Source organism: Microbacterium sp. LEMMJ01 (assembly GCF_002114135.1).
GTDB lineage: Bacteria > Actinomycetota > Actinomycetes > Actinomycetales > Microbacteriaceae > Microbacterium.
Genome location: NZ_NCTV01000021.1, coordinates 1 through 56,273 on the forward strand (window position 1 = coordinate 1; position 56,273 = coordinate 56,273).

The 56,273-nt window shown below is 70.2% G+C and carries 51 protein-coding genes (1 of these 51 running past the window's edge); 18 read left to right on the forward strand and 33 right to left on the reverse strand.

Features of this window, described 5'->3' with window-relative positions; translation table 11 throughout:
• Positions 1-522: 522 nt before the first annotated feature.
• Positions 523-1,491 carry a GlxA family transcriptional regulator gene (locus tag B7W94_RS05065; RefSeq protein ID WP_062636112.1) on the reverse strand — a complete coding sequence of 323 codons (969 nt, stop codon included), beginning with the start codon at positions 1,489-1,491 and terminating at the stop codon, positions 523-525.
• An 86-nt stretch (positions 1,492-1,577) separates the two neighbouring features.
• On the opposite strand from B7W94_RS05065, the gene B7W94_RS18075 reads away from it, so the two are divergent.
• On the forward strand, positions 1,578-1,739 hold the full coding sequence (locus tag B7W94_RS18075) for a hypothetical protein (protein ID WP_172400069.1): 162 nt from the start codon (positions 1,578-1,580) through the stop codon (positions 1,737-1,739).
• 38 nt (positions 1,740-1,777) lie between these two features.
• Entirely contained in the window at positions 1,778-2,362 is a 585-nt protein-coding gene (locus B7W94_RS05070) for a hypothetical protein (RefSeq protein WP_085605048.1), read from the forward strand.
• Positions 2,363-2,366: 4 nt separating this feature from the next.
• On the opposite strand, the gene B7W94_RS05075 is transcribed toward B7W94_RS05070, so the two are convergent.
• Positions 2,367-3,593 carry a glycosyltransferase gene (locus B7W94_RS05075; protein ID WP_085605338.1) on the reverse strand — a complete coding sequence of 409 codons (1,227 nt, stop codon included), beginning with the start codon at positions 3,591-3,593 and terminating at the stop codon, positions 2,367-2,369.
• Between the two features lie 5 nt (positions 3,594-3,598).
• Positions 3,599-4,828 carry a glycosyltransferase gene (locus B7W94_RS05080; RefSeq protein ID WP_062636139.1) on the reverse strand — a complete coding sequence of 410 codons (1,230 nt, stop codon included), beginning with the start codon at positions 4,826-4,828 and terminating at the stop codon, positions 3,599-3,601.
• A gap of 121 nt (positions 4,829-4,949) precedes the next feature.
• Between B7W94_RS05080 and B7W94_RS05085 the strand changes: the two genes are divergently transcribed.
• On the forward strand, positions 4,950-5,537 hold the full coding sequence (locus tag B7W94_RS05085) for a hypothetical protein (protein ID WP_085605051.1): 588 nt from the start codon (positions 4,950-4,952) through the stop codon (positions 5,535-5,537).
• A gap of 100 nt (positions 5,538-5,637) precedes the next feature.
• Here the strand turns inward: B7W94_RS05085 and B7W94_RS05090 are convergent, their stop codons facing one another.
• Positions 5,638-8,652 carry an alpha-mannosidase gene (locus B7W94_RS05090; protein ID WP_085605054.1) on the reverse strand — a complete coding sequence of 1,005 codons (3,015 nt, stop codon included), beginning with the start codon at positions 8,650-8,652 and terminating at the stop codon, positions 5,638-5,640.
• A gap of 134 nt (positions 8,653-8,786) precedes the next feature.
• On the opposite strand from B7W94_RS05090, the gene B7W94_RS05095 reads away from it, so the two are divergent.
• On the forward strand, positions 8,787-9,812 hold the full coding sequence (locus B7W94_RS05095; RefSeq protein ID WP_025102633.1) for a LacI family DNA-binding transcriptional regulator: 1,026 nt from the start codon (positions 8,787-8,789) through the stop codon (positions 9,810-9,812).
• 80 nt (positions 9,813-9,892) lie between these two features.
• Here the strand turns inward: B7W94_RS05095 and B7W94_RS05100 are convergent, their stop codons facing one another.
• Positions 9,893-11,191, reverse strand: a complete 1,299-nt coding sequence (locus B7W94_RS05100; protein WP_085605057.1) for a glycoside hydrolase 5 family protein — start codon at positions 11,189-11,191, stop codon at positions 9,893-9,895.
• Between the two features lie 177 nt (positions 11,192-11,368).
• Here B7W94_RS05100 and B7W94_RS05105 point away from each other — a divergent pair, with 177 nt between their 5' ends.
• From B7W94_RS05105 to B7W94_RS05120, 4 genes are read left to right on the forward strand one after another with little or no spacing between them, the layout of a single operon-like run.
• On the forward strand, positions 11,369-12,670 hold the full coding sequence (locus B7W94_RS05105; protein WP_085605060.1) for an ABC transporter substrate-binding protein: 1,302 nt from the start codon (positions 11,369-11,371) through the stop codon (positions 12,668-12,670).
• Positions 12,671-12,711: 41 nt separating this feature from the next.
• Positions 12,712-13,599: a carbohydrate ABC transporter permease gene (locus B7W94_RS05110; RefSeq protein WP_025102636.1), complete on the forward strand. Its 888-nt coding sequence runs from the start codon at positions 12,712-12,714 to the stop codon at positions 13,597-13,599.
• Complete coding sequence (locus B7W94_RS05115) at positions 13,596-14,528, forward strand: carbohydrate ABC transporter permease (protein ID WP_085605062.1); 933 nt, start codon at positions 13,596-13,598, stop codon at positions 14,526-14,528. The genes B7W94_RS05110 and B7W94_RS05115 overlap by 4 nt, the downstream gene beginning before the upstream one ends.
• On the forward strand, positions 14,525-17,734 hold the full coding sequence (locus tag B7W94_RS05120; RefSeq protein ID WP_085605065.1) for a GH92 family glycosyl hydrolase: 3,210 nt from the start codon (positions 14,525-14,527) through the stop codon (positions 17,732-17,734). The genes B7W94_RS05115 and B7W94_RS05120 overlap by 4 nt, the downstream gene beginning before the upstream one ends.
• A gap of 1 nt (position 17,735) precedes the next feature.
• Here B7W94_RS05120 and B7W94_RS05125 read toward each other — a convergent pair whose 3' ends face one another.
• Entirely contained in the window at positions 17,736-18,668 is a 933-nt protein-coding gene (locus B7W94_RS05125; RefSeq protein WP_085605068.1) for an endo-beta-N-acetylglucosaminidase H, read from the reverse strand.
• A 135-nt stretch (positions 18,669-18,803) separates the two neighbouring features.
• Here B7W94_RS05125 and B7W94_RS05130 point away from each other — a divergent pair, with 135 nt between their 5' ends.
• Together B7W94_RS05130 and B7W94_RS18450 are read left to right on the forward strand one after the other, a co-directional pair.
• Positions 18,804-20,693 (forward strand): heavy metal translocating P-type ATPase, encoded by a 1,890-nt coding sequence (locus B7W94_RS05130; protein ID WP_085605340.1) that lies wholly within the window; start codon positions 18,804-18,806, stop codon positions 20,691-20,693.
• A 46-nt stretch (positions 20,694-20,739) separates the two neighbouring features.
• Positions 20,740-20,868, forward strand: a complete 129-nt coding sequence (locus tag B7W94_RS18450; protein WP_301178375.1) for a hypothetical protein — start codon at positions 20,740-20,742, stop codon at positions 20,866-20,868.
• A gap of 13 nt (positions 20,869-20,881) precedes the next feature.
• Here the strand turns inward: B7W94_RS18450 and B7W94_RS05135 are convergent, their stop codons facing one another.
• A complete protein-coding gene (locus B7W94_RS05135; RefSeq protein WP_085605071.1) occupies positions 20,882-22,516 on the reverse strand; it encodes a fucose isomerase in 1,635 nt (544 codons plus the stop codon).
• On the reverse strand, positions 22,513-24,030 hold the full coding sequence (locus B7W94_RS05140) for an FGGY-family carbohydrate kinase (protein WP_085605074.1): 1,518 nt from the start codon (positions 24,028-24,030) through the stop codon (positions 22,513-22,515). Before B7W94_RS05140 ends, B7W94_RS05135 begins: the two co-directional genes overlap by 4 nt.
• A 202-nt stretch (positions 24,031-24,232) precedes the next feature.
• Here B7W94_RS05140 and B7W94_RS17880 point away from each other — a divergent pair, with 202 nt between their 5' ends.
• Positions 24,233-25,066 carry a coiled-coil domain-containing protein gene (locus B7W94_RS17880; protein ID WP_139833261.1) on the forward strand — a complete coding sequence of 278 codons (834 nt, stop codon included), beginning with the start codon at positions 24,233-24,235 and terminating at the stop codon, positions 25,064-25,066.
• 11 nt (positions 25,067-25,077) lie between these two features.
• Here B7W94_RS17880 and B7W94_RS05150 read toward each other — a convergent pair whose 3' ends face one another.
• From B7W94_RS05150 to B7W94_RS05220, 15 genes are all read right to left on the reverse strand, one after another.
• On the reverse strand, positions 25,078-26,061 hold the full coding sequence (locus tag B7W94_RS05150; protein ID WP_085605077.1) for a LacI family DNA-binding transcriptional regulator: 984 nt from the start codon (positions 26,059-26,061) through the stop codon (positions 25,078-25,080).
• Between the two features lie 27 nt (positions 26,062-26,088).
• Positions 26,089-27,000: a dihydrodipicolinate synthase family protein gene (locus B7W94_RS05155; RefSeq protein ID WP_085605342.1), complete on the reverse strand. Its 912-nt coding sequence runs from the start codon at positions 26,998-27,000 to the stop codon at positions 26,089-26,091.
• Complete coding sequence (locus B7W94_RS05160) at positions 26,994-27,821, reverse strand: SDR family oxidoreductase (protein ID WP_085605080.1); 828 nt, start codon at positions 27,819-27,821, stop codon at positions 26,994-26,996. The genes B7W94_RS05155 and B7W94_RS05160 overlap by 7 nt, the downstream gene beginning before the upstream one ends.
• Before the next feature lie 14 nt (positions 27,822-27,835).
• Positions 27,836-28,921 (reverse strand): mandelate racemase/muconate lactonizing enzyme family protein, encoded by a 1,086-nt coding sequence (locus B7W94_RS05165; RefSeq protein WP_025102648.1) that lies wholly within the window; start codon positions 28,919-28,921, stop codon positions 27,836-27,838.
• A 39-nt stretch (positions 28,922-28,960) separates the two neighbouring features.
• A complete protein-coding gene (locus B7W94_RS05170; protein ID WP_085605084.1) occupies positions 28,961-29,815 on the reverse strand; it encodes a carbohydrate ABC transporter permease in 855 nt (284 codons plus the stop codon).
• Complete coding sequence (locus B7W94_RS05175) at positions 29,812-30,765, reverse strand: carbohydrate ABC transporter permease (RefSeq protein WP_085605087.1); 954 nt, start codon at positions 30,763-30,765, stop codon at positions 29,812-29,814. Before B7W94_RS05175 ends, B7W94_RS05170 begins: the two co-directional genes overlap by 4 nt.
• 8 nt (positions 30,766-30,773) lie before the next feature.
• Positions 30,774-32,021, reverse strand: coding sequence for an ABC transporter substrate-binding protein (locus tag B7W94_RS05180; protein ID WP_085605090.1), 1,248 nt, complete (start codon positions 32,019-32,021; stop codon positions 30,774-30,776).
• Between the two features lie 86 nt (positions 32,022-32,107).
• Positions 32,108-32,824, reverse strand: coding sequence for a FadR/GntR family transcriptional regulator (locus B7W94_RS05185; RefSeq protein ID WP_060921604.1), 717 nt, complete (start codon positions 32,822-32,824; stop codon positions 32,108-32,110).
• Positions 32,825-33,006: 182 nt separating this feature from the next.
• Positions 33,007-33,876: a dihydrodipicolinate synthase family protein gene (locus B7W94_RS05190; RefSeq protein WP_085605096.1), complete on the reverse strand. Its 870-nt coding sequence runs from the start codon at positions 33,874-33,876 to the stop codon at positions 33,007-33,009.
• Entirely contained in the window at positions 33,873-35,543 is a 1,671-nt protein-coding gene (locus B7W94_RS05195; protein ID WP_085605100.1) for a tripartite tricarboxylate transporter permease, read from the reverse strand. The genes B7W94_RS05190 and B7W94_RS05195 overlap by 4 nt, the downstream gene beginning before the upstream one ends.
• A complete protein-coding gene (locus B7W94_RS05200) occupies positions 35,540-36,079 on the reverse strand; it encodes a tripartite tricarboxylate transporter TctB family protein (RefSeq protein ID WP_025102656.1) in 540 nt (179 codons plus the stop codon). Before B7W94_RS05200 ends, B7W94_RS05195 begins: the two co-directional genes overlap by 4 nt.
• Positions 36,080-36,138: 59 nt before the next feature.
• A complete protein-coding gene (locus tag B7W94_RS05205) occupies positions 36,139-37,098 on the reverse strand; it encodes a tripartite tricarboxylate transporter substrate binding protein (RefSeq protein WP_253247387.1) in 960 nt (319 codons plus the stop codon).
• A gap of 106 nt (positions 37,099-37,204) precedes the next feature.
• On the reverse strand, positions 37,205-38,569 hold the full coding sequence (locus B7W94_RS05210; protein ID WP_085605106.1) for an extracellular solute-binding protein: 1,365 nt from the start codon (positions 38,567-38,569) through the stop codon (positions 37,205-37,207).
• 26 nt (positions 38,570-38,595) lie between these two features.
• Positions 38,596-39,549, reverse strand: a complete 954-nt coding sequence (locus B7W94_RS05215) for a carbohydrate ABC transporter permease (RefSeq protein ID WP_139833262.1) — start codon at positions 39,547-39,549, stop codon at positions 38,596-38,598.
• The gene (locus B7W94_RS05220; RefSeq protein WP_085605109.1) at positions 39,549-40,469 is read right to left on the reverse strand and encodes a carbohydrate ABC transporter permease; all 921 of its coding nucleotides are present in this window, start codon (positions 40,467-40,469) and stop codon (positions 39,549-39,551) included. Before B7W94_RS05220 ends, B7W94_RS05215 begins: the two co-directional genes overlap by 1 nt.
• Positions 40,470-40,668: 199 nt before the next feature.
• Here B7W94_RS05220 and B7W94_RS05225 point away from each other — a divergent pair, with 199 nt between their 5' ends.
• Genes B7W94_RS05225 through B7W94_RS05240 form a run of 4 tightly spaced genes read left to right on the forward strand, consistent with a single transcriptional unit; the run spans position 40,669 to position 44,521 of the window.
• Positions 40,669-41,823: a PP2C family protein-serine/threonine phosphatase gene (locus B7W94_RS05225; protein WP_085605112.1), complete on the forward strand. Its 1,155-nt coding sequence runs from the start codon at positions 40,669-40,671 to the stop codon at positions 41,821-41,823.
• Entirely contained in the window at positions 41,820-43,784 is a 1,965-nt protein-coding gene (locus B7W94_RS05230) for a glycosyltransferase family 2 protein (RefSeq protein ID WP_085605115.1), read from the forward strand. The genes B7W94_RS05225 and B7W94_RS05230 overlap by 4 nt, the downstream gene beginning before the upstream one ends.
• Positions 43,768-44,100: an STAS domain-containing protein gene (locus B7W94_RS05235; protein WP_025102664.1), complete on the forward strand. Its 333-nt coding sequence runs from the start codon at positions 43,768-43,770 to the stop codon at positions 44,098-44,100. The genes B7W94_RS05230 and B7W94_RS05235 overlap by 17 nt, the downstream gene beginning before the upstream one ends.
• Positions 44,090-44,521, forward strand: a complete 432-nt coding sequence (locus B7W94_RS05240; RefSeq protein WP_025102665.1) for an ATP-binding protein — start codon at positions 44,090-44,092, stop codon at positions 44,519-44,521. Before B7W94_RS05235 ends, B7W94_RS05240 begins: the two co-directional genes overlap by 11 nt.
• A gap of 4 nt (positions 44,522-44,525) precedes the next feature.
• Here the strand turns inward: B7W94_RS05240 and B7W94_RS05245 are convergent, their stop codons facing one another.
• From B7W94_RS05245 to dnaK, 6 genes are all read right to left on the reverse strand, one after another.
• Positions 44,526-44,969 carry a DoxX family protein gene (locus tag B7W94_RS05245; protein ID WP_085605118.1) on the reverse strand — a complete coding sequence of 148 codons (444 nt, stop codon included), beginning with the start codon at positions 44,967-44,969 and terminating at the stop codon, positions 44,526-44,528.
• 126 nt (positions 44,970-45,095) lie between these two features.
• Complete coding sequence (locus B7W94_RS05250; RefSeq protein WP_025102667.1) at positions 45,096-45,755, reverse strand: GntR family transcriptional regulator; 660 nt, start codon at positions 45,753-45,755, stop codon at positions 45,096-45,098.
• Positions 45,756-45,802: 47 nt separating this feature from the next.
• The gene (locus B7W94_RS05255; protein ID WP_062637270.1) at positions 45,803-46,216 is read right to left on the reverse strand and encodes a heat shock protein transcriptional repressor HspR; all 414 of its coding nucleotides are present in this window, start codon (positions 46,214-46,216) and stop codon (positions 45,803-45,805) included.
• A gap of 94 nt (positions 46,217-46,310) precedes the next feature.
• On the reverse strand, positions 46,311-47,294 hold the full coding sequence (locus B7W94_RS05260) for a DnaJ C-terminal domain-containing protein (RefSeq protein ID WP_085605121.1): 984 nt from the start codon (positions 47,292-47,294) through the stop codon (positions 46,311-46,313).
• 7 nt (positions 47,295-47,301) lie between these two features.
• Entirely contained in the window at positions 47,302-47,946 is a 645-nt protein-coding gene (locus tag B7W94_RS05265; protein WP_085605125.1) for a nucleotide exchange factor GrpE, read from the reverse strand.
• A 2-nt stretch (positions 47,947-47,948) separates the two neighbouring features.
• A complete protein-coding gene (gene dnaK, locus B7W94_RS05270) occupies positions 47,949-49,811 on the reverse strand; it encodes a molecular chaperone DnaK (RefSeq protein WP_085605129.1) in 1,863 nt (620 codons plus the stop codon).
• Between the two features lie 210 nt (positions 49,812-50,021).
• Here dnaK and B7W94_RS05275 point away from each other — a divergent pair, with 210 nt between their 5' ends.
• Positions 50,022-50,825, forward strand: coding sequence for a MerR family transcriptional regulator (locus B7W94_RS05275; protein WP_085605132.1), 804 nt, complete (start codon positions 50,022-50,024; stop codon positions 50,823-50,825).
• Between the two features lie 33 nt (positions 50,826-50,858).
• Here the strand turns inward: B7W94_RS05275 and B7W94_RS05280 are convergent, their stop codons facing one another.
• Positions 50,859-51,320 carry a DUF3817 domain-containing protein gene (locus B7W94_RS05280; RefSeq protein ID WP_085605135.1) on the reverse strand — a complete coding sequence of 154 codons (462 nt, stop codon included), beginning with the start codon at positions 51,318-51,320 and terminating at the stop codon, positions 50,859-50,861.
• An 84-nt stretch (positions 51,321-51,404) separates the two neighbouring features.
• Between B7W94_RS05280 and B7W94_RS05285 the strand changes: the two genes are divergently transcribed.
• Positions 51,405-52,370: a helix-turn-helix domain-containing protein gene (locus B7W94_RS05285; protein WP_253247388.1), complete on the forward strand. Its 966-nt coding sequence runs from the start codon at positions 51,405-51,407 to the stop codon at positions 52,368-52,370.
• Between the two features lie 126 nt (positions 52,371-52,496).
• Here the strand turns inward: B7W94_RS05285 and B7W94_RS05290 are convergent, their stop codons facing one another.
• A complete protein-coding gene (locus B7W94_RS05290) occupies positions 52,497-53,693 on the reverse strand; it encodes an MFS transporter (protein ID WP_025102675.1) in 1,197 nt (398 codons plus the stop codon).
• A gap of 247 nt (positions 53,694-53,940) precedes the next feature.
• On the opposite strand from B7W94_RS05290, the gene B7W94_RS05295 reads away from it, so the two are divergent.
• Positions 53,941-54,813, forward strand: coding sequence for a serine protein kinase RIO (locus B7W94_RS05295; RefSeq protein ID WP_085605141.1), 873 nt, complete (start codon positions 53,941-53,943; stop codon positions 54,811-54,813).
• A 9-nt stretch (positions 54,814-54,822) separates the two neighbouring features.
• Here the strand turns inward: B7W94_RS05295 and speB are convergent, their stop codons facing one another.
• Positions 54,823-55,770: an agmatinase gene (gene speB / locus B7W94_RS05300; RefSeq protein ID WP_085605144.1), complete on the reverse strand. Its 948-nt coding sequence runs from the start codon at positions 55,768-55,770 to the stop codon at positions 54,823-54,825.
• Between the two features lie 32 nt (positions 55,771-55,802).
• Positions 55,803-56,273, reverse strand: the 3' portion of a protein-coding gene (locus tag B7W94_RS05305; RefSeq protein WP_085605147.1) for a thiamine pyrophosphate-binding protein. The gene runs 1,146 nt beyond the window's last position; the window shows 471 of its 1,617 coding nt (coding positions 1,147-1,617); its start codon lies off the right edge, out of view — the gene reads right to left on this strand; the stop codon is at positions 55,803-55,805.

Consider the following 56,273-nt stretch of genomic DNA (forward strand, 5'->3'; position numbering starts at 1 on the left):
CCTCCGCCCGCCCCCTCTCGCGCCGCGGGATCAAAACAGCACCCCCGCCCTCCGTCCGCGGCCCCTTTCCGATCCCGCCCGCCCCGCCGCTTCCCGCCCGGGATCGAAAACGCACCCGGCCGCCCATCCCACGGGACCTTTCTGATCCCGTTCCGATGCGGGCGACCCCGCCCTCGGTTCGACGAGATCCGCTGCGGAGCTTGGGGGGCGATGCCCGCCGGGCGGGGCTGGACCAGAATGCCGGGGCCTGTCGCGGGACCGTTCGGCCTGATGCGGGACGGCAAACGCTCCGGGTGGGGCTCGGTGCCGCGCGTTCCTGATCCCGCACGACAGCGGGGGACGGTCGCGAGGCCGACGGGGGGAGCGGGACGGAAAACGCCCCGGACGCGGGGCGCTCGCGCACGTTTTCGATCCCGCACGACTGCGGGGGACGGCAGCGGGACCGTGGCGGGACGGGAAGTGGGCCGGATGCGTGGAAACGGGGCACGAAATTGATCCCGCACCGCCGAGGGAAGGGCGGGGTCAGGCGGCGGGGAGGGCGTCGGCGCAGGAGAAGCGGGCGCGGTAGGCGGTGGGAGTCACACCCAGCACGCGGGCGAAGTTCTGCCGGAGGACGGCCGCGGAACCGAAGCCGCAGTCCGTCGCGATGTGTTCGAGCGGGAGGTCGGTGCGCTCGAGGAGACGCTGGGCCTGGATGATCCGCTGCCGGCCGAGCCACGCGGCAGGGGTCGCCCCGTACTCGGCCTTGAAGCGGCGCGCGAAGGTCCGCGGCGACATCAGCGCCCGGGCCGCGAGCTGGTCGACCGTCAGGTCTTCGCGGAGGTTCTCCATCGCCCAGTCGGCCACCACGGCGAGCGAATCCGTGGGCGCAACCGGGATGGGGCGATCGATGAACTGCGCCTGACCCCCGTCCCGTTGCGGCGGCACCACCATCCGACGCGCGATCCGGTTGGTGATCTCCGCCCCGAGCTCCTGTCGCAGCAGGTGCAGGCAGGCGTCGATGCCGGCAGCGGTGCCCGCACTCGTGATGATGCGGCCGTCCTGGACGAAGAGCACGTCCGGATCGATGTCGACGGCGGGGTACATGTCGGCCATCGTGTGGGCGTACATCCAGTGCGTCGTCGCCCGCCGTCCGTCCAGGACCCCGGCCGCGGCGAGGATGAACGAGCCGCTGCAGACGCTCATGACCCACGCTCCGCGCGCCACGGCCTCGCGGGCCAGGTCGACGAGGAGCGGGTCGATGTCACCCCAGACCTCGCGCGGCACCGGGCAGAACACGACGAGGTCGGCCTCCGCGGCGAAGGACAGATCGTGCTCCACATTGATGGAGAAGCCGATCTTGGAGCGCACGACCCCGGGCCGCGGGGCGACGATGCGGAAGTCGAAGTTCGGCACCCCGTCGGCCGACCGGTCGAGGCCGAACGCCTCGCAGGCGACCCCGAACTCGAACGGCGCGAAGCCGTCCTGCACCACGCACGCGACGGTCTTCATCACATCTCCCGGAATGGCAGTTTTCCTACGCACAGTGCCCGATCCGCCACTCGTGGCAGCATCACACCGAGCGTAGCTTTTCTGCCATGCTAGTCCTCATCCTCCTCCTCGCCCTCGCCATCTGGGCGCTCGTCGCCACGTTCGTCGAACTGCGTCGGGACGGCTACCGTCGCACCGCCACCGACTGGAGCCGCGTCGCCGGACAGGACGCCCTGTCGCAGGCCGACCCCGGACACGTCTATCGCTGACCTCCCGACCGTCCGCGAGGAGGGCTACGCTCGGGGGCATGAGCGACCCGCAGCAGCCCGCCCCCTCGCGCGACGGCGCCGGCGACCCGGCCGCCCCGCCCCCTCCGTCGCTCCCGGCGGAGCCGCAGTACCCCGGCGCCCAGGCCCCCGCCCCGGGGGCACCGTACGCACCCGCTCCCGGCGGCGGCCACGTGTTCCCGACCGCGCCCCCGCAGGCCTTCCCCACGGCGAGCCCGCAGCCGTCACCGACCGCACCCGGATTCGTCCCCGGATTCGCCGGCATCCCGCCCTACGGCACCCCGGCCCCGCGCGCATCCGGCGACGGCCTCGGCCGCGCCGCGTTCACCGTCGCGCTCGTGACCCTGGTGATCGATCTGTTCCTGATCCTGGCGCGGCCCTTCGTCTACATGTCGGACCGGACCTACAGCATGATCGGCCTGATCGAGGGGGCGTCGGGCATCCTCACCTTCCTCGGCTACGGGGCGGCGCTCGTGCTCGGCCTCATCGCGGCACGCCGACCCGGGCCGCGGCTGCTCGCCGGGATCGCCGTCGGCATCTCCGGAGCCGGCCTGCTGACGATGGTGCTGAGCTGGCTCTCGTCGAACTTCTACGGGTTCCTCTGACCGCTCAGGATCGCGGGAGCACCCGCTCGTAGACCTCGATCATGGCGGCCGTCCGCGACGACTGCCGGAAGGCGTCCGCCACGGCGGGCACCGGCTGGGGCGCGGTCCCGTCCGCGATGTCCGCGGCCGCCTGCCGCAGCGTCGCGGCGAGGGCCTCGATCCGTTGCGCCTCGACGGTTCGCCCGCGGGCGGCCGGGTCCGTCGTCGGCACCGCCCAGAGCCCGCCCTGGAGCTCCGCGGCGATGTCGGGGTCGCACACGACGGAGGGCGTGCCGAGGGTCGCCGCCTCGAACGGCGTCATGCCCTGGGTCTCGAACCCGATGGACGTCTGCACGAGCGCATCGGCGGCGGTGATCCGCTCGAGCGTCTGCGCATACGAGAGCCGGCCGGCGAACCGTACGTCCGCACGCCCCGCGACGATGCGTTCGGCCGCCGCGCGCTGTCCGCCGCCGCCGATCACCTCGAGCTCGGCGTCGATGCCTGCGTCGACCCAGGCCTGGAGGAACGGGAGCAGGCGCTTCTCCGGACTCATCCGTCCGAGCCAGACGAAGCGCGGGCGCCCCGGCGTCCGTTCGGCGGGTGCCGCTGCGAGGGTCTGCGCACGGACGTCATCGTCGATGCCGTTCCACACGACATCGACCGTCCGCGCCACGCCGTTCTGCTCCAGGCGTCGCGCGAAGTGCCCGGACGGGGCCGTGACGGCGGCGGCGGCCGCCGCGAGACCTCGGAGGTACGACCACCCGTCGCTGCCACCGACCGGCACACCGATGCCGCGGAGGGCGGTGCGGCGCCACAGGTTGAGCACGGCGAGCACGGGGCGGTGCAACGGGGTGACCGCGGCCAGCCCCACGTCGACGCGGTTGTGCATCGTGTGCACGACCGGGATCCCGTGGCGGGCGGCGAAGCGGTGCCCAATGAAGGCGCCCCAGAAATCGGCCTGCACATGCACGAGATCGACGGGCGGACGGTGCGCCATCGCCCGGTCGAGGACCCGGTCGGTCGCCCGCCCCGGCCAGGTCATCGCGTACTCCCGGTCGAGGGTGATCGGCAGCGACGGGAGGTCGACGTTCCCCTCCGACGGTGCGGCGTCGTCACGCCGTGCGTGCATACGGGGCGCGACGACCGTCACGGTGTGCCCGGCGCGCTCCAGGAACGTCCGCTGCAGCCGCATCGACACCTGCGCCCCGCCGAGGGAGTCGAGGTGCTGATCGGCGAAGAAGACGACGTGCATCCGCGTCACTCGGGCAGCGGCTCGTCGCGGTACAGCGCCTCGAAGGTGTCGAGCGTGCGGTTGATGTCGTGGATGGCCACGCCGTCGAGGGACGCCTTCTGCATCCGCTCGTACTCGCCGGGGGAGGCCGTCAGCACGGCGGTGAGCTTCGCGGCGAGGTCGTCGACGTCTCCCGGCGTGAAGAGGTGCCCGTTCTCGCCGTCGTGCACGAGGTGCGGCAGGGCGACGGCATCTGCGGCGACGATCGGCAGTGCCGATGCCATGGCCTCCATCGTCGCGATGGACTGCAGCTCGGCGATCGACGCGATGACGAAGAGGCTCGCGCGGGACAGCAGCGCCCGCAGCTCCTCGTCGGTGGTCCGGCCGTGGAAGGTGACCCGGTCCGACAGCCCGAGCTGCGCCGTCAGGTGCTCGAGCTGCTTGCGCTGGTCTCCGCCTCCGACGATGTCGAACGTCGTGTTCAGTGCCGGGTCGAGCTTCGTCATGGCCTTGAGGATGACCTCGACCTGCTTCTCCGCCGTCAGCCGGCCCACGAACACGAGCCGGTTCTCCTCGCGCGGGGCGATGACCGGGGTGTACTGGGAGCGGTCGATGCCGCAGCTCACCGGGATGACGCCGCGCACCTCGACCGTCTTCTCCAGGAAGTCGGCGGCCCGACGCGTGGGCGTGGTGATCGCCCGCGTCAGGTCGAAGGTGCGCTTCGCGTCGGCCCAGGCGAACTTGAGCACCAGGTCGTCGACGAACTTCGGCATGGTCGTGTGGTCGAGGATGTTCTCGGCCATGACGTGGTTCGTCGCGATGACCGGGATGCCGCGCTGCTTCGCGATGCGCGCGAGTCCACGCCCGATCACGATGTGGGACTGGATGTGCACGACGTCGGGCTGCACGGCGTCGAGCACCTTCCGGGCGTAGTGCTTGGAGCGCCACGGCCACACGAAGCGCAGCCAGTCGTGCGGGGCCCAGCGCACGGAGGGCAGGCGGTGGAGCGTCATCGGCTCCCCCTCGATGACCTCGGTGCGGGGCGCGGTGCGACGGTAGGCCTGGTTGGGGGCGACGACGTGCACCTCGTGCCCGCGCTGCACGAGTCCGGCGGCGAGACGCTCGGCGAACCGGGCGGCGCCGTTGATGTCGGGGGCGAACGTGTCGCACCCGAGGAGGATCTTCAACGGACGGGGCTGTACGGCGGTGGCGTCGCGCGACGCATCGATCGGATCGTCGGAGGAGGTCACAGAGATGCCTAACGGGGTGGCGGCCAAGGAGAAGCCCTGGTCGGGCGGTGGCAACTCTACCCGAGGGCCCTGTCCCCGACGCCGAGCCATACCGGCATCCTTCAGCCTCGGCCGATACCGTGAAGCCATGCGACTGCACGCCGACGCCGACCCCCAGCTGTGGATCCCCGTGACGGACTCGCTCGGGTGGAGGGGACGCCGGCACCGCAAGGCCGCGATCCGGATGCTGCTCGGTCAGGTGAACGCCGCGGTCGGCGCGACGGAGCGCCCCGGTTCGCGGTTCGGAGCCTGGGCGATGAGCCAGGCCGCGCCGATGCTCATGAAGAAGGCCGACGGCCGGGTCCTCGCGTGGACGTGGAAGGCGGAGCCCGACCTCGTCGTGGCGATGGCGACCGTGCAGGCGCTGACCCCCGACATCCGGATCGCCCGCGCGTCGATGCCGATGGAGTACGACGACACGACCTCTTTCCCGACCCGGCTCGGCGTCGGCGAGAAGCTCGTGGTCCCGACCCCGCCCTCACCTTCGGCGCCACCTTTCGCGACCTACACCTGGGACACCGGTACACATCTGGTGACCCTGACCGCCGTCTGCAGCGACCGCGAACGCTTCGGCACGCTCATCGGCGCGCTCGACGAGCTGGCCCGCAGCCTCCGTATCGCCGACGACCTCACCGGCGGTAGGTCGCCCGACGTCCTCCGCCTCCCGCCCGCCTGAGAGCGATCCCGCCCGGCGGGATGAGAAACGCGCCTCCCGAAGGGCGGGGAGGCGCGTTTCTGATCCGGCGCGGAGAGCCCGGCGCGAGGAGGCCGGGGGCTCAGCGCGCGATGCGGAGCGTGCGCACCTCGAAGGGGCGGAGCTGGAGCCCGCCGCCGAGACGGGGCGCCTCGATCTCGTCCTCGATGAGGCTCACCTCGCGCACCTCGCGGTGCTCGAAGCCGACGGAGAGCTCGCCGACCGCCCGGCGCCCGAGCGCCTCGTACACACGCACGATGACATCGCCGGAGCCGTCGTCGGCGAGCTTCACGGCCGAGACGACGATCCCCTCGCCCGACACCTCCACCAGCGGCTCGACCTCGCGCGCCCCGCGGATCACCGTGGGCATGCTGTTGAGGCGGATGCCCTCGGCGGTCGCGATCGCGGCGTCGGCACCGATCACGAAGCCGACCTCGATCTCATGGAGCCCGTGGTCCGTATCCGGGTCGGGGAACCGCGGCGCCCGCAGCAGGGAGAGCCGCACGGTCGTGGTGACCCCGTCCTCGCCGACCTCGCGCGTCGTGTCGTACCCGTAGATCGAGTCGTTCACGAGGGCCGCACCGAAGTCCTGCTCGCGCACCAGCACGAAGCGGTGCATCGAGGTCTCGAACTTCGCCGCCTCCCAGCTCGTGTTCGTGTGGGTGACGCGCGCCTGGTAGCCGAACTGCGTCTCGGCTTCAGTGTGCGACGCCTGGATGTCGAGCGGGAAGGCGAGCTTGAGCAGCTTCTCGGTCTCGTGCCAGTCGACCTCGTTGCGCAGCAGCACCGTGCGCGAGCCGGGCGCGAGAAGGATCGTCTGCGTGATGGTCGACTCGGAGAACGGACGCACGACGACGATCTGCGCGACACCGTTCACGAGTGATGCCTCGATGGACGAGACCGCGGTGAGGTCGTCGACGCTGTTGCGGTAGTAGCGGTCGATGTCCCACGCGTCCCACATGTTCGGGAAGTCCTGGTGCAGCTGGAACAGGTTCACGGCCTTGCCGGGCGCGACCGTCTCCCGCCCTGTGGCCTTGTCGACGGCCGAGACGATCAGCCCCTCGGCCGAGACCAGCACGGACACGAGTTCGTTCTCCAGGCGCCATCCCGGGTGGGTCGCTGAGCCTGCCGAAGCGTCCTCGACGAGCGAGACCGGCCCTTCGACGGGTTCAGGGACCCACGAGGCGCCCAGTGCGCGCCCCCGACCCACCGAGGTCGGCTCGAACCGCAGCTCGCGGTCGCCCTCCCCGGCGAGCGACCGGCGCGCGGCGTCGGCGATGTCGCGCGCATCCGACAGCACGTCGGACAGCACGGCGACGGCCTCCCGGTGCACCCACGCGATCGAGGTGCCGGGCAGGATGTCGTGGAACTCGTGCAGCAGCACGGCCTGCCAGAGCCGGTCGAGCTCGGCCTGCGGGTACGCGGCGCCGGTGCGCACGGCGTCGGTCGCCGCCCACAGCTCGGCCTCCACCAGCGCGTGCTCGGCCCACCGGTGCAGCGCCTTCGTGGCGTGCTGGCTCGTGAGCGTGCCGCGGTGCAGTTCGAGGTAGAGCTCGCCGACCCACACGGCGGGGTTCGGCAGCTCGGCCTTGGCGGCGTCGAAGAACACGTCCGGGTGCTCCCACACCACCTGCGCGCTGCCCTCGAGGTCGCGCAGCCGCTCGGCCTTGCCCGTCATCTCGCGCGTCGTGCCGCCGCCGCCGTCACCCCAGCCGACCGGGGCGATCGACCGTGAGCTGAGGCGGTTCTCCTTGAACTGCCGCGAGGCCTTCGCGACCTCCATGCCGCTCAGCTGCGAGTTGTAGGTGTCCATCGACGGGAAGTGCGTGAATACCTGCGAGCCGTCGATGCCCTCCCAGAGGAAGGAGTGGTGCGGGAAGACGTTCTGCTGGTTCCAGGAGATCTTCTGCGTGAAGAACCACTCGAACCCGGCACGGCGCATGATCTGCGGCAGGGCCGGCGAGTAGCCGAAGCTGTCCGGCAGCCACACGCCCTTCGACCGGAGGCCGAACTCCCGCTCGAAGAACCGCTGCCCGTGCGAGAACTGCCGCACGAGCGACTCCCCCGTCGGCATCACGGTGTCGGACTCCACCCACATGCCGCCGAGGGGCAGGAAGCGTCCGGCGGCGACGGCGGCCTTGACCCGCTCCCACACCTCGGGACGGTGCTCCTTGATCCAGGCGTACTGCTGCGCGCTCGACATGCCGTACTGGAAGTCGGGCTGCTCCTCGATGAGCGTGGTCATGGACGAGGTGGTGCGCGCGACCTTGCGGATCGTCTCGCGCACCGGCCACAGCCAGGCGGAGTCGATGTGCGCGTGGCCGACGGCCGAGATCCGGTGCGCACTCGCCTCGGCCGGAGCGGCGAGCACGTCCGCGAGCCGTGCCCGCGCGTCGCCGGCGGTCTCCACGATGTGCTGCAGGTCCAGCACGTCGAGCGCGTCGTCCAGGGCCTGCAGGATGCGCATGCGGCGCGGCGACGTGGCAGGGAGCTCCGCCTGCAGCTCGAACAGCACCTCGAGGTCGAGCGACAGGTCGAACACCTCGGGCTCGAACACCGCGAGGTCGAGGCGCCGCAGCCGGTACAGCGGCTCCTTCGAGGAGGTGAGGATGTCGCCCTCCTGGGTCGGCAGGAAGGGGTGGTAGTCGAGGAGCACAGGGTTGGACGCGCCCTCCAGGTAGAGCTCGACGGGCTCATCGCCCGCCGCCGTCTCCACGATCGGCACCCACTGGTTCCGCGGGTTGATGCTCTTGATCGGCGTGCCGTCCGGCCGGTAGGCGAGGGCCTCGCACTGGAACCCCGTCATGTTCACGTCGAAGCCCAGGTCGATCAGCGCCTCGACCCGGCGCCCGGCCCACTCCGCGGGCACCCGACCGGTGAGCTTGAACCACGTGGTCCCCCAGGCCGGGCCCCACAGCTCGCCGACCGCGGCCGGGGCGAACGAGAGCGCCAGGCCGTCCGCCGGGGCGATGGGCTCTCCGGGGAGCTGATGCGCCTCGACCGTGAGGGGAACCGCGGCCGAGTGGATCGCGGGGCGGATGCGCTCGTCGAGGACCCGCTTGACGCGGCCGACGGTGAGCGAGGTGTCGTCATGCATGATGGGGTTCTCCGGGCTCGACGGTGAGGGATGGGGTTCGATGCGCGTCGCTACTAAAACGATCTAGCACGGGAGTCTACGGCACGTTCTCCGCTGCTTTCGAGAGGCTAAACCGATCAAGTAGGGTGATGCCTATGACCCCGGGGAAACGCGTGACCATCGCGGATATCGCGCGCATGGCCGGCGTCTCCCCCGGCGCCGTCTCGTTCGCCCTCAACGGTCGCCCCGGCGTGAGCGAGGAGACGCGGCAGCGCATCCTCTCGATCATCGAGGAGCACCACTGGCAGCCGAGTTCCGCCGCCCGCGCCCTCGTCGGCGCCCGGGCCAACGCGGTCGGATTCGCCCTCGCCCGCCCGGCGCGCTCCCTCGGCTCCGAGGCCTTCTTCACCGACCTCATCGCCGGCATCGAGTCCCGGCTCTCCGAGAGCAAGGTCGGGTTGCAGCTCCGCCTCGTCGCCGACATCGACGAGGAGATGGAGGTGCATCGGCAGTGGCGCTCGTCGAATCAGGTCGACGGCATCATCCTCATCGACCCGCGCGACGACGACCCGCGCGGCGCGCGCATCACGGCCCTGGACGCCCGCGCCGTCATGATCGGCTCGAAGCCCTCCCCGGACGGCGCGGTGCCCAGCGTGTGGATCGGCGACGACACCGTCGCGGAGACCCTGTTCTCCTACCTCGCCGCCCTCGGTCACACGCGCATCGCCTACGTCGCCGGTCCGGCCGAACTGGAGCACACCCGCCTGCGCGCCGAGGTGCTGGAGCGGATGGCGGCGGACGGCATCGCCGGCGAGGTCATCACGACGGACTTCTCCCCCGCCCGCGCCTCCGCCGTGACGCGCGCGCTGCTCTCCGGCCGGCAGCGCCCGACCGCGATCGTCTACGACAACGACGTGATGGCCGTCGCCGGCCTCCGCGTGGCGCAGGAGATGGGCCGGGCGGTTCCCCGCGACGTCTCCCTCGCGTCGTTCGACGACTCCGTCATCGCAGGACTCATCAATCCGTCGATCACCGCGATGACCCGCGACACGTTCGAGCTCGGCGAGCAGGCGGCCACGCTCCTGCTGCAGCAGATCGAGGCCGGCACCACGCTGCCGAGCGTCCAGGGCCCGACCCCGGTGCTCACCGCTCGCGAGAGCACCGCGCCACCACCCCGCTGAGACCCCGCCTCCCCGCCGACACCCCCGGCTCTCGACGCACGCACCCCGGGGCCTCGACGACAACCCGGGGTCTCGGCGACTCAGACGACGGTGTTGACGGAGGCGTAGCGCGTCACGGCGGACGGGGCGGGGTGGATGAGACGGCGGATGCCGCGTGCCTCCAGCGCCGCGGGGTCCTGTGCGGTGCGGGAGGTCACCAGGGCGGGGTCCTCACCCGCGGCGCAGGCGTCGACCCAGGCCTGGAAGACCGCACCGCCGGGGCTCAGCGCCGCCCGGCTCACCGGCACCTCCTGCTCGTCGACGTCCACGACGATCGCCGTGGGGCGGTCCGGAGCCACGGTGCGGGTGCGCAGCTCGGGGATGAGCTCCGCGAACCGGCGACCGAGGGGCTTCGCCGCACCCTCCTGGTCGATCAGCCCGAGGGAGTACTCCAGCTCCGGGAAGTCGGCGAGCTCCCGGCTCACGTCGTGCGAGCACCACCAGGTCACACCCCAGAGGTTCTCGGTGCGGAGAGCCGAGCGCACGGTGGCCTCGAGGAATCCGGGCATCTCGCTCTCGTCGAGACAGTTCGAGGGGGCACCCACCTCCTGCAGCCAGATGGGCCGGGCGGGATCCGTCGCGAACGCGCGGGAGAGCTCGATGAGGTACTCGGCATGACGGTCCGCCGCGACGGAGCGCCCGCCGTAGCGCTGCGCCGTGCCGTTGAAGATCCAGGAGTGGATGGTCGTCATCGCGCCGAGCCGGGAGGCATGCGCCGGCGTGAACCCGTGATCGTCCATGTACCAGACCGCGTCGTACTCGCTGTGCACGTGCGGCAGCCCGGGAGCACCGCGGTCCGCTGCGGCGAGCAGGGCCTCGATCCACCCGCCGGCCTCATCCGTCGTGACCGGCCACGGCGAGGGGTGGGTGTGCGCGGAGAACTGGTTCGTCTCGTTGCCGAGCGTGAGCCCGAGGAAGTTCGGGGCGTCCCGCAGCGCGCCGGCCAGCCGCTCCACGAGCTGCGCCTGGCCGTCCAGGGCGCTCGGATCGGTGAACATGTTCCGGTCGTGCCAGGTGTACAGCCAGGACGGGACGAAGTCGAAGCTCGACAGATGCCCCTGGATGACATCGACGCTCGCGTCCAGCCCGAACTCGGCGGCGATGTCGACCATGGCGCGCACGTCGTCGATCGCCTTCGCCCGGATCAGGGTGCGGTTCGGCTGCAGGACGGTCCAGAGCGGGAACACACGCACGTGGTCGAGGCCGAGCGCGGCGAGGGCCGCGAAGTCGCGGCGCACGTCGTCCGGGGTGAAGTCGAGCCAGGAGTGCATCCAGTCCGTCGACGGCGTGTAGTTCGCCCCGAAGCGGAGTGGGGCGTCGAGAGCGCCGCGCTGCGTCATGTGTGCACCTTTCGGACCGTGCCCTCCCGCGAGGACATGTCGCACCACTATAACGCTTGAGCATCAGCCTCGATAGGGATGTCTTGACACCGACCGGATCCGATGGTTTCATCTGCTAAAGCGCTGTAGTCCCTCCGTCGGACCGCGCCGATTCGCCCGCCTCGAGGAAGAAGCACGATGAAAGTTCCCGCACGCATTGTCGCTCTGGCAACCTTCACGATCGGCGCCCTGGCGCTCGTGAGCTGCACCGGAGGCGGCGCCGCCTCGGATGGTGCCGGCCCCATCGACACCTCCGGCGAGCTCAGCGGAACCATCCAGTTCCAGACCTGGTCGCTGAAGAACGAGAAGTTCACCCCGTACTTCGAAGACCTCATCGCCGCGTTCGAGGAGGAGCACCCGGACGTGACCGTCGAGTGGCTCGACCAGCCCGGCGACGGCTACCAGGAGAAGATCCTGAGCCAGGCGAACGCCGACACGCTGCCCGACGTGCTCAACCTGCCGCCGGACATCGCCTACCCCCTCGTCGCGGCGGGGAAGCTCGTCGACCTCGACACCGCGGATCCGGACCTGAAGGGGACGTACAACGCCGGCGCCTGGGACGCGTACAGCCAGTACCCCGGCGTCGAGGGCACCTATGGCCTGCCCTGGTACCTCTCCAGCGACGCGTCCTGGTGGAACCTCGCCCAGCTCGCCCCGTACGGCGTCACCGAGGAGAACCTCCCGACGACGGTCGACGAACTGCTCACGCTCGCGAAGGACGTCGCCACGGAGTCCGGCGGCAAGGTCCAGCTCCTCTCCTCGATCCCGGCGCTCGACACCTTCACCGCCGCCGGCATGGAGGTCATCAACGACGAGGGCGAGTTCGACTTCAACACCGATGAGGCCGCCGCGATCATCGAGCAGTACGCCGACGCCTACGCGGCGGGCGCGATGCCCGCCGAGGCACTGACCGGCGACTACGGCGGGAACGCGGAGGCGTACATCCAGGAGAAGGTCGCCTTCACGACCGGCGGCACCGGCTTCACGACCGATCTGCAGAAGGACGCCCCGGCACTGCTGGAGAACACCGTCGCCACCCCGCGCCTCGGTGTCGCCCCGCTCTACGTGCAGGGCCTCAACGTCTCCGCCGACTCCGACAACAAGGAAGCCGCACTCGCGTTCGCCGAGTTCGCGACGGACGAGGAGAACCAGGTCGCGTTCTCCTCCCTCGCGGTCGGCACCGCCCCCGGCACGGCCGACGGCGGCGACCAGGTGGTCGAGAACATCGCCTCCTCCGTCACGGACGAGAAGCAGCTCGCCGCGATCGACACCGTGTTCGGCGCGATGAAGGACGCCAAGGCGCTGCCGTTCCAGTGGACCTCGGACATGGCCACCTACATGACCCAGCAGATCGCCCTGGCCGTGAACGGCGAGGCCGACGCCAAGACGCAGCTCGACAAGATCGTCGAGTACGCCAACGCGAACCGCGTGGACCAGTGAGCATGCGCGCGGACACCGGCACCCGGCAGCGGAGGTCGACGATGAGATCCCACAAGTGGTTCACCCCGTGGCTGCTCCTCGCCCCCGCCGTGATCTGGGTGCTGGTGTTCGCGCTCTGGCCGTTCCTGAACACCGTCGTGCTCAGCTTCACGGACGCCCGCCCCCTGCGGACCCCGGAGTTCGTCGGCGGCGCGAACTACGAGCGCATGTTCGGCGACGAGATGTTCTGGAACGCGCTGACCACCTGCCTCATCTACGTGGTCGTGTGCGTGCCGCTGCTCACGATCCTCCCGCTGCTCCTCGCCCTCCTCGTGCAGAAGAAGCTCCCCGGCATCTCGTTCTTCCGCACCACGTTCTACTTCCCCGTCATCGCCTCGGTCGTCGTGGTCGCCCTCATCTGGACCTGGCTGTTCGACAGCCGCGGCATCATCAACCAGACCCTGGAGTTCCTCGGCCTCATCGACCAGCCGATGGCCTTCCTCGTCGACCGCTGGCTGCTGCTCGGCTGCGCGATCCTGCTGACCGTGTGGAAGGGACTCGGGTACTACATGGTGGTGTACCTCGCCGCCCTGGGGAACGTGGGCAAGGAGCTGCACGAGGCCGCGATGCTCGACGGGGCGAGCTCCTTCCGCCGCTTCCTCTCCGTCACGATCCCGTCGGTGCGCGGGGCGATGCTCCTCATCGCCGTCCTCATCGCGGTGTCCGCCATGCGCGTGTTCGCCGAGCTCGACGTGCTCTCCAAGAGCACGGGCGGCCCGGGCGGCTACGACATGTCGCTCGTGATGCTCATCCGGCAGGTGGGCTCGGGCCTGAACGGCAACATCGGCTACGCGTCCGCGATCAGCGTGGCGCTGTTCCTCCTCACGCTCGTGCCGCTCGCGGCGATCGCGTTCATGAACCGCGAGAAGAAGGCGAAGGTCTCCGCATGACGACTCTGACGACGCCCCCGGTGGAGAGCACTCCGCCCGCGGAGGAGGCACCGCGGCCCGGCCGCGAGCGCATCTTCCGCCGCCGCGGCTCCGGCGACTTCAGCAAGCCCACGCTCGGCGGACTCATCGGCCGGTACGCGCTGCTGCTGTTCGTCCTGTTCCTCGTCATCGGCCCCTTCGTCTGGCAGCTCTCCACCTCGTTCAAGGGACCGCAGGAGAACATCTACTCCTTCCCGCCCGAGCTCATCCCCCGCGATCCGACGCTGCAGAACTACACGAGGGTAGCCGACATCGTCCCCGTCTACCTCTACGCCTGGCACTCGCTGCTCGTCTCGCTCGGCACCGTGCTCAGCAACGTGATCCTGGCCACGTTCGCCGGCTACGCCCTGGGCTGCATGCGCTTCCGCGGGAAGTGGATCGTCATGGGCATCCTGCTGTCCACGCTGCTGTTCCCCGGCGAGGTCACGGTCACCAGCAACTTCCTCACCATCCGCGCGCTCGGGCTCGCCGACACCCTGTGGGGCGTGTTCCTGCCCGGAGCGATCAGCGCCATGAACGTGCTGCTCGTCGCCACCGCGTGCCGCATGATCCCGAAGGACGTGCTGGACGCGGCCACCGTCGACGGTGCGACCACGTGGCAGCGCATCCGGCACATCGTGTGGCCGAACATCCGCGGCATGGTCTCGGTCGTGGCGATCTTCGCCTTCATCGGCGCGTGGGACGACTACCTCTGGCCGCTCATCGTGCTCTCCGACCCGGCGAAGTACACCCTGACCGTCGGCATGGCCTACCTCAACAGCAGCTTCTCGGTCGATCCGCGACTCATCGCCGCCGGCACCATGATCGCGCTCGTGCCCATCGTCATCATGTTCTCGTTCACGCAGCGCTTCTTCTTCAAGGGCGTGCAGGAGGGTGCGTTGAAGGGGTGAACGCGCCGCAGCTCCGCCCGGCCTCCGGTCCCGCGGATCCTCCGTCGTCGCGCCCGCACGCCGGAGTGCTCCCCGGAGTCGTCTTCGCGTACACGTTCGACCCCTCCCACGGCGCGCAGCGGATCGATGTCCCCGGCCTCGACGGCATCGCCCTCACCCCGGACACCGTGCTGCACTGGGCGTTCTACGCCGACGGCCCCGCCGCGACCCTCGCCCCCTGGGCCGCGCTCGCGGTCGCCGTCGACGTGCGGAGCGCCGACGGCAGCCGGCTGAGCGACATCGCCGCCGTCCGCGACCGCTACGACTTCCCGCTCACGGCCGAGGGGCAGTTCGCCGCCCGGTGGAGCATGCCCGAGCAGTGGAACGCCGACAGCGTCGCCCTCGCGCCCCTCGCCGTCGGGAGGGGCACGGGCACGGTCGAGCTCGTCTTCGGTACCGCCGATCTCGCGACCGCGCCGGATGTGCCCGCCGAGGTCAGCGGCTTCGTCCAGGTCCGCGTCGAGGAGCGCCCTGGCCCCGGCGATCTCCCGCCCGTCGAGCGGGTCGACACCCGGCGCGGCTCCCACTCCGGCCCCCGCTTCTCCCGCGGGAACACGATCCCGGCGGTCGCCGTGCCGCACGGCTTCACCTTCGTCACGCCCGCGACCGACGCGGCGGATCCGCGCTGGCCCTATCGCCCGTTCGTGCATGACGATCCCCCGGGGCGGCGTCTCGAAGCCCTGCAGTTCTCGCACCAGCCCAGCCCGTGGATCGGCGACCGCTCGGTGCTCCAGCTCATGCCGTTCCGGGGCACGCCGACGTCGGACAGGGCCGCCCGGCGTCGCTGGATCGTCCCCGAGAGCGAGCGGGCCCGACCGCACGAGTACGCCGCGGACCTCGGCGACGGGCTGCAGGTCGAGATGACCGCGAACTCGCATGCCGCCGCGTTCCGCGTGCGGTGCGACGACCCGCACGCCGCGGTGGGGTTCGTGATCGATCAGCTCACGGACGACGGCCGACTCACCTTCACCGACGCCGGCTTCGAGGGCTGGATCCCCGAGGGGTCCGAGGACTGGGGGAACGCGCCGCGCTGCTACTTCGCCGGCACCGTGCACAGCGCCTCGGACGTCGCTTGCGGCGCCCTGGACGACGACGGACGCGCCCGGGTCGCGGGCTTCGTCCGCGCCGGGGGCGCCGTCGAGGTGCGGGTCGGGGTCTCGTTCCTCTCCGTCGCGCAGGCTCGGCACAGCCTCGCCCTCGAGGCCCCTCCCACCGTTCCCTTCGACGAGCTCCGCGCCCGTGCCGCCGCTGCGTGGAACCGCCTGCTCGGGCGCGTGACGATTCCCCCGCTCCCCGATGCCGAGCGTCCGTTCCGCGGCCTGGCCGACGAGGAGCAGCGCGCCCGGATCGCCGCCGCACTCCACCGGATGCACCTGTATCCGAACACGGCGGCGGAGAACGCGGGCACCGCGGACACGCCGGAATGGCGGTTCGCCGACGTGTTCGCGCCCCGGACCGCCTTCGGAGAGACCACCACGGGAGCGCCGGTCGCGGAGGGCGAACTCGTCGTCAACAACGGCTACTGGGACACGTACCGCACCGAGTGGCCCGCGCTCGCGCTCCTCGACCCCGCGCTGGCCGGACGCCTGCTGGACGGGCAGCTCACCCAGTATCGCCGCGGCGGCTGGATGGCCCGCTGGAGCGCCCCCGGGTACGTCGACAGCATGGTCGGCACCTCGAGCGACCAGATCTTCGCCGACGCCGCGCGTTGGGACGTGCCCTTCGACCGGGAGACGGCATTCGAGAGCGGGTGGCGCCACGCGTGCGAGCCGGGACCCGACCCGCGACGGGGTCGCAAGGGCATCGGCCGCGGGCGCTTCCTCGGCTTCATCCCGTCCGACGTGCCGGAGGGGATGAGCTGGAGCATCGAGAACGCCGTGAGCGACGCCGCCCTCGGCCGGTTCGCCGCCCGACTCGCGGCATCGGCGGCCGCGGCGGACCAGGCCGCGCGCTATCGGGCCTTCGCGCGGTACTTCGCGAATCGCTCCCGCGCGGCGCGCGTGCTCTTCGACCCGGCGTCCGGATTCTTCCGCGGTCGCGCGGCGGACGGCTCGTTCGCGCCGGATTTCGATCCTCGGGTCTGGGGTGGGGACAACGTCGAGACGAACGCGTGGGGCATGTCGGTCGGCACGGTGCACGACGGGCCGGGACTCGCGGCGCTGCACGGCGGGCGGACCGGACTCGGCCGACACCTCGACGCCCTCTTCGCGGCGCCGGAGACCGCCGACGAACGCTTCGGCGGCGCGTACGGCACGGTCATCCACGAGCAGCGCGAAGCCCGCGCTCAGCGGTCGGGCATGTGCGCCCTGTCGAATCAGCCGGCCCACCACATCCCCGTCATGTACGCCTTCAGCGACCGGCCGTGGCACAGCGCGGGCCTCGTGCAGGGCCTCGCGCGCCGTCTCTTCGCCGGTGCGCACATCGGCCAGGGATTCCCCGGCGACGAGGACAACGGGGAGATGAGCGCCTGGTGGCTCTGGGCCGCGCTCGGCCTGTATCCCCTGGAGCTCGCGGCGGGGTCTCTGCGCATCGGGTCGCCGCTCTCGGACGACATCCGGGTCGCGCGCGGAGACGGCTCGTCGCTGCGCATCCGCTCGCGACGGAGCTCCCCCGAAGCCCACGTGGTGGAGGAGGCACGCCTGGACGGACGCCCGCTGCCCACCGCCGACCTCCCGATCGACGCACTCCAGGGAGATGCGGTGCTCGAGCTCGTGTTCGGCACGGACCCGGCGCGCGCGCTGGAGAGCGGGGAGGACGCGCTCGACGCGGAGCCGTGGCACCGCGACCTCACGGGCGGAGAGGGAGAGGCCGTCGCCTCCGCGGATGTCCGCGAGGCGCGGCGCCTGTTCGACGACGGCGACCCGCGGGGTGACGAGGGCGTCCGGCTGTCGGAAGGCTCGTGGGTGGGCTGGCGATTCCCCTCACCCCGCGGCCTCACCGACATCACCCTCACGAGCCGCGAGCCCGTCGCGGCCGGTGTGCTGCGCGGGGAGGTGGAGGGGGCCGACGGTCGCTGGCACCCGCTCACCACGACGCACCTCGAAGACCTGGCGCCCGATCGCACGACGCCGTTCGCTCTGGAGACGCGGGTCGTGACCTCGGCCGTCCGCATCCGCGCGGAGGCCGAGGTCACGCTCCGTCAGATCGAGCTCTTCGATCTGGACTGACTCACCGCGCCGCTGCGCGGTAGACGGTCGCCTCGCCCTTCAGCGCCTCGGTGATGCCGGAGAGGTAGGCCGACTGGTTCGTCGCGGTGAGGTTGTACGCGACATAGACGCCGTACCCGTCAGCCACCGTGCGCTGAGCGAAGTCGGCGGCCGTCGTGGCACTCGTGTTCGCGAGGTCGATGGCCGCGGCGCCGAGCCGGCCACGGTCGTCCAGGCCCGGCACGGCGGGAGCGTCGTAGGTCGGGTAGTACGGGTTCCAGGCGTGATCGAGCACGCTGCCGGCGTCGAAGAGGCCGAAGTCCGTGGTCGTGTAGGACGGGCCGATCGCATACAGGGTGATGAGCTTGTCCGGCCCGAGCCGGTCGCGCAACGCAGAGGCCAGCCAGCCGAAGGACTGCGGGTTCGGCTGCGGGGTGCCGTTCGCCCCGTAGTTGCTCCACTCGTCGTCGAAGTCGATGCCGTCGAGGCCGTAGGCGGTCACGGTGTCGGCGAGCTGCGCGGCGAAAGCGTCGGCATCCGCATACGACGTGAAGTTCGCGAAGCCGGCCCCCTGGTGGTTTCCGAGCACCGACAGCAGCACCTTGGTGCCCTGGGCCTGCAAAGGGCGGATCTGGTTCTGCGCATCCTGCAGCGTCTCAGTGACCCGGTCGTTGAGGTGGAGGACCGCCTGCTCCCCGTCGTAGTTGATGTTCGCGGCGAAGATCATGGCCAGATCGACCGCTGGGCGGCCCGACTCGGCGAGCGTGTAGTCCGCGACGTTCGCTAAATCGTTCGAGTTGACCTCGACGTAGACGGCGAGCTTCGGGTCGGCAGCGGCGGCATCGGCGACCGCCGCGGTCGAGGCGGCGAGGGCGGCGGCTCCGGCGGCGGCGAACGCCGCTGCTGCCGCGATACCTCTTCTCAGGCGGGACGATCGTGCGGGTGAGGAACTCATGACGGGATCTTCTCCTTCGGCGTCGTTGTCGAGATCGGGTCGCGACGTCGCGACTCGCGGCCGACTATATCGCTTAAGCACAGGTGTCGGAAGGGGATGCTGGCGGTGCGCACCGATTCCGACGATGCTGGACGCATGCGCGCCCTCCGACTCCTCTGGCGGTATCCGGTCATCACGCTCACGGTCCTGGTCTTCGCCGTGGTCGGGGCGCTCCACGCCGCAGGCGAAGAGACCATCGGCCGATGGGTCGCGACGATCTTCGTGGCTGCGGTGGTCGTGTGGACGCTCATCGGCATGGTCCGCGACGTGCTCCGCGGCCACGTCGGACTCGACATCCTCGCGGTCGTCGCCATGGTGGCGACACTCGCGGTGGGCGAGTACATCGCGGCGCTCATCATCGTCCTCATGCTCTCCGGGGGCGAGGCTCTGGAGGACTTCGCGGGCCGCCGAGCGAAGCGCGACCTCTCCGCACTGCTCGACCGCTCACCGCGCAGCGCTCATGTGCTGACACACCCCGAGGATGCGGACTCGGACGCGGCGAGGGAGGTGCCGGTCGACGATGTGGCCGTGGGCGACGTGCTTCTCGTCCGCCCGGCGGAGATCATCCCCGTGGACGGTGAACTGCTCACGGACAGCGCGTCGTTCGACGAATCCTCGCTCACGGGCGAGAGCCTGCCCGTGACGCGCGGCGCGGGCGACGAGGTGCTGTCTGGAGCGATCAACGGCAGCCGGGCCATCCGCCTCCGTGCCCTCCGCACCGGCGCCGACAGCCAGTACCAGCAGATCGTCGCCCTGGTCGCCCAGGCCGAGTCCTCCCACGCGCCCATCGTGCGCCTCGCCGACCGGTTCGCGATCCCGTTCACCGCCGTCGCGCTCGTGCTCGCGGGGACGGCCTGGACGCTCTCCGGCGACGCCACGCGGTTCGCCGAAGTCCTCGTGCTGGCGACGCCCTGTCCGCTGCTGATCGCCGCTCCCGTCGCCTTCCTCGGCGGACTCTCCCGGGCGGCGAAGTCGGGCGTCATCATGAAGAGCGGTGCGGTGATCGAGCAGATCGCGCGCGTGCGCTCCGCGGCGTTCGACAAGACCGGGACGCTCACCCAGGGGAGGCCGGAGCTCGTCGACGTGCGTCCGGCACAGGGCTTCGATGCGGATGAGATCCTGCGACTCGCCGCCTCGGCCGAGCAGTACTCCTCGCACGTGCTCGCCGACGGCATCCGTCGCGCCGCCGCCGCCCGAGGCCTGGCGCTGCACGGGGCGACGGAGGCGAGCGAGACCGCGACGAACGGGGTGTCCGCGACGATCGGCGGCCGCGCGGTGGTCGTCGGCAAGCCGGCGTATGTGGCGTCCCTCGCCCCGGACACCGTACGGGCGGAGCTCGCGCCGGGACAGGCTGCCGCCTATGTCGCCGTGGACGGACGGTTCGCGGGGGTCCTGGTCCTCGCCGATGCCGCCCGCCCGGAGGCGCCGGCCGTGATCTCGTGGCTGCGGACGCACGAGGTCGACCGGCTCGCGATGCTGACCGGGGATGTGGAGACCACCGCGGCGTCGATCGGACGGCAGGTCGGGATCGACGAGATCCACGCCGAACTCCTGCCGCCCGAGAAGGTGCGTCTGGCCGCCGAGATGCAACCACGGCCCGTGCTGATGGTCGGCGACGGTGTGAACGACGCCCCGGTGCTGGCAGCGGCCGACATCGGCATCGCGATGGGTGCGAAGGGAGCGACGGCCGCCGGGGACGCCGCCGACGTCGTCATCCTCGTGGATTCGCTCGCCAAGGTCGTCGACGCCGTCGCGATCGGACGACACACCCTCCGCGTCGCCCTCACCGCGATCTGGATCGGGATCGGGCTGAGCGTGGGGCTGATGGTCGTCGCGATGACCGGCGTCATCCCCGCGGTCGTCGGCGCGCTGGTGCAGGAGCTCGTCGACCTCGCGACGATCCTCTACGCCCTGCGCGCGCTGAGCGGCCCGCCGAGCGATCTCCGCCCCTCCGCCGTGCCGCTGCGGAATACCGTGACAGCCTGAGACCCCGGACTCAGACTGGAGGCATGACCGTGGACGACCCGCAAGTATGGACACTGATCGACTCTCCGCACGGATCGACGGCCTCGACGCCCGGCTCGGACGCATCGAGACGAAGGTCGACGATCTCGACAGGGAGCTCACGAACCTCGCGACGCGGTTCTGGCGCTCGCAGTGACCGACCCGCGGCCTCAGATCGCCACGTCGCCGACGAGGTTGACCTTGATGCCCATGCCGTCGAACATCGCGGCCTTCGCGATCAGCGCCTTGTCCGCGGTCTCGGCGTCGGGCGCGTAGACGAGCTGCGCGTGGTTCGCCTTGTGCCGCGCCATGAACTGGTCGCGCGAGATGCCGTGCAGCACCACATGGGCGATCGGCCACTCCGGGTTCGTGGCGTCCTTCCGGCGCTGCGTCTCCTCCGCCGGCAGCTCGACGACCGACGCCCGGAAGATGTCCGCCTGCAGGACGCCCTCGGCGATGAACACCCGGGAGAGCACGACCTCGCCGGGCTTCGAGACGCCGTTGATCGTGGCGCCGCCCGCGGGGAAGAACACGTGACCCTGGCGCCACCCCTCCGCGTTCTGCCAGCCGCCGAGGTGGGAGGCCGGCACCGAGCCGGAGATCTCGTACACCCACACGAACTGCCCGTCGTAGTCCTCGCCCCAACGGACGTCGTGGAGAGTGTTGTCGGGGACGAGCCCCATCGCCCGCCAGACGCGGTCGGTCACGAGCGCATCGACGGCGACGCCCTCGTCGGCCTCGTTGAAATGCGGGAACGCGCGCCCCTCGTGCAGCACGCGGGAGCCGTCGCGCGAGGTCACCGGCGGGCGCTCGGTGGAGTTCAGGATGCCCTCCGCCAGGTCCGACGCCGGAACGAGATCCTTCAAGCCCTGCTGGTACTGGATGCCGACCGCGTCGAGGCCGAAGTCGTCGGCGATGCGGAGGGCGGCGATGTACATCTTCAGCTGCCACTGCACCTGCTCGCGGGTGAGCTCGGTCGCGGCGTCCTCGCCGTAGCGGAAGGTCATGCCGCGCTCGATCAGCCAGTCGTAGGCGGCGTCGGCCTCCTCCTCGGTGACGTTCAGCATCTCCGCGTAGAGTGCCGACTGCGACAGGCGCTCCTTGTAGATGCCGGTCTGGTTGAGGAGCTCGTCGTCGAAGATGGCGTTGTACATGCCCATGCAGCCCTCGTCGAAGACGCCGATGATGGCCTTCTCGGCGCGCAGCTCCGCGGCGAGCGCCTCGCCGAGCTGCTTCTCCGGGCTGTCCGGCAGTGCGGGGAGCGGACGCACGTGGGAGGCATCGTGGGTGATGGCGCCGGTCTCCGTCCACTCCCGGATGCCGTCGCGGAACCAGTCGTCGGTGAAGTCGACCGACCAGATCGTCGCGTACGGCTTGTCCATCTTCGTCAGGCCCGCGTTGAGGCCGAGGAGGCCGACGAGGCCGGGCCAGTCGCCCGCGAAGTTCGCCACCGTGAGGATCGGGCCCTCGTGCGTGCGGAGGCCCGCGAGCACGTGGTGCGAGTACTGCCAGACGGCCTCGGCGACGATGAGCGGCGCGTCGACGGGGATGTTCTTGAACACCTCGAGACCCATGCGCTGGCTGGAGATGAAGCCGTGACCGGTCTCCGGGTCGACCTCGTTGGCGCGGACGACCGTCCAGCCGAGGTCGTTCAGCACGCCGGTGACCCCGGCCTCGAGCTCGACCTGGGTGGGCCAGCCGGCCGTGTTGGCCGACTCGCGCAGGTCGCCGGAGGCGATCAGGTACGCGGTCTTCGGCGCAGCGGTGGGACGGGATGCCGGGGTGGGCAGGGTGTAGGCGGTCATGAGTTCTCCGGGGTCGAGGGGGTGGGGGATCCGTCGCGCTGGGCGGCGGCGAGTTCATGGACGACGTCCTTCGAGCCGTCGTACAGGCGCACGTAGCGGTCGAAGAGGGCGTCCGCGAAAGGACGCAGCGCCTCGTCCGGGCGGACGGTGTCGGCGATGGGGTTCCAGTCGGTGATCGCGGGCGCGGCCCCGTCGGCGGCCGTGGCGGTCGCCGCGAGGAAGGCGGCCCCGTAGCTCGCGCCGATCGTCGTCTGCGGCACCTCCTGCACGAGCCCGGTGATGTCCGAGACGATCTGCAGCCACAGCCGTCCCTGCGTGCCGCCGCCGACCGCCACGATGCGGCGGATGTCGGCGCCGGCGGCTCGCATGGTCTCGACGTTGTGGCGCACGCCCAGCGCGGTGGCCTCGAGGGCCGCGCGATAGAGGTCTCCTCGGGTGTGCCGGAGAGTGAGCCCGGCGATGACGCCGCGGGCGTCGGGATCCTGGATCGGGGTGCGCTCACCGGCGAAGTACGGCAGCATCAGCAGGCCGTTCGCGCCGGAACCCGACTCCTCCGCCTCGGCGAGCAGCGCCGGGTAGTCGGCGCCGGAGAGGTCCTTCAGCCACGCGGTGAGCGCTCCGGATGTGGACAACCCGCCGGCGAGGTTGCGCGTGCCCGCGAAGGCGCCGGCCGTCGTCCACATCGAGGGCGTGCGGAGCGTCTGCTCCCCGGTCGCGACGAGGAACATCGTCGTGCCGTACATCAGCATGAGGTCGCCGACCTCATGGGCGCCGACGCTCACCGCCTCGGTCCAGGCGTCGATCGTGCCGGTGATGACCGGGGTCCCCTCGGGCAGGCCGGTCAGGTCCGCTGCAGCGGCGGTCACGGTGCCCGCGATCTCCGCGGCCCAGCGCAGCGGCGGCTGCTCGATCGTCCCGGCGAACCGCTGCCACCAGGGGTCGTGCCACTGCTCGCGCTCGATGTCGTACAGCGGCGAGACCTGGCTGGCCGACTGGTGGTCGAGGACGTAGGCGCCGGTGAGCTTGCGGGCCAGCCAGGAGGCGGGCATGTAGAGCCGCCGCGCGCGCTGCCAGGACTCCGGCTCCTCCTCGGTGACCCAGGCGATCTTCGGCCCACCGGCCTGCGAGGTGAGCGTCGAGCCGCCCACGCGGGTGATCTCCTCGACGCCGAGCTCCGCCGTCATGCGCTCGATCTGCACCGTGGAACGGGTGTCCACACCGTAGAGGATCGCGGGGCGCACGGGCTCGTCGTCCTCGTCGGCGAGCAGGACGCACGGGCCCATGCCGCTCACGCCGACGCCCACGACCTCCGCGTCGGGGACCGCGGCGAGAAGGTCGGTGGCCAGTTCGACGAACTCGTCCCACCAGATCCGGCCGTCCATCTCGACCCATCCGGACTGCGGACGGGAGACATCGTGCGCGCGGGTCGCCGTCGCGAGGATCGTGCCGGCGGGGTCCACGAGGACGCCCTTGCTGCTGGACGTGCCGATGTCCACCCCGAGGGTGCAGCGCATGGTCTCTCCTTCGATCCCGACGGGCCGTGCAGGCCTGGACCCAGGCTACGCGAAATCGATTTCAAGGCGCAAGCAGCTGCCTGCTTCTGCACCACGAGGACCGATATCGAGAGTCTCCACAATCTTCGCCTCCGGCCGGAAAAACGCCGGTTCAGCACCGGAATACCGTGACAGCCTGACCCCTCCGATCGAGACTGGAGGCATGCCCTTGAACGACCCGCAGGTATGGACGCTGATCGGCATCTTCGTGACGACGATGCTCGGTGGTATGACCCTCATGACGACGCAGTTCGGTCGCGTGCTCCGTGCGGAGATCGGCGGACTGCGTGGGGAGATGACCGGCGAGATCGGCACCCTCCGCACCGAGATGACCACGGAGATCTCCGGCCTCCGCACCGACATGACCACCGAGATCGCTACCCTCCGCACCGACATGACCACCGAGATCGGCACCCTCCGCACCGAGATGACCACCGAGACCACACGACTACGCAATGAGATCGGCGCCCTCCGCACCGAGATGACCACCGAGATCGGCACCCTCCGCACCGACATGACCACCGAGATCGGCACCCTCCGCACCGAGATGACCACCGAGACCACACGACTACGCAATGAGATCGGCGCCCTCCGCACCGACATGACCACCGAGATCGGCGCCCTCCGCACCGAGATGACCACCGAGATCTCCGGCCTCCGTGCCGAGATGACGACCGAGATCGGCACCCTCCGCATCGACACGACCACCGAGACCGCGGGCCTCCGCACCGATATGACGAACGAGGTCAGCGGACTCCACGGGGCGTTGGCGGCGCTGCACGCAGTGATGATGCGCGAGGTCGGAGGGCTGCGCGCGGCGATGGGTGCGCTGCACGGGGCGATGATCGGGCTGCGTGGCGAGATGATCGGCCTCCGTGGCGAGATGACCGCGCGGCTCGACGGCCTCGATCACCGCCTCGATCGATTGGAGGTGAAGGTCGACGATCTCGACAAGGAGATGACGAACCTCGCGGCGCGATTCTGGCGCTCCCAGTAGCGACGCCCCGTTCAGGCGCGCGCGGCCGCGCGCTGCACCTCGCCGGAGAGGACGATCGTCCGGGCCGGTTGCTCGTCGCCCTTGATCCGATCCAACAGCATCCGCGCCGCCGTCACGCCCATGAGGCGCGCGGGGAGCCTCACGACGGTGACGGCGGACGGCGACAGCGTCGTGAAGGGCAGCGACCCGATCACCGCGACGCCGAGCTGCGGCGGGGTGAGTCCGCGCTCCGTGAGGACCTGGATCGCGCCGACACCGATGAGGTTGTTCCCGGCGACCACCGCGTCCGGCGGCTCCGGCAGCGCGAGGAGCTCCTCCATGGCCGCGCGCCCGCCATCGACGCGGAACGTGGCGAAGCGCTGGAGCGAGGAGAGGTCATGATCGGAATCCGTCGCCGAGAGCGCTTCCCGCCAGCCTTCCGCACGCTCCGCCGCAGTGTCGATGTGCGCGGGGCCACCGATGTACGCGATGCGCCGATACCCGGCGTCGAGCAGGCTCTGCGTCGCTGCGGCGCCCGCCTCCCGGTTGGCCATGACCACACCGTCGATGTCGGCGTCTGTACGACGGTCCACCGCGACGACCGGCCGTCCCGTCGCCCGCACCGGCCCCAGATCCGAGCGCTCGTCCGCCGTCGCGATGATGACGCCCGACATGTTCTCGGCGATCGCGATCCGGAGGTACGTCGCCTCCTTCTCGGCCTGGGCGTCGGAGTTGCACAGCACGACGGAATACCCCGCTTCGGACGCCGCATCCTCCACGCCGCGCGCCATCTCGGTGAAGTACGGGTTCTCGATGTCCGGGATCACCAGGGCGATGACTTCGGAGCTCTGGGTCCGCAGCGTACGCGCCGTCCGGTTCGGGGTGAAGCGCAGTTCCTCGGCCGCCGCCCGCACCGCCGCCGCCTTCTCCTCCGACACGCTCGTGCCGTTGAAGACGCGCGAGACCGTGGCCGGGGAGACGCCGGCCCGCCGCGCGACGTCGTAGATCGTGGCCATGGGCACCCACTGTAACCGGTTTCAGCCTCAGCCCTCCGCGAGGAATCGATCGAGAGTCGTTCCGAGAGCATCAAGCCGGGTCCGAGCCGCCTCCGAGAGCGGTCGGAACGGACGACGGCAGTCCCCCAGCGCTCCCGCACCTCCCGCGCTGCGACCGGAGAGGTACTTCGCCGCGGGGAAGACGTCGATCGCGACGAGCTCGGCGATGACATGGTTGATCCGGCTCTGCACCCGCTGCGCTCCGACCAGGTCGCCGGCGTCGAGGAGGCGCCGCGCCGCCTGGAAGAGCTCGACCTGGAGCCCCACGGTCGTGCCGATCGTCCCGCGGGCACCCGCGGCGAGCGCGGGCACGAACACCTCGTCGAACCCGTTGATGTAGGCCTTGTCGGGGAACGCCGCCTTCATGCGCTCGAGGGCGTACATGTTGTGCGCGGTCTGCTTGAGACCGATCACGCGATCGTCGCCCAGGAGTTCTCCGGCCGTCTCGAGCGTGAACTCGGTCCCCGTGAACTGCGGGATGTTGTAGACGATGAGCGGGAGGTCCACGGCGTCCAGCACCGCGCGGTAGTGGTCGAGGACGGCCTCGATGCCGAAGGAGTAGTAGATCGGCGGGATCATCGAGAGGGCGGATGCGCCGGCGCGCTGCGCCCGCCGTCCGAGTTCGATCGCCTCCCGCGTCGACAGCGCGCCGACGTGGGCGACGACGGGGATGCGCCCCTCGGCGGCGCACACGGCGGTCTCCACCACCGCGGTCCGTTCATCCGCGGAGAGGAGGAGACCTTCCCCCGACGACCCGCAGCAGTAGATCCCCTCGACGCCGCGGGAGACGTAGTCCTCCACGAGCGTCGAGAGCAGTCCGGTATCCACCGCCCCGTCCGCGTCGTAGGGGGTGGCGATCGCGGCCATCAGCACCCCGAGGTCAGCCGCCGTGGTCACCATGCGGTCCACCCCCCGTCCACGACGAGGTTCGCTCCGGTCATGTAGCGCGAGGCATCGGAGAGCAGGAAGACCGCGGCCCCGTTGAAGTCGGTCGCCTCCGCCATCCGCCCGATCGGGATGCGCGCGGTGTAGTTCTGCCGGAAGGTCGCGTCCTGCGTGTCCCGACCGACGCCGGAGGGGGTGAGGGTGTTGACCCTGATGCCCTGTCGGCCCCAGTACGTCGCGCAGTACCGGGTGAGGTTGTACAGCCCCGACTTCGCCGCCGAGTAGGCCACCGGCTTCACGAACGGCACCCCGGTCTGCTCCTCCTTGTAGGCGTAGATGTCCTGCACCGGCGACACCATCCCGTAGATCGAGCCGACGTTGATGATCGAGCCCGGCGTGCCGGCCGCGCGCATCCGGGCGCCGGCGGCCTGCGTGACGAGGAAGGTGCCGACGAGGTTCACGTCGACCACCTCCCGGAACACCTCGAGGGGGAAGTCCTCGAACGGCCCGGAGACCTCGGGCGGCGCGCTCGGCTGGGTGTCCAGACCGGCGTTGTTGATCACGCCGTCCGGCGCCGCACCCCACGCCTCGACGATCGCGTCGAGGCCGGCCTCGACGCTGTCCTTCGAGACGATGTCCACGGAGACGCCGAGCAGGCGCGGGCTGTCGGCGATCTCGGGGAACGTCTCCTGCAGGCGTGCGGCGTCGACCGTGCGCGATGCCACGGCCACCCGGGCACCGCGTCCGTGGAGCTCCCGGACGAAGGCCGATCCGATCTGGCCGAGGCCGCCGGTGACCAGGATGATGCGGTCGGTGAGGTCGAAGATGTCCGTCATGTCGTTCGTCTCCCTCAGCTCACCGCGTGCCGCGCGAGGTTCTCACGGTCGTACTCCAGGCCGTTCCCCGGCGCTCCGGTCGGGACGAAGAACCCGTTCTGCGGCCGCTGCGGCACGATGACGCCGAGGTCGCTGAGCGTGCCCCCGTCCGTCATCTCGCCGAACAGGGCGTTGGGCACCGCGCAGAGCACGTTCGCCGTGAGCTCCATCACGAAGTGCGGCGTCATCGGGGCGTTGTACGCCCGGCCCAGGGCGGCGATGTCCATATAGGGCGTGATGCCGCCCACGCGACCGACGTCGGCCTGGATGAAGTCGCACGCGTCGGCGAGGAGGTACTGGTTGAACTGCTGGAGCGTGTAGACGTTCTCGCCCAGCCCGATCGGGATCGGCGAGCGGGCCCGGAGGCGGGCGTGCGAGGCGACGTCGTCCACGCGCAGCGGCTCCTCCACCCAGTAGAGGTTGAGGTCGCGGAACCGGGTGACCGCCCGGACCGCCTCCCCGTACGTCCATCCCTGGTTGGCGTCGACCATGAGCGGATACTCGCCGACCGCCTCGCGGATCTTGGTGAGCCGGTAGACGTCCTCCTCGAGGTCCGGCTTGCCGACCTTGACCTTCCCGGCGGCGTACCCGTCGGCCTTCCATTCCTTGACCTGCTCGACGACCTCCTCGGCGGACAGGTTGAGGTTGATGCCGCTGCCGTACAGTGCGACCCGGTCGCGCACCTGGCCGAGGAGCTTCGCGAGCGGCTGCTCGTAGTGCAGCCCCAGCAGGTCCCACAGCGCCACGTCGATCGCGGCGAGGGCGAGGGTGGTGGTCCCGCCGGGGCCGTTGTCGCGCAGGTGCTGCCAGGAGTGCTGCCAGACGGCCCGGGGATTGACCTCGCGGCCGATGAGCGTGGGGATGAGCTCGCGCAGCGCCGCCATCATCATCTGGCCGCCGACACCGGAGGTGTGGCTGAAGCCGGTGCCGACCAGCCCGGTGTCGGTGGTGATGTCGGCGAGGATGATCTCGATGTGGGTCACCCGATGGATCTGGTCTCCCCACGGCCCCTTGGGGAGGGGGATGCGGGAGAGCTGGAGGTCGATCGATTCGATTTTCATGCGTGGTCCTTCCGAGACGACGAGGAGGGGACGGGAGCTTCAGCCCTTGACGGCACCGGCGGCGAGACCGGCGACGAGGCGCTTCTGCACGAGGAGGAAGCCGACGACGACGGGGAGCACCGAGAGCACACCGCCCGCGGTGAGGAGGTCCCACCGGATCTGGTACTCGCCGATGAACAGGTGCAGCCCGACCGGCAGGGTGCGCGTCGCCGTCTGCGAGGTGAAGGTGAGGGCGTAGAGGAACTCGTTCCAGGTGAGGATGAACGCGTAGGTTCCCGCCGCCACCATCCCCGGCCGCAGCAGGGGCAGCAGGAGGATGCGGACGATCTGCGCGGACGAAGCCCCGTCGATCTGACCGGCCTCCTCGATCTCCCGGGGGATGGAGTCCGCGAACCCCTTGAGCAGCCAGGTGGCGAACGGCGTGGCGAACGCGGCGTGCACGAGTGCGAGACCGAGCGTCGTGTCCATCAGCCCCATCCCGCGCAGCTGCCCCTGCAGCGAGATCACGAGCAGCACGGCGGGGAACATCTGCGCGAGCAGCAGCCCGATCATGACGGCTCCGCGGCCGCGGAAGTCGAACCGCGACATCGCGATCGCGGCGCCGGTGGAGACGACGAGCGTGACCGGGACGGCGATCGCGGCGACGGTGAGGCTGTTCCGCAGATAGGTCAGGAACGGCGTCGTCGACAGCAGCTCGGCGTAGGACGCGGTCGTGAACTCGGAGGGGATGAGGTTCGCTCCGGCACCGGCGAGCTCGTCCCGGGGCGTGAGCGACGTCAGCAACATGACGATGTAGGGACCGAGCACCATCGCGAGCACGCCGAGGAGGGCGATCGCGAAGCCGGTCCGTCCCGCGAGACGGCCGAAGCGGACGGGAGCGGTCGTCGCACTCATCGCGTGGTGTCCTTCCGGGTGAGGCGCACGTAGAGCGCGATGAAGACGGCGAGGAACAGGGCCTGGATGACGGCGTACGCCGCGCCGGCGCCGAAGTCGCTGGCCTTGTAGGTCGTCAGATAGGACTCCAGCGCCAGGGTCGTCGAGGAGGTGCCCGGACCGCCGCCGGTGAGGATGAAGATGAGGTCGACGTAGTTCGAGGTCCAGATCAGGCGCAGGAGCGTCGTGATGAGGATCGTCGGGAGGATGGCGGGCAGCACGACGTGGCGGAACACGCCGACCGGGCCGCACCCGTCGATCTGCGCCGATTCCTTGAGCTCGCCGGACACGCTCTGCAGTGCCGCGAGGATCATGATGGCGAAGAGCGGGATCCCCTGCCAGACGTCGATCATCACGAGCGTCGGCAGCGCGGTGCTGTTCTGCGAGAGGAACTCGATCGGTGCGTCGATGATCCCCGCGTTCAGCAGCCACTGGTTGAGGACGCCGTTGTTGGGATCGAGGATCCACTTCCACATCAGCGCGACCAGGACGCTGGGGGTCGCCCACGGGATCATGATGAGCCCGCGGTACACGCCCCGCAGGGGGAAGCGGTTGTTCAGCATGAGCGCAAGCGACAGCCCGCCGATCAGCTGGAGCGCGACAGCACCGAAGGTCCAGAACGCCGTGCGGCCCAGCGTGGGGACGAACTCCGCGGTACCGATGACGCTGGCGAAGTTCTGGAACCCGACGAACTCGAGCACGCCGGTGAAGACGCTCACGTCGTTGAACGAGAACCAGATCGAGCGGACGAGCGGGTACCCGGCGAAGACCGCGACGAGCACGATCGCCGGCGCGAGCAGGACGAGGGGGGCGACCGAGCCGCGGCGCGCACGTCGCCGGGGCCGGGTCACCGGCCGGCGCGGGGCCGGCCGGCCGGTGACGACCGCTTCCGTGAGGGTAGAGCTTGCCATGTCGGTCCTCAGCGCAGCACGTCGGACATCTTCGTCAGCACGTCCTGGCTGCTGATCTCGCCCTGGAACGCCTGCTGGATGAGCGGGTTCCACTCCTTCGCGGCGAGCTCGGCCACCCCCTCCAGCGCCGGCCACGTCTTGGCGGTGGGGATCGCGTCGACGGCGACCGCGAGCTGCGGGTCGGACGAGTACGCCTCGGTGTCGATGACCGACTCGAGCACCGGCAGCTGACCCTGCGGCGAGGCGGAGATCTTCTCCATCTGCGCCTCCTCGCTCAGCCAGGAGATCCACTCCCAGGCGGCGTCCTTCTTGTCGGAGCCCTCGAGGATGACGTTGCCGCTCATACTGCCGAGCGTCGCGCCGGGCTCGCCGTCGGCCGTCGGGATCGGGACGACGCCGAGCTTGTCGCCGAAGACCCCCTGCAGCTCCTTCAGGGAACCCGGGTGGTGGATCATCATGCCGGTGAGGCCCTCGACGAAGTTCGTCTTGACGTCGGCGAAGGCGGCCGTGATCGATCCGGGGGGCGCCGCCTGCAGGTCGGTGACGATGCGGAGGTAGTCCTCGTTCACCGCGACGCCCTTCGCGTCGTCCAGGACGACCTCGCCGGAGTCGTCGACGACCGACGCCCCGCCGGCGTACATCCACGCGAGCCACTGGTCCTGTCCGCCCGCACCGCCGCGGACGTCGATGCCGTACCTGCCGTCACCGGTGAGGGCGGCCGCCGCGTCGAGGAGGTCCTGCTGGGTGCGCGGAGCCTCGAGCCCGAGCTCCTCGAAGTAGTCCGTGCGGTAGTAGAGGTAGAGCGTCGTGTACTGGTGGGGCAGCATGTACACCGCGTCCTCGCCGGGGAGCTGACCCGTCGCCCAGAGCGAGTCGACGACGTCGTCCGAGGCGTCCCAGCCGTCGACGTACGAGGTGAGGTCGGCGATGGCGCCCTGCGGCGCGAACTGCCCGAGCCACCAGTCCTTGCTGCGGGCGGCGTCCGGACCGGTGCCGTTCATCGCGGAGGACACGAGCTGGTTCTGGTACTGGTCCAGCGGGATCGTCTCCAGCACGACCTTCACGTCGTCCTGTGCGCCGTTGAACTCGTCCGCGAGCTCTGTCCAGGTGGGATCGGTCGCGTCGTCCTGCCAGAGCCAGTAGGTGATCTCGACAGGGCCGTCCCCTTCCCCGGACGGGGCGCTGCCGGCACAGCCGGTGGCGAGGGCGACGACGCCGAGGGCGGCCAGGGCGGGGAGGATTCGGGTGGATCTCATGATGCGTACTCCTTCGTCGATCAGATGAGGGTCATGCGAAATCGATTTCAAGACGGGTGCGACAGAATGCGCCGCTGCGGGGAGGGTCAGACCGGCAGCGGGGCCGTGGTGCCGAAGTCGATGTCCGGATAGCGGTTGCGGACACCATAGAAGTGGGCGTCCAGCTCGTGGACGGCCCGGCGGGTGTCGCCGGCCTCGATCGCATCGATGATGCGACCGTGCATCGCGGCGATGGCGGGATCCTCCTCGACGGGCTCCTCGCGCCGCGCGGCGGCGAAGACGACCCAGAAGGACTGCAGGAACTGATCCACGAACGCATTGCCCATCGGCGCGAGCAGCCCGCGGTGGAACTGCTGGTCGAGCTCGGCGAAGCTCTCGTTGCGCAGGGCGCGCTCCACCATCTCCTCCGAGAGCAGCCGCAGACGGGCCAGGTCGCTCGGCTGCAGGCGCGGGATGACCAGAGGGAGCAGAGACGTCTCCAGCGCGTGACGCACTTCCAGGAGCTCGCGGGTGGCAGCCTCCGGGTCGTCGACGAAGCCGATCCAGCGGGTGGCGAGATCGGCGGCGCGGAATCCTCGCCAGACCCGGCGCGCCCCTTGCCGGGACACCACGATGCCGAACGCCTCGAGGACGCTGAGGGCCTCGCGGATACGCTGCCGTCCCACCTCCAGCACGGCGCCGAGCTCGGCCTCGGTGGGCAGCGGGTCGCCGATCTCCAGCCCGGAGCGCTGCAGGTGCTGAGCCAGACGTCGCGCGAGCGCGTCCGACAAGTCGGACCCGGTGACCTCGATCTTGTCTGACATGTTCCGTTCGCTCCTTCGCGACATCGGCGGAATTCCCGCTCTTGAGCCTAGACAGTCCGTGCACCTGTCGTCAAGTGGCCATCCAGTTGCTCTCACTTGTCAGACAAGCAAGCGAGCGGATACGCAGAGATGCCGCGACCCGAAGGCCGCGGCATCCCGTCCGTGCGTGTCCCGGATTCGCGTCAGCGGTGCGCGGCGACAACCTGCGCGACGGACGCCCGCTCGTCGGCGGAGGGCTCGGCGATGGCCATACGGCAGTGCGTGTCCACGACGTCGAGCACGCGGTACGCCTCCTTCATGCGCGCCATGTCGCCGCCGATGAGCGCGACGACGTCGTCCACGGCGGCCTGTGCCGCGGCGATGGCATCGGCATCGCCGGAGCGTCCGGCGTCGGCGAGGGCGCGGAACGGCTTCGGCGTCACGGACGAGACACCAGAGACGACGCCCTGCGCGCCCGCTTCGACGGCTGCGATGAGGTCACGGTCGGCGCCGGTGTACAACTCGAAGTCGGCCGGCACCACCGCGCGGTACGCCGCGATGTCGTCGAGCGAGAGCTCGCTCACCTTGGCCCCGACCACGTTCGGCAGGGCGGCGATGCGCACGAGCAGCTCCGGCGAGACGGGGTTCCCGCTGCGCGCGGGATAGATGTAGACGTAGAGGCGCCCCTCCCCCACGGCTGCCGAGACGGCGCGGTAGTAGTCGAGGATCGCGTCGTCCGTGGCACGCAGGTAGTAGGGGGTGAGGGCCGCGAACTCCGTGGCCCCCAGCTCCTTCGCGATGCCGACCAGGCGCACGGCCTCGAAGGTGCTCGGCTGTCCGACGTGCACGATGACGCGCATCCGGTCGGCCAGCTCCTCCAGCGCGGCACCCACGAGCGCCCGGAACTCGCCCGCGTCCACGGCGGGGAACTCGCCCGTGGTGCCGAGGACGAAGGCGCCCTCGTTCCCCGAGTCGGCCACGAACCGGAAGATCGCACGCGACCCGTCGAGGTCGAGGGCCCCGTCGCGGTGGAACGCGGTCGGGACGGCGGTCAGGATGTCGTAGCGGGTCACTTCTCGGTCTCCTCGGGGGTCGTGCTCTTGCGGTTCTTGCGGTCGGCGCGTCCCCGGCGCGCACCGGCGTCGACGTTGCGGACGGTGGAGGTGAGCAGGTCGGGCTGCGCCGCGAGCTCGTCGTGTGCCTTCTCGATCTGCACGATGCTGTCGGTGTGGAGGATCGAGTCCTCCACCGAGGCCCGCTCTGCCCGGGGCGTGCGGGCGGCGCGGATCGCGGGCATCACGATCGACAGCACCGCGAGCGCGAGCAGGACGAGGGCGATCGGGCTGACGACCTCGAAGAACGGCCGCGTCGGCAGGATCGCCAGCGTGCGGGCGAGGTTCTCCTCGGCGAGCGGACCGAGCAGGAGACCGAGCACCACGGGTCCTGCCGGGACCTGCATGCGCTTGAGCAGCACGCCGACCACACCGAAGACGAGCATCGTGACGACCGTCGACAGGCTGTTCGAGGTGGCGTACGTGCCGATGATGCAGAAGATGAGGATGCCGCTCCACAGATACGGCTGCGGCACGTCGAGCAGCTTGACCATGCCCTTCATCCGCACGAGGCTCAGCGCGAGCGACAGGAGGGTCGCGACGAGCATGATCCCGACGATCGAGACGACGAGGTCGGGGCGGTTGGTGAACAGCGTGGGCCCGGGGGTGATGCCCCAGATGATCATCGAGCCGATCATCACCGCCATCACGGAGTCCCCGGGGATGCCGAGTGCCATCGTGGTGGTCAGCGAGCCGCCGAGCGTGGCGCTGGAGGCGGTGTCGGACGCGGCGACGCCCTCGATCGATCCCTTGCCGAACATCTCCGGGTGCTTCGACGCCTTGCGCGCCCGCTCCCAGCCGATGAGCCCGGCGATGTCGCCGCCGGCCGCCGGGATGAGGCCGACACCGAGGCCGACCGCGCCGCCGACCGCGGTGGCCCGTCCGCTCTGCTTCAGCTCCGCGCGGTTCGGCCACCACCGCCCGAGGCTCGAGATCGGTCGGACGTGCGACTTCCGGTGCGTGAGGAGCTGGTCGAACAGCTCGGCGATGCCGAAGAGGCCGATGATGACGGCGATGAAGTTCACGCCCTCGACGAGTTCCAGCACACCGAACGTGAAGCGCTGGTCGGCCGTGGCGGCGTACGTTCCGACACTGCCGAGCATGAGTCCGAAGAGGCCCGCGAGGATGCCCTTGAGCATCGACTTGGACGAGATGCCGATCATGATCGCGATGCCGAAGACGACGAGCGCGAACAGCTCGGGCGACTTGAAGTAGTCCCGGGCGAAGCTGGCGATCGGCACGGCGGCGACGGAGAAGAGCACGAGCGAGGCGAGGATGCCGACGGCCGACACGATCGCGGAGATCGTCAGCGCGAGACCGGCTCTGCCCTGTTTCGCCATCGGATAGCCGTCGAGGGTGGTGGCGATGGAGGCGGGAGTCCCCGGGGTGTTGATGAGGATGGACGGCACCCGGTCGCCGAAGTTCGCCGCGACGTAGATCGTCAGCAGCACCGCGAGGCCCTGCACGGGTTCGAGGGTCATGGTGAAGCCGGCCGCGAGCGCGACGGCCATGGTCGCGGTGATGCCCGGGAAGGCGCCGACCATGAAGCCGAGGACGAGGCCGACCGCCATGTACAGCAGGATCGAGATGTCGAGGAGCGAGTTCAGCCCCTCCAGGAGCGCGTTCACAGGGGGATCCTCAGGAGCATGCCGAAGACGACGTAGACGAACGCCGTGACGGCGGCGGAGTAGATGACGAGGCTCAGCCAGCGGCGGTGGCCGTAGAGGAGCATCAGTGCGGCCATGAGCAGGGCGCAGGCGATCGGGAAGACCTCGATCCGGTAGCCGAAGAGGATGACCGAGCCGAGGGACCAGAGTGCGATGAAGGCACCGGCGATCGCGATCGTCGCGACCACCCGGAGGACGCCGCCCGGCTGGATGCGCTCGAGGTCCTCCCGCGTGGGTGCCGGTCGCGTGATCGCCACGGCGAGCAGGGCGATCGCGATCACGACGCCGGTCACGCCGATGACGAGCGGCCAGAAGCGCGCGTCGATCTGTCCGGGGGCGGCCTCGCGGCGCAGCGGGATCTGCGTGGCGAGGAAGAGGTAGCCGGCGGTGATCGCGAGGGCGACGGCGGCGAACGCGATCTCGAGGGGTCGCGAGGCGGTCGCCCCCTCGTAGCCGCCCGGCGCGGCCGACTCGGCCGCGGTGTCGGGGCTGGTCATGGTGCTCCTTCGTCGGAGGACGCGGCGGGGTCGGCGCGTGCCGACCCCACCGGAGGTGTTCAGCCCAGGAGTTCCTGGAACAGGGCGAACTGGTCGTCGACGAACCCGGTCCACTCCGCGGAGTCGCGGTAGACCACGAGGTTGCCGGCGCCCGCCTGGAACTTCTGGTAGCTCTCGGACTCCACGGCCTCCTTGACGGCGGCCTCGAGGGCGTCGTGCACGTCGTCGGGCAGGCCGGCCGGTGCGTAGATGCCGCCCCAGCCGCCGAAGACGACCTCTTCGCCGATGGCCTCCTCGACCGTCTCGACGTCCTCCGCGTCCGGGTGACGCTCGTCGTTCATGACCGCGAGGATTCGGACGGCCTCGCCCTGCGCGAGGGCCTCGCCGAGTCCGGAGACGGCGGCGACGGTCTCACCGGACGCGGCGGCCGCGACCGCCGTGGCGCCACCGTCATAGGGGACGGGGGTGAAGTCGGCGTCCGTGGCCTTGCCGAGACCGAGGGTGGCGGCCTCCCAGATCGAGCCGGCGCCGGAGTTCGCGACCGTGACCGCGCCGGACTTCGCCTGGGTCACGAGGTCGTCGAGGGTCTCGATGCCGCTGTTGGCACCCACCGTGATGACGCCGGGGGCGAGCATGATCTGTCCGAGCAGGTCGAAGTCGTCGGGCAGCACGTCGGCGCTCTGGGTCGTGTTGAGCATCGCGATCTCGACCGGGGCGAACCCGATGACGTAGCCGTCCGGATCCTGCGAGCCGACGTACTCCATCGCGAGCGCTCCCGCGGCTCCGGGCATGTTCTCCGGGATCACGCTGACGCCGAGGATCTTCTCGAGTTCGGTGGCGAGCGCGCGGGACGACAGGTCGGAGCCGCCGCCGGGGTTGGCCTGGATGATCAGCCGGATGTCGTCCTCGGGATAGGTCGAGGCGGCCCCCTCGCTCTCGTCGACCTTCGTGCAGGCCGACAGCACCAGAGCGGTGGCGGCGAGGGCGGCGAAGGCAGCGGCCGCCCGAGTGATGCGCATGCGGGGCATCTTTGCTCCTCTACGTGGGTCGACCGTGTTGTCGACACCGCGAGGCTACCAGTGTTGACTGTTAACAGTCAACACTGGTAGTGCTCGCCCCTCCGGACTAGCCGGCCGTGGCGTTCTCGTACGCGCGCATCGCCGCCTCCTGCGCCTCCTTCAGCGCGTCCTCCGGCGACTTGTCCCCGAGCAGCGCCGCCGTGATGGCGTTGTTGAGCTCGTTCTGGATCTCCTGGCCCGCCGGGGAGGAGCCGAACGACTGCCCGTAGTCCACCACGTCGTAGTAGGTGGAGATGACCTGGTCGAAGCCGGCGTTGCCGCTGTCGGTGACGAAGGTCTCGCGGATGGACTGGTCGGCGGACGGCGACCCGGTGAACAGCCCGGTGTTGATCCCGCCGTCGGTCTTCAGGGTCTCGGCACGCGCCTCGCCCGCCGCATTCCACGCGTCGTCGGAGGTGAGGTTCACCATCCACGCGCACGCCGCCGCGGGGTTCTCCGCGCCGGCCGGGATCACGAACGCGGTGCCGGAGGCGACCGAGAACGGCTCCCCGTCGGCGTTCCGGAACGGCACGGCCTCGAGGTCGATCTGGTCGGCGTACGGGCTCAGCACGTTCGGGTACCACTGCGCGTTCACCTGCGCCCCGACCTGCTGGGCGACGAACTGGTTCTGGTCGCCGAAGGCGTCGAACGAGTCGCTGAAGCTCTTGACGGCCGCGAAGCCGCCCTGCGCGTCGGTGATCTGCTTGAGCATCTCGATGCCGGCCACGTTGCTGGGGTCGTCCAGGGTGGGCGCCCCCTTGTCATCGTTGAGCTGGCCGCCCATGCCGAGGATCCACAGCCCGGCCTGACCGGTCGCGACCGGGTCGAAACCGAGCCGCGTGGGCACACCGCCGGACTCTTGGTACATCTTCTCGATCGCGCTGAGCAGCACGTCGGGCTTCGAGGTGTCGATCTCGTCCGCCGTCACCCCCGCCTCGTCGAGCACGGCCTTGTTCAGCAGGATCGCCGGCGGCTGGTAGAACTGCGGCACCGCCCACACCGCGTCGTCGTAGGTGACGTCGTCGACGACGAAGGGATACCAGTGGTCGCGCGGCGAGACGTCCTGCGCCGCGAAGCACTCGTCGAGCGGCATGATGAGGTCCTGCGCGGCATACGTGGTCACGTACCGGCGATCCATCTGCACCACGTCGGGCACGTCACCGCTCGCGATGCGGGTGGTGAACTTCTGCGCGTCGAAGGCCGTCGCGTCGAGGTCGACCTCGACGTCCTTCAGCTGCTCGGCGGCGTAGTCCATGCGCGAGGTGCCGACGTCGTCGGCGTTCTCGAAGCCCCACGCCTTCAGCGTGCCGCTCGGCTCCGCCCCGAAGTCGGCGTCGGCCGCCTGGTCGTCTCCCCCTCCCCCGCCGCACCCGGCGAGGACGAGGACGGATGCCGCGGCGACCGCGGTGATTCCCAGCATGCGTGTGCGCATGACTGCTCCTTTCGATCTGTGGTTCGTCATCCCTTGCGCCCCTGGGTCGCGACGCCCTCGATGAAGGCGCGCTGCCCGAAGGCGAAGAGGATGAGCATCGGGAGGGTCACCAGGAGGGAGGCGACCATGACGTACTGGTAGTCGCCGTGACCGCCCGCGGTGGGGCTGTACTTGGTCATGGCGTACGCGATGCCGAGCGGCGCGGTGAACTCGTCCACCGATCCGGCGTTGAGGTAGATGAGGGCGGCCTGCAGGTTGTTCCAACTGGCCTGGAACTCGAACAGGAACACGATGACGAACGACGGGATCGACAGCGGCATCGCGATCCGCCAAAACAGTCCCCAGGCGCTGGCCCCGTCGAGCCGCGCCGCCTCGAACAGCTCCCGCGGCAGGCCGAGGAAGAACTGACGCTGCAGGAAGATGTAGAAGGCCGAGCCGAAGAGGTTCATGCCCCACAGCGGCACCCAGGTGCCGAGGAGTCCGGTCTCCTTCCAGATGAGGTAGATCGGGATCATCGTCACCGCGCCGGGGAGCATCATCGTCGCGAGCACGAGGCCGAACAGCAGGCCGCGCCCCGGGAAGCGGAAGTAAGCGAACCCGAACGCCACGATCGAGCTGGAGATCGCGACGGCACCGGCGGCGAGCAGCGCGATGGCGATGCTGTTGCCCATCCAGTTCAGCAACGGGAGCTGATTCCACACCTCGACGTAGTTCTCCGGCACGAACGTCTTCGGGATGAGGGCGTTGTCGAACACCTCTCCCCGCGGCTTGAAGCTCGCCGCGATGAGCCACGCGAAGGGGTACAGGAACAGCAGCGCGAACAACACGAGGATGACGTTCAGCACGATCCGGGCGACGAGGCTCTTCGGCTGCCGCAGGCGCCGTCGCCAGCGCGAACGGGTGGCGACGGTGGTCGTGAACGTGCCTGGGGCCTTCTCGGGCTCCGCCTCGACGGGGACCTGACGCAGGGTCTGGGACATCAGCGGTCTCCCTCGTAGTAGACGAAGCGGTTGCCGACCTTCACCTGGATGAGCGTGATGATCATGATGATGACGAAGAGCAGCCACGCCATCGCCGCCGCGAAGCCGAAGTTGAACTGCCGGAACGCCTGCTGGAACAGGTAGATCGCGTAGAAGAGGGAGGCCTCCGGTGACGAATTGCTCTGATCCCGCCAGAACAGCAGGTACGCCTGGTCGAAGATCTGGAACGCGGCGATCGACAGCACGATGACGTTGAAGAACATCGCCCCCGAGATCATCGGGAGGGTGATCGAGAAGAACTTCCTGATCGGTCCTGCCCCGTCGAGCGAGGCCACCTCGTACAGCTCGACGGGCACGTTCTTCAGCGCCGCGAGGAAGATCACCATGGTCCCCGCGACGGTCCACAGCGTCATGATCACGATGCTCGGCTTGACCCACGCGGGGTCGACGAGCCACTGCGGCCCCTGGATGCCGAACACCCGGAGGAATTGGTTGATCGCCCCGGAGTTGCCGTTCAGGAGGAGGAAGAACACCGCCGCGGTCGCGACGGCCGGCGTCATCTTCGGCAGGTAGTAGAGCACGCGGAAGGCACCCGCACCCCGCCCGACGCGGTTGAGCAGCAGGGCGAGGATCAGCGCGAACACGATCTCCAGCGGCACCGCCATCACCACGTAGAACAGCGTGTTCGCGAGCGAGACGCCCACCCGCGGGTCCTCGAAGAGGTTGGCGTAGTTGTCGATGCCGACCGGGCGGGCGCTGTTCGTGGCGAGGTTATAGCTGCTGAACGAGATGTACAGGCTGTAGACCATCGCGCCGGCCGTGAAGATGAGGAATCCGATGAGCCAGGGCGAGATGAAGAGATAGCCGGCGAGGGCCTCCCGGCGGTTGTACCGGTCCCGCTGGCGGGTCTTGAGCGGCATCCACCTGCCTCCTTTCCGAGGACGTGCAGACACGGCGCTCCCGTCCTGGCGCGATGCTAGATCCGGAGAAGCGGTTCTCCGCGGGGCTTGCGCAGAACCGTTTCCTGTGGTTCGCCTGAATGCCGCGTTGACGCCCTGGTGCCCCTGCTGCGGTTCCTCCCTAGGATGAGGGGAATAAACACGGAGGAGGGCCGGGGGAATGTTCGACGAGCGACGGCGACAGGCAGCGCTCGAGGAACTGGGGATCCTTGACACACCACCCGATGAGCGGGTGGATCGGGTGGCACGACTGGCGAAGGAGATGTTCGGCGTGCCGATGGTCAGCGTCTCGCTGATCGACCGCGACCGGCAGTGGCGCAAATCGCAGATCGGCCTCGGGGGGAACGAGGCACCGCGCCAGGACTCGTTCTGCGACTACACCGTGTCGCAGGACCGGACGGTGGTGGTGGAGGACGCGAGCACGACCGACCTCTTCGCCGAGAACCCGTTCGTGACCGGCGATCCGCACCTCCGCTTCTATGCGGCCCATCCGCTGCACGCGCCGGGCGGCGAGCCGGTCGGGACGCTGTGCGTGCTCGACACGGAGCCGCACACCTTCACCGACGCCCAGCAGGACCTCCTGCGCGACCTCGCGTTCTGGGTGCAGACGGAGCTGGCACAGGACGCCGACGTCGACCACGCCGCCGTGGTGCAGCGGGCTCTGCGCCCGCGAGTGCACCCGGAGATCGACGGGTACACGATCGCCGCCGGCGCCGCCCCACGGGGAACGCTCGCCGGGGACTACTACGACTTCTCACGCCACGGGGAGGCCCTGCGCGTGACCCTCGCCGACGCGATGGGCAAGGGCACGGGTCCGGCGCTGGTCGCGGCCACGGTGCGCGCCTCCCTGCGGACGGCGCCGGAGCGCTCGCTGTCCGACGCCGTCATCGAGGTGGACCGCCTGCTCGAGGACGATCTCGCGGACACGTCGATGTTCGTCACGGCCGTCGTCGCCGAGCTGCAGCCGGAGACGGGAGACCTCGAGGTCATCGACGCCGGCCACAGCCTCGCTTTCGTCGTCCGGGCGGACGGGTCGTGGACGCCGCTGCGCTCCACGAACCTGCCCCTCGGCATGGGCATGGGCCTCGTCGACCCCCGGGTTCCGGTGACCACCCGCCTGGAACCGGGCGATGCCTTCATCTGCTGCAGTGATGGACTCCTCGACGTGCTCGATCCAGACGACCCGTTCGGCCACGTCGAGCGCGTCCTCGCAGAGATGGGCCCCGGCGGTGCTGTCGGCGAGGCTCTGCGGCTCGCGAACGACGAGCGCGCGACCGACGACATCACGGTCGTCGTCGTGCGGAGGGACACATGACCGCGCGGTTCGCGACGATCCGTGTCCTCGCACTCCTCTCGGTCCTGCTCGGCGTGAACTACGTCGCGTGGCGGTGGCTGGAGTCGGTGAACTGGTCGGCCTGGTGGATCGCGGTGCCGCTCGTGATCGCCGAGACCTACAGTCTCATCGACACGTTCCTCTTCTGTCTCACGATGTGGCGCGCGAAGGAGCGCCCGGCACCGGTATCGCCGCCGCAGGGCACCGTCGACGTGTTCATCACGACCTACGACGAGCCGATCGAGCTCGTCATGACGACGGCCAGGGCGGCGAAGCGGATCGCCTATCCGCACTCCACCTGGATCCTCGACGACGGCTCCCGCCCCGAACTCGAGGCCGAGGCCAGGGCCGCGGGCGTCGGCTATCTCACCCGCTCCGAGGACTGGACGGGCAAGCCCCGGCATGCCAAGGCCGGCAACCTCAACAGCGCGCTCTTCCAGACCGACGGCGAGTTCCTCCTCATCCTCGACGCCGACCAGGTGCCCGACCCGCTGATCCTGCACCGCACACTCGGCTACTTCGCCGATGATCCTGAAGTCGCCCTCGTGCAGACGCCGCAGTGGTTCGTGAACGTCGACGAGGCCGACCCGCTCGGCAGCCAGGCGCCGCTGTTCTACGGGCCGATCCAGCAGGGGAAGGACGGCTGGAACGCGGCCTTCTTCTGCGGGTCGAACGCCGTGCTCCGCCGCGAGGCGCTCATGCAGCTCGGCATCGTGGGATACGTGCGGAACGTGACCGACTCCGCCGCACGGGCGCTCAAGACCTCCGAGGCGCTGATCGCCCGCGAGGCCGAGGCCGCGACCGACCCCGCGCTCGCCACCGAGCTCGGCGCGCTGCGCATCGCGATCGCCCGCGGACGCAAGGAGCTCGCCGCGGGTACGTCGGTCGCCGAGGTCGCCGCCCGCGTGGGCGCAGCGGTCGACGACGCCTCCCGCATCCTCGTGGCGCACGACCTGGAGGGCATCCGCGCCGACCTCGCCGTGATCGAATCCCTGCCGGTGCAGCACGACGCCGAGCTCGGGCAGGTGATCGTGGACGAGGCCGGGCTCGACGCTCTGGCCGCCTCGGACCTCTCCCCCCTCACCGCCGTCGAGGCCGTCCGCGGACTGCTCGACGCGCTCCGCCTCGACCGGGCCGATGAGGCCCAGCCGATCCTCCCCCTCGCCACGATCTCGGTGACGGAGGACATGGCGACCGCGATGCAGCTGCACGCCCTCGGTTGGAAGAGCGTCTACCACCACGAGATCCTGGCGCACGGCCTCGCCCCGGAAGACCTCCGGACGATGCTCACGCAGCGGCTGCGGTGGGCCCAGGGGACGCTGCAGGTGATGCTGCGCGACAACCCCCTGGCCAAGCGCGGACTCTCGGTGGGGCAGCGCCTCATGTACTTCGCGACGATGTGGAGCTACCTCTCCGGCTTCGCCGCGATCGTATACCTCGCGGCGCCCGTGATCTATCTCGTGTTCGGGGTGCTTCCCGTCACCGCCTGGTCGGTCGACTTCTTCGTGCGGTTCCTGCCGTACTTCCTCGTCAACCAGGCTCTGTTCCTCGTGGTCGCGAAGGGGGTGAAGACCTGGCGAGGTCAGCAGTACTCGCTCGCGCTGTTCCCCGTGTGGATCCGCGCGTGCTGGACGGCATTCGCCAACGTCGTGCTCGGCCGGCCGCTGTCCTTCGCCGTGACCAGGAAGGACGGCCGGGATCCGCGCGGCGTCCCCTGGCGCGAGATCTGGCCGCAGCTCACCGCCATGGTCGTACTCGTAGTCGCCCTCGTCATCGGGGTCGCCCGGGTCATCGTCGGCACGGGCGACGGCACCGGCACCCTCGTCAACACCGCCTGGGTCCTGTACGACCTGGTCGTCCTCAGCGTCATCATCCAGGCGGCGCGCTATCGCGGTCCCGCCGCGCAGGTCCTCGAGAAGGAGTCGAATGAACGTCAGCACTGACACCAGGGACGGCTACGCCGTCGTCGCGATCACGGGGCGCCTGACCGCCTCGGGGGCGCCGTTGCTGCGCAACGCGGTGAGCGACCTCGTCGCCGCCGGGCAGCCGCGCATCGCGATCGACCTCAGCGGCACCGAGTTCGTCGATTCCTCGGGCCTCGGCGCCCTGGTGGGCGGCCTCAAGAGCGCCCGGGTGGCCGGCGGCGATCTGCGCATCGCCGCCGTCCCCGAGGCCGTGCGCACCGTCCTCCACCTCACCAACCTGGATCGCGTGCTCCGCGACTACCCGACGCCGGAATCGGCGTTCGATGGACGCTGACATCCGGGCCTTCCACATCGACGGGCCCGCCGGGCTCGCCCTCGTCGACCGCGCCCTCGACGAGCTCGACCGGCTCTGGACTCAGGCTCCGGAGGTACCGGCGCAGGACCAGGTGCTGTTCACCCTCGCGCTGAGCGAGGTCACGACCAACGTCGCACAGCACAACGAGCACGCGGACGTCGTGCTGAGCATCGACGTCCGCGTGACGGCGGAGGAGCTGCGCGCCTACATCCGCGACACCGCCCCGCCGGCACCGATCGACTGGGACGCCGTGTCGATGCCCGGCGAGGAGGCGGAGAGCGGACGCGGCCTCGCGCTGTCGCAGGCGGCGCTCGACGAGTTCACCCACACGGTCACCGATCTCGGCAACACCTGGGTCCTCGTCCGGCGCGTGGATCCGGCGCGCGAGGCGGGCGGCTGACCCGTCAGGCGAGCCAGGCCGGCGCGCGTCCGCGGAGTGCCGCGGCGTCGATGGAGTAGCGCCCCGCCCCCATGAGCGCGAGCGCCAGAGCCGCGGCACCGAGCACCGCGACGAACTCGTAGCCGCCGGCCGTCACCCACAGGCCCGCGGGCAGGTGCACGAGCACGAGGGCCACCAGCATGTCGACGGCGAGGAGGATGCCGACCGGACGCGTCAGCAGTCCGAGGATCAGCAGGATCCCGCCGATGAGCTCGAGGAAGGCCACGACGGGCGCGGCGATCTCGGCGAGCGGGACCCCCATGCCGGCGAAGCTGCCGATGGTCCCGGGGATCGTGAACTCGAAGATCTTCTGGGCGCCGTGGGCGGCGAAGATCGCGCCGACGACGATGCGCAGGACGAGGAGTCCGAGCGACGAGGCGGAGGAGGCGGAGGCTGTGGTGTTCGTCATGAGGAGGTTCTTCCTTCGTGGCAGGACACCCGCGCGGGCGCGGACCAGGGCTCTTGCCCTGGCCCCCACGGTAGGAATCGTTCTTTTCCGTCCGCTGAACGCCTCGGGTTCGCGGACGGGGCGGCCTCAGCGGGAGCCGACCTCGTGGAGCATCCGCTCCCGGGCGCCGTCGAGGTGAGCCGAGAGGACCGCGGCGGCGTCCTCCGGAGCTCCCGTGCGCATGACGTCGAGCAGCTTCACGTGATCGTCCGACGACTCGTGCAGGTCTTCGTCGTGGTTGATTGTGACCTCGAGCAGCGCCGTGAACGTGGGCAGGTACTGGTTCCAGGCGCCCTCCAGCCGCGGGTGATCGGCGAGGGCGTAGATCTGGGAGTGGAAGTCGAGGTCGGCCGTGACGAAGGCGGCATGGTCACCCGCGTCCGCGGCCTCGGCCATGCGCTGGACGGCGTCGGCCATCGGCTGCCATCGGTCGTCGTCGTCGACCCGCATCGCCCGCGAGAGGGCGAGCTGCTCCAGTGCGCCCCGGAGGCTGTAGAGCTGGTCGACGTCGTCGCTCGTGAGGCCCACGATGTAGACGCCGCGGGGACGCTGCACCTCGACGAGCTTCTCGAAGCTGAGCTGGGTGAGGGCGTCGCGCACGGGACCTCGGCTGACGGCGAACTCCTCGGCGAGGGCCTCTTCGGTGAGCCGGGCCCCCGGCGCGAGCTCCCCTCGGACGATGCGCTGGCGCAGCACGCGCGCGACCTGCGCTCCGAGCGACTCCCCGCGCGTGACGGTCTGCGTCATGGTGACCTCCTGTTAACAGTTGACAGGATACACACCGGGGTGCGCGGTCAGGCTCCGGAGCGCGGACTCCAGAGCACGAGCTCGGTCGAGCGGCGGATGCGGCGGCCGGTCGGCATGGGCACGACCCCCGCGGATCCGGCGGCGAACACCCGCACGCCGGGACGGTTCTCGCGCTCGGCGCGGAGGGCGCTCTCCAGCGCGACGACACGGTCGCGCAGCATCCGGTTCTCGTCCTCCAGGTCGAGGAGCCGGGCGATCGCGGGGAGACTGACCCCTTCGGAGGAGAGCTGGGCGACCTCGCGCAACTGCTCGATGTTGCGGTGAGAATAACGACGGGAGCCGCCGGGCGTCCGCCCCGGCACCACGAGGCCGATCCGGTCGTACTGACGGAGGGTCTGGGGGTGCAGGCCGGAGAGCTTGGCGGCTGCGGCGATCGCGAAGACCGGGGTGTCCGCGTCCATCACGCCTTCCTTCCTGATTTCACGTCAGGCCGCCGCGCCAGGTCAGGCAACTCCCTTCCGGAAGCGCCTGACCCGACGCGAAAGCCTGTGCTCGTCAACGGCGGGCTTTCGCCATGAGCTCGGCCCGCGGATTCTCCTGCGGCTCCAGCTCCTGGAACCGCTCGAGAGCCTCGCGCGCGGCGTCGTCGAGGTGCGTGGGCACCGCGACCTGGAGCTCGGCGAGCAGGTCACCGGTCCCCTTCGCGGTCGCGACACCCCGACCCTTGACGCGGAGCACGCGGCCCGACGGAGTTCCGGGGGCCACACGCAGCTTCACCACGTCGCCGCCGAGCGTCGGGACCTCGATGGTCGCGCCCAGCGTCGCCTCGGTGAAGGTCACGGGGACCACCACGCGGAGGTTGAGGCCGTCCCGCGTGAAGACCGGGTGCGGACGCACCGTGATCTGCACCACGATGTCTCCGCTCTCCCCGCCGTCCGGCGAGGGGCGACCACGGCCGCGCAGCCGGATCTTCTGCCCGTCGGCGACGCCCGCGGGGATCTTCACCTTGAACGGCTTGCCGTCCTCTCCCTGCAGGGTGATGGTCTCGCCCTGCACGGCGGTGCTGAAGTCCAGCGTGGTGCGGGCCGTGACGTCGGCGCCGCGCTGCGGACCGCCGAAGCCGCGGAAGCCGCCGCTCGGCTGCCCGAACCGGCCACCGCCGAACGAGCTGCCCTGGCCCTGGTTGAACATCGCGAAGATGTCCTCGAAGTCGGCGGTCTGGCCGCGCCCCTGCTGTCCGAACCGGCTGAAGACGTCTTCGAACCCGCCGGCGCCCGAGCCGCTCGCCGTGAAGCGAGCGCCCGAACCCATGGCGTGGATCTCGTCGTACTCCTTGCGCTGCTCGGCGTCGGAGAGCACCGAGTACGCCTCGCTGATCTCCTTGAACTTGGCCTCGGCCTTCGCATCGCCCTGATTGGAGTCGGGGTGATACTTGCGCGCGAGCTTGCGGTACGTCTTCTTCAGGTCAGCGTCGCTGACGTCCTTCGAGACCCCGAGGGTCTTGTAGAAGTCCTTGTCGAACCAATCCTGGCTGGCCATCGATCACCTACTCCGCAGGGACGGCGACGACGACCTTCGCAGGACGCAGCTCGACCTCGCCGAGGCGGTAGCCCACCTCGACGACCTCGAGCACCGTGGTCTTCGAGGTGCCGGGGGTCGGCTGCTGGAAGATCGCCTCGTGACGCTGGGGGTCGAACTCCTCGCCCTTCTCGCCGTAGGCGACCACGCCGAGGCGCTCCACGACCGCGCGCACCTTCTCGGCGATCACGGCGAAGGGGCTGCCCTCGACCAGATCGCCGTGCTGCTCGGCGCGGGCCAGGTCGTCGAGCACGGGGATGAGCCCCTTGGCGGCCTCGCCCTTCGCGCGCTCGATCTCGATCTGGCGCTGCTCCTCCGTACGGCGGCGGTAGTTCGCGTATTCGGCCTGCAGGCGCTTGAGGTCGGTCAGCAGGGCGTTCTCGGCGTCGGCGATCGCGGCGTCGCCCGCGGCGGCATCCGCCGTCTGCGCGGCACCGAGGATGTCCTCGACCGTCAGCCCTTCCTCCGCCTCGGGAGCCGCGTCGACCGGGGTCTCGTCGGAGCCCTCGGCGGCCTTCGCCTCGCGGGAGTCGTGGTTCTGCGGCACGGGGCCGGATGCCTGAGCATCCGACCCCTCCGGAACCTCGTTCTCGTCGAAGTTCTTGTCCGTCATGATTACTTCTTCTCGTCCTCGTCGTCGATGACCTCGGCGTCGATGACGTCCTCGTCCGAGGAGGGGGCGTCACCGGTCGGGGTCTCGCCCTCGGCCGAAGCGCCGGCGGCGTCCGCCTGCGAGGAGGCGTAGATCGCCTCGCCGAGCTTCGACTGGGACTGGTTGAGCTTCTCGAACGCGGTCTTCACGGCCTCGTCGTCGTCGCCGGCCAGTGCCGTCTTGAGCGCATCGACGTCGGCCTTGACCTCGGTCTTCACGTCCTCGGGGAGCTTGTCCTCGTTCTCGGAGATGAGCTTCTCGATGGAGTAGGCGAGGGTCTCGGCCTGGTTGCGGGTCTCCGCAGCCTCACGACGCGCCTTGTCCTCGGCGGCGTGCTCCTCGGCCTCGCGCACCATGCGCTCGATGTCCTCCTTCGACAGCGACGAACCGCCGGAGATGACGATCGACTTCTCGGTGCCGGTGCCCTTGTCCTTCGCGGACACGTGCACGATGCCGTTGGCGTCGATGTCGAACGTGACCTCGATCTGCGGGATGCCGCGAGGAGCCGGCGCGATGCCGGTGAGCTCGAAGGTGCCGAGCGGCTTGTTGTCGCGCGTGAAGTCACGCTCGCCCTGGAAGACCTGGATCGCGACGGACGGCTGGTTGTCGTCGGCCGTGGTGAAGGTCTCGCTCCGCTTGGTCGGGATGGCCGTGTTGCGCTCGATGAGCTTGGTCATCATGCCGCCCTTGGTCTCGATGCCGAGGGAGAGCGGGGTGACGTCGATCAGCAGGACGTCCTTGCGCTCACCCTTGAGGACACCGGCCTGCAGCGCGGCGCCGACGGCGACGACCTCGTCCGGGTTCACACCCTTGTTGGCTTCCTTGCCGGTCTCGCGCTTGACGAGCTCGGCGACGGCGGGCATACGGGTCGAACCACCCACGAGGACGATGTGGTCGATGTCGGAGACCTTGATGCCGGCCTCGCGGATGACGTCCTCGAAGGGCTTCTTGGTGCGGTCGAGCAGGTCCTTCGTGAGGTCCTCGAACTTCGCGCGGGTCACGGTCTCGGAGAGCGAGACGGGACCCGAGTCGGTCAGCGACAGGTACGGGAGGTTGATGCTCGTGGACGTGGAGCTGGAGAGCTCCTTCTTCGCCTGCTCCGCGGCCTCCTTGAGGCGCTGCAGGGCGATCTTGTCACCTGAGACGTCGACGCCCGTGGTCTCCTTGAACTGCTTGATCAGGTAGTCGACGAGACGCTGGTCCCAGTCGTCTCCACCGAGACGGTTGTCACCGGCGGTGGCGCGCACCTGGATCGTGGAGAAGTCGTCGTCCTTGCCCACCTCGAGGAGGGAGACGTCGAACGTTCCGCCACCGAGGTCGAAGACGAGGATGAGCTCGTCCTCCTTGCCCTTGTCGAGGCCGTAGGCCAGGGCGGCCGCGGTCGGCTCGTTGATGATGCGGAGCACGTTGAGGCCCGCGATCTCACCGGCCTCCTTGGTGGCCTGACGCTCGGCGTCGTTGAAGTACGCCGGAACCGTGATGACGGCGTCGGTCACGGTGTCGCCGAGGTAGGACTCGGCGTCGCGCTTGAGCTTCTGGAGGATGCGCGCGGAGATCTCCTGCGGCGTCCACTTCTTGCCGTCGACGTCGAAGCTCCAGTCGGTGCCCATGTGGCGCTTGACCGACGCGATCGTCCGGTCGACGTTGGTGACGGCCTGGCGCTTCGCGGTCTCGCCGACGAGCACCTCCCCGTCCTTGGTGAAGGCGACGACCGAAGGGGTCGTGCGGAAGCCCTCGGCGTTGGCGATGACCTTGGGCTCGCCACCCTCGAGGACGCTGACGACGGAGTTGGTGGTTCCGAGGTCGATACCGACAGCACGTGCCATGTGTTCTCTCCTTTGTTGGGAAGTCTGTAGTGGTCTGGAAACCTGCGGCGATCAGGGAAACCTGAGTCGCGATGGCTCAAGTGTACGCCGGGGCCGAAACGCTGTCAAATGAACTTGATATGAACAGGCTCAAGTTTTTCGCCGGGCCGTCAGGTGTCCGCGAGCCGCCATGCTTGACTCTCACACGGTGTCAGACGGGAGAACAGAGACATGTTGTCCATCGGAGCGTTCGCGCAGATCGGCCAGGTGACCCACCGGATGCTCCGGCACTGGGACACGGCCGGGCTGCTCGTACCCGCCCACGTGGACGAGTTCACCGGCTACCGGTCGTACGACCCGTCGCAGCTCGAGCGCCTGCACCGGATCGTCGCCCTGCGTCAGCTCGGCTTCGGCCTCGACGACATCTCGGCGATCCTCGCCCAGGGTGTCGACGCCGACCGGATCGCGGCCCTCCTGCGCATCCGGCGTGCCGAGGTGGAGCAGGAGCACCGGCTCGCCGCCGCGCGACTCGTCGATGTGGAGCGGCGCCTCCACCTCATCGAGAAGGAGAAGCACATGTCGCAGATCGAGATCGTCCAGAAACCCCTCCCCGCCGTGCGCCTGGCGGCCGTGCGCACCGTCGTCGCCGAGCAGCCGGCGGTCGCCGAGGTCGTGGGCCCCTCCTTCGACGCCGTGGCCGAGGTCATCGGAGACGAATGCGGCGCCCTCACCACCCCGATCGCCCAGTACCGGACGCTGCCGGACGGGATGGAGGTCGTCGCCGGATACTCCTACTCCGGCCCCGCCGCCGACGGGATCGAGATCATCGAACTCCCCGTCGAGGAGGACGCCGTCTGCGGGGTACACCTCGGTTCGATGGAGCGGATCGCGGAGAGCTGGCACGCCATCCACACCGAGGTGGTCGCGCGCGGCCTCGTGCACGCCGGGCCCTGTCGGGAGCTCTACGTCCGCGCCGTCGGGGAGGACCAGTCGGACTGGGTCACGGAACTCCAGCAGCCCGTCGCGCGCCGCTGACGCGGATGCCGCGCAGACGGGGCGACGCGGGGGTCACTTGCCCCCGGGCGGGCCGACCAGCAGCAGGATCACGTACAGCGCGACGATGCCCACGACCAGCAGCACCGCGAGCACCCAGGGGCGACGGAGGAACCAGCGCATCAGGCGGTCGTACCAGCGGCGGTCACGCGGGTCGTCGGTGGCGTCGAGTCGCCAGTCGCCCCGAAGACGGCCGGTGCGATGCAGCCAGATCTCCATCGGGATGGTGGCGTACGGCACGACGGCGCTGAGGACCGCCAGCACACCGACGCCCGGGTGCCACCGCTGGTTGAGCGCGACGAGGACGGCGGTCGCGGCGTAGGCGAGGAACACGAACCCGTGGATACCGCCGCCGACCGTCACCACGACTCCGGGGGCTCCGACGGCGCGGGCGATGATCGCTGCGATGAGGAGGGTCCAGGTGATCGCCTCCGCGATCGCGAGGACACGGTACAGGCGGCCAGGGGTGCGGAACACGGAACTCCTCGGGTGGGGTACCCCTCCAGCGTATCCCGCTTCGAATCGCCCACTTGGCCCCATCCGGCGTCGAAATGGAGCAAGGTGAGCGATTCGAAGGGGAATAGGGGGACGGCAGCCGACGTTGCCGAAGGCATGGTGACGGCGGACGCGGATGCGCTGTCCGCTGTGCTCGGCACGGTGGACCTGCGGGTGGGGATCGCCCGCCGCGTGCGGCTGACCCCCGGAGGACTCCTCCCGCTGCCGCCTGGCCGGATCACCCTCGTCTACCTCGCCGACGGCGCCGTGCATGGGCATCCGCCTCTGGGCACGGGCTGCCGCGTCGACGTGGACCGTGACTCGCAGCAGCTCACGGTCGAGGAGCCCGGACGCCGCGACCGACTTGTCGCCGGCGACGCCTTCCTCCTGCTCCGCGGCGACACCTTCGCACTGGAGGCCGATGCCGACACCACGCTCCTCGTCGTCGACATCGAGCTCGCGGACACCGCCTCTCCCCTCCCCGCGCTCCTGCCGCCCTTCCTCGCGGTGACCGGGTTCGACGCGCTGGAGCCGGCCGCCGCCGCCCTCGCCGAGAACATGGGCGTGGTCGATGCGCCCGCGTGCCCGGTGCGCCAGGGAGACCCGTTGATCTGTCGGATGATGGCGACCACCGTGCTGCTCTCGGTCATCCGGGCCTGGGCGGCCAACGGCTGTGCGCCCGCGGGGTGGCCCTCGCTGTCGAAGGACCCCTTCCTCGACCGCGTGGTGGACGCCATCCACGAGCAGCCGGGACGGGACTGGACCGTCGAGCGCCTGGCCGCCGTCGGCGCCATGTCGCGCTCGGCCTTCGCGGAGCGGTTCCGCCTGGCCGTGGGCCGCTCCCCCGCCGACTATGTGACCGAGGTGCGGGTCGACGCCGCGAAGCGGATGCTCCAGGCCGGGCAGTCCGTCTCGAGCGTCTCGCGCGAGCTCGGCTATGCCTCGGACGAGGGGTTCAGCCGTGCTTTCCGCCGCCGGACGGGGATGACGCCCTCCTCCTGGCGCGCCTCGCACTCCCTCGTTCCTGCCTGATCCCACGACCTGTTCCCCCTGCGGGCGGGCACGGATTCGGAGATCCGGGGCGACACGCCGGCCCCGAGCCCGAGGGGACGGCGTGTCGTCGGCCTGCTCCGAAGTCGAGCCCGGGCGGGCACGAGGTCAGGGGCGGGAGCTGCGGCGGTTCGAGAGGCCGAACAGCACGGCACCGGCGAGGAGCGAGACCGCACCGATGGTGTAGACGAGTTCGATGCTCAGCGTGTCGACGAGGAGTCCGCCCACGCCGGCCGCGAGAGTGATCGCGCCCTGGAACCCGACGACCACCAGGCTCCCCCCGGCCTCCAGGCGGTCCGGCATGCGGTGGCCCACCCAGGTGTTCACGACGATCAGCCACGACGAGAAGAAGAAGCCCCAGAGGAGCACGACCGCACCGATGCCGATGATCGATCCGGAGAAGAGCACCATCGACAGCACGGCGGCCGAGATCACCAGCGGCGCGAACACCGCGAAGAAGGCGAAGGAGCGGTCGATCACGAGGCCGATGGAGAGGTTGCCGAGGAGGCCTCCCACGCCGAACAGCGCCAGCAGCACGACGATCGTCGAGGCGTCCACGTCCGGGATGCGCTCCAGCGCGAGGCGGACGTAGGTGTAGGCGAGGAAGTGGCCGAGCACGACGAGCACGTGTCCGACCATCCCGAGTCCGATGCCCGGACGCCGCACCGTGTCGACGAGCAGACGCAGGCTCGACGCCCGCTCGGCCGGGACGGTCGGCAGCGCCCATCGCAGGGCCACGGCCAGCACCACCATGAGCACTCCCGCGATCGCGAAGACGGCGCGCCAGTCGACGACCTCGCTCAGCATGACCCCGAGCGGGACGCCGGCGACCGTGGCGAGCGAGACGCCGGCGGAGGTGAACATCACCCCGCGACCGAGGTGCTCCGGCCCTGCGAGCCGCGCGGCGACCGTGATCGACATCGTCCAGTAGGCGCTGATCGCCGCTCCCAGCAGGAACCGTGCCAGCAGCACGACCACGAGGTTCGGCGCGATCGCGACCACGAGGTTCGACACGGCCGCGGCGAGCGCCATCCACACCAGCAGCGACCGACGGTCCAGACGGGGGAACACGAGGCCGACGGTCGGGGCGACGAAGAGCCCGACGAGCGCGGTGACGGTGACGGTCTGCCCGGCCTGGCCGGGGGTCACCCCGAGACCGTCCGCCATCTCGGTGAGCACTCCGTTGGGGAGGAACTCGGCGGTCACCAGCAGGAAGCCCATCACCATGAGGGCGATGAGTCCGCCGTAGCGGATGCGGTCGACGCGGGTGGTCGGCAGGGTCGGGACGGGGGCGGTCGTGGTCATGCTTCCAGACTCGCAACGGGGGCGGGCGCGCGCCCGACCGGTCGTCCGCCGCATCCGACCGATCGTCCGGCCCTGGACAACCCCCGGGAGACCCCCTAGGCTCGACGACGCACCGGGATCCGCCCGGGAAGCCCGAGCGAAGGAGGCGATGAGATGAACGCTGTCGTCGTCGCGCCTATCGCCGACCACCTTCCCTTCGAGGCCACCCGCTCCTGATCCGCGTGGCCTCCCTTCCCGGAGCCACACCGTGAACGAATCCCCCGCTTCCTCGGAAGCCGCGTCCTTCGACGCCACCTCCTTCGATTCCCTCGAGACCGCCCTCTCCTTCGCCGAGGTCGAGCCCGGCCCGAACCAGCGCTGGACGACCTGGCCCTCGTCCACCCCCACCGAGCGGGGACCGGAACCCCGCCCCGCCTGGGTGGTGACCTCCGCCGGCGCCCTGGACACCGAGCTCGGCATCCTGAAGACCGGCAAGGAGGCCGACGTGTTCCTGCTGGAGCGCGCGGTGCCCGACGACCCGACGCAGCGCACCCTCCTCGCCGCCAAGCGCTACCGCGGCATCGAGAACCGGAGCTTCCAGCGCTCCGCCGTCTACACCGAGGGACGCAGCACGCGGAACACCCGCGACACGCGCGCCCTCGCCAAGAAGACCGCCCACGGGCGGGAGGTCGCCGCAGCCCAGTGGTCGCTCGCGGAGTTCGAGGCCCTGTGCCGGATGTGGGAGCGCGGCGCCCCGGTCCCCTATCCCGTGCAGGTCAGCGGCACCGAGGTGCTCATGGAGTTCCTCGGCGACGACCGGGGCATCGCGGCACCCCGGCTCGCCCAGGTGCGCGGGTCGAACGCCGAGATGCAGGAGTACTTCACGCAGGTGGTCGAGCTCATGCGGGTCTTCGCCGCCGCAGGCTTCGCGCACGGCGACCTCTCCGCCTACAACCTCCTCGTGCACGAGGGGCGGGTGCGGGTGATCGACCTGCCGCAGATCGTCGACGTGATCGCGAATCCGCAGGGCCTCGACCTCCTGCACCGCGACTGCGTCAACGTGTGCGACTGGTTCGCACGGCGACGGGTGGAGTGCGACGCCGAGGCCCTGTTCGCGGACCTCCTCGGGACGCTGTTCTGACCCCGGGTGTCAGGAGGCGAGTCGGGCGGCGAGAAGGGTCACCAGCTCGTACACGACGTGGCTCGCGGCGATCCCGGTCATCTGGGCGTGATCGTACGCGGGCGACACCTCCACGACGTCGGCGCCGACGATGTCGCGGTCGCCCAGCGCCCGGAGGATGCGCAGCAGCTCGCGACTCGTGAGCCCTCCCGCCTCGGGGGTCCCGGTGCCGGGCGCGTGCGCGGGGTCGAGCACGTCGATGTCGATCGAGACGTACAGCGGCTTGTCGCCGATGCGGGTGAGGATGCGGTCGATCGCGGCCTCCACCCCGTGCTCCTCGATGTATTCGCTGGAGACGATGGAGAAGCCGAGGCGCTCGTCGTCCTCGAGGTCCTGCTTCGAGTACAGGGGTCCGCGGGTGCCGACGTGGCAGCTCGCGGTGAGGTCGATCAGCCCCTCCTCGCTCGCGCGGCGGAAGGGGGTGCCGTGCGTGATGGGGGCCCCGAAGTAGGTGTCCCACGTGTCCAGGTGGGCGTCGAAGTGGAGGACCGCGACGGGTCCGTGCTTCGCGGCCACCGCCCGCAGCAGGGGAAGGGCCACGGTGTGGTCGCCGCCGATCGTGACGAGGCGCTGCACCTGCTCACCGAGCGCCAGCGCCGCGCGCTCGACCTCGGTCACGGCCTCGGTGAGGTCGAACGGGTTCACCGGGATGTCCCCCGCATCCACCACCTGGGCGAGCTGGAACGGCGACACGTCCTGTGCGGGGTTGTAAGGCCGGAGCAGCCGGGACGACTCCCGCACATGCGACGGGCCGAAACGGGTGCCGGGGCGGTAGCTCACGCCGGAGTCGAACGGGATGCCGACCACCGCGATGTCGGCGCGCGGCACGTCCTCGATGCGGGGCAGGCGGGCGAAGGTGGCGATGCCGGAGTACCGCGGGTTCACGGAGGCGTCGACGGGGCCGATGTTGTCGGTCATTTCTCGTTCCTGTTCGTCGGGAGGTGTGGGTCTCAGAGGGCGTGCTGCGGGATGTGCACGAGCTGCACCCCGCCGTCGGCGATGGCCGCGCGGATGCTGGGGGCGATGTCGGCGCGCGATGCCGCCCGTCGCCCGGTCGCCCCGAAGGCGGTGGCGAGCGCGGCCCAGTCCGGCTGCACGAGGTCGACGCCGACCGGGGTCATGCCCCGGTCGAGCTCGTTCTGGCGGATCTCCGCGTACCCGCCGTTGTCGACGCACACCACGGTGATATCGAGGCGCTGCTCGACAGCGGTGACGAGCTCGTTCACGCAGAACATCAGAGCGCCGTCGCCGATGACGGTGACGACCGGGCGTTCGGTCTGCGCGACGGCCGCGCCGATCGCGGCGGGGAGGCCATAGCCGAGCGTGGCGTAGGTCGGCGTGTAGAGGAGGGAGTGCGGCTGCTCCTGCCGCAGCACGCTGCCGAGCGCCATGTAGACGATCTGGGAGGAGTCGCCGGCGAC

Excerpts from the sequence above, each read along its gene's own strand:
- B7W94_RS05065 (WP_062636112.1), bottom strand. The coding sequence starts at position 1,491 with ATGAAGACCGTCGCGTGCGTGGTGCAGGACGGCTTCGCGCCGTTCGAG.
- B7W94_RS18075 (WP_172400069.1), top strand. The coding sequence starts at position 1,578 with ATGCTAGTCCTCATCCTCCTCCTCGCCCTCGCCATCTGGGCGCTCGTC.
- B7W94_RS05070 (WP_085605048.1), top strand. The coding sequence starts at position 1,778 with ATGAGCGACCCGCAGCAGCCCGCCCCCTCGCGCGACGGCGCCGGCGAC.
- B7W94_RS05075 (WP_085605338.1), bottom strand. The coding sequence starts at position 3,593 with ATGCACGTCGTCTTCTTCGCCGATCAGCACCTCGACTCCCTCGGCGGG.
- B7W94_RS05085 (WP_085605051.1), top strand. The coding sequence starts at position 4,950 with ATGCGACTGCACGCCGACGCCGACCCCCAGCTGTGGATCCCCGTGACG.
- B7W94_RS05090 (WP_085605054.1), bottom strand. The coding sequence starts at position 8,652 with ATGCATGACGACACCTCGCTCACCGTCGGCCGCGTCAAGCGGGTCCTC.
- B7W94_RS05095 (WP_025102633.1), top strand. The coding sequence starts at position 8,787 with ATGACCCCGGGGAAACGCGTGACCATCGCGGATATCGCGCGCATGGCC.
- B7W94_RS05100 (WP_085605057.1), bottom strand. The coding sequence starts at position 11,191 with ATGACGCAGCGCGGCGCTCTCGACGCCCCACTCCGCTTCGGGGCGAAC.
- B7W94_RS05105 (WP_085605060.1), top strand. The coding sequence starts at position 11,369 with ATGAAAGTTCCCGCACGCATTGTCGCTCTGGCAACCTTCACGATCGGC.
- B7W94_RS05110 (WP_025102636.1), top strand. The coding sequence starts at position 12,712 with ATGAGATCCCACAAGTGGTTCACCCCGTGGCTGCTCCTCGCCCCCGCC.
- B7W94_RS05115 (WP_085605062.1), top strand. The coding sequence starts at position 13,596 with ATGACGACTCTGACGACGCCCCCGGTGGAGAGCACTCCGCCCGCGGAG.
- B7W94_RS05125 (WP_085605068.1), bottom strand. The coding sequence starts at position 18,668 with ATGAGTTCCTCACCCGCACGATCGTCCCGCCTGAGAAGAGGTATCGCG.
- B7W94_RS05130 (WP_085605340.1), top strand. The coding sequence starts at position 18,804 with ATGCGCGCCCTCCGACTCCTCTGGCGGTATCCGGTCATCACGCTCACG.
- B7W94_RS18450 (WP_301178375.1), top strand. The coding sequence starts at position 20,740 with ATGGACACTGATCGACTCTCCGCACGGATCGACGGCCTCGACGCCCGG.
- B7W94_RS05135 (WP_085605071.1), bottom strand. The coding sequence starts at position 22,516 with ATGACCGCCTACACCCTGCCCACCCCGGCATCCCGTCCCACCGCTGCG.
- B7W94_RS05140 (WP_085605074.1), bottom strand. The coding sequence starts at position 24,030 with ATGCGCTGCACCCTCGGGGTGGACATCGGCACGTCCAGCAGCAAGGGC.
- B7W94_RS17880 (WP_139833261.1), top strand. The coding sequence starts at position 24,233 with ATGCCCTTGAACGACCCGCAGGTATGGACGCTGATCGGCATCTTCGTG.
- B7W94_RS05150 (WP_085605077.1), bottom strand. The coding sequence starts at position 26,061 with ATGGCCACGATCTACGACGTCGCGCGGCGGGCCGGCGTCTCCCCGGCC.
- B7W94_RS05155 (WP_085605342.1), bottom strand. The coding sequence starts at position 27,000 with ATGGTGACCACGGCGGCTGACCTCGGGGTGCTGATGGCCGCGATCGCC.
- B7W94_RS05160 (WP_085605080.1), bottom strand. The coding sequence starts at position 27,821 with ATGACGGACATCTTCGACCTCACCGACCGCATCATCCTGGTCACCGGC.
- B7W94_RS05165 (WP_025102648.1), bottom strand. The coding sequence starts at position 28,921 with ATGAAAATCGAATCGATCGACCTCCAGCTCTCCCGCATCCCCCTCCCC.
- B7W94_RS05170 (WP_085605084.1), bottom strand. The coding sequence starts at position 29,815 with ATGAGTGCGACGACCGCTCCCGTCCGCTTCGGCCGTCTCGCGGGACGG.
- B7W94_RS05175 (WP_085605087.1), bottom strand. The coding sequence starts at position 30,765 with ATGGCAAGCTCTACCCTCACGGAAGCGGTCGTCACCGGCCGGCCGGCC.
- B7W94_RS05180 (WP_085605090.1), bottom strand. The coding sequence starts at position 32,021 with ATGAGATCCACCCGAATCCTCCCCGCCCTGGCCGCCCTCGGCGTCGTC.
- B7W94_RS05185 (WP_060921604.1), bottom strand. The coding sequence starts at position 32,824 with ATGTCAGACAAGATCGAGGTCACCGGGTCCGACTTGTCGGACGCGCTC.
- B7W94_RS05200 (WP_025102656.1), bottom strand. The coding sequence starts at position 36,079 with ATGACCAGCCCCGACACCGCGGCCGAGTCGGCCGCGCCGGGCGGCTAC.
- B7W94_RS05205 (WP_253247387.1), bottom strand. The coding sequence starts at position 37,098 with ATGCGCATCACTCGGGCGGCCGCTGCCTTCGCCGCCCTCGCCGCCACC.
- B7W94_RS05210 (WP_085605106.1), bottom strand. The coding sequence starts at position 38,569 with ATGCGCACACGCATGCTGGGAATCACCGCGGTCGCCGCGGCATCCGTC.
- B7W94_RS05215 (WP_139833262.1), bottom strand. The coding sequence starts at position 39,549 with ATGTCCCAGACCCTGCGTCAGGTCCCCGTCGAGGCGGAGCCCGAGAAG.
- B7W94_RS05220 (WP_085605109.1), bottom strand. The coding sequence starts at position 40,469 with ATGCCGCTCAAGACCCGCCAGCGGGACCGGTACAACCGCCGGGAGGCC.
- B7W94_RS05225 (WP_085605112.1), top strand. The coding sequence starts at position 40,669 with ATGTTCGACGAGCGACGGCGACAGGCAGCGCTCGAGGAACTGGGGATC.
- B7W94_RS05230 (WP_085605115.1), top strand. The coding sequence starts at position 41,820 with ATGACCGCGCGGTTCGCGACGATCCGTGTCCTCGCACTCCTCTCGGTC.
- B7W94_RS05235 (WP_025102664.1), top strand. The coding sequence starts at position 43,768 with ATGAACGTCAGCACTGACACCAGGGACGGCTACGCCGTCGTCGCGATC.
- B7W94_RS05240 (WP_025102665.1), top strand. The coding sequence starts at position 44,090 with ATGGACGCTGACATCCGGGCCTTCCACATCGACGGGCCCGCCGGGCTC.
- B7W94_RS05245 (WP_085605118.1), bottom strand. The coding sequence starts at position 44,969 with ATGACGAACACCACAGCCTCCGCCTCCTCCGCCTCGTCGCTCGGACTC.
- B7W94_RS05250 (WP_025102667.1), bottom strand. The coding sequence starts at position 45,755 with ATGACGCAGACCGTCACGCGCGGGGAGTCGCTCGGAGCGCAGGTCGCG.
- B7W94_RS05255 (WP_062637270.1), bottom strand. The coding sequence starts at position 46,216 with ATGGACGCGGACACCCCGGTCTTCGCGATCGCCGCAGCCGCCAAGCTC.
- B7W94_RS05260 (WP_085605121.1), bottom strand. The coding sequence starts at position 47,294 with ATGGCCAGCCAGGATTGGTTCGACAAGGACTTCTACAAGACCCTCGGG.
- B7W94_RS05265 (WP_085605125.1), bottom strand. The coding sequence starts at position 47,946 with ATGACGGACAAGAACTTCGACGAGAACGAGGTTCCGGAGGGGTCGGAT.
- dnaK (WP_085605129.1), bottom strand. The coding sequence starts at position 49,811 with ATGGCACGTGCTGTCGGTATCGACCTCGGAACCACCAACTCCGTCGTC.
- B7W94_RS05275 (WP_085605132.1), top strand. The coding sequence starts at position 50,022 with ATGTTGTCCATCGGAGCGTTCGCGCAGATCGGCCAGGTGACCCACCGG.
- B7W94_RS05290 (WP_025102675.1), bottom strand. The coding sequence starts at position 53,693 with ATGACCACGACCGCCCCCGTCCCGACCCTGCCGACCACCCGCGTCGAC.
- speB (WP_085605144.1), bottom strand. The coding sequence starts at position 55,770 with ATGACCGACAACATCGGCCCCGTCGACGCCTCCGTGAACCCGCGGTAC.